Below are 42,475 nucleotides of genomic sequence, written 5' to 3'. Positions count from 1 at the left end.
AGATTACTTTTTTCATAATACATGCCTCCTTAACTTATATTTTTTAACTCTATAAACTGGTATTTTGAATCAATCGACAAGCAGCTCGGATCTTCCACTATAAATTCATACCTTCAGCAAATAGGATATGGCAATAAAAATATATCCGGAGATTTCTCTTCCTACTGGATGCAGTCATCCTTAAAGATTTCACCAGTAGAACAAGTTGAACTTTTGAAAAATTTATATCGAAACAACTTCAACTTTACTCCTGCTAATATTCATGCCGTCAAAAATTCCATCCATCTTACCGCCTCTGAAAATGGAGAATTTATGGAAAAACCGGAACCGGACGAGTGAACGGGCAGGATATAAATGGCTGGTTTATAGGTTTTATAGAAAGCCAAAATAATACATACTTTTTCTCCACAAATATTCAAAGCGAACAACGTGCAACTGGTAGTAAAGCATCAGATGGTGCTTTATCTACTCGTATTGATTCGTCACATAAATATAAGCATCTTCCAACGTTGCAGGAATTGACATACACTCCAATTCTGGCTGTATTTCAGAAATCACTCTTAACTGCAATCCCCCCTCAACATACTGTTTAGATGTAATACGATACTTCTGTTCCACTTCTCTTGCTTTTCTCTCATCAGGTACTTTGCAAATCCAGATTTTCCCCTGTGCTTCTTCTGTCAAATTCTTCATAGAACCCGCATACAGAAATCGACCTTTATGCATAATTGCAAGCTGATTGCAGGTGGCAGCTAAGTCTTCTACCACATGAGTTGAAAACAAAACCGTTCTGTTTTCAGAAAAATCTACTAACAAATTGCGGATGCGAATACGTTCCTCCGGATCTAAACCGGTAGTTGGCTCATCCACAATTAAAAATTCCGGTTCATTTAAAAGCGCCTGCACCAATCCTACCCGTCGCTTCATACCGCCTGATAACTGCTTCATTTTCTTCTTACGATGTTCTATAAGACTGGTCTTTTTCAAATAATAATCTATCCGCTTTCTACATTCTGCTTTCGGAACACCTGCCAGATCTCCCATATACTCCAAACACTCCTGAACCGTCAAATTAGGATACAGTTCAATTTCCTGTGGTAAATACCCTATCTTTCTTTGGATTTTTTCATAGTTTCCTTCGCTATACAAAATTCCGTCTAATGTAACCATTCCGTTTGTAGGTTTAAGCACAGTGGTCAAAACTCTCATCAAAGTTGTCTTTCCCGCTCCATTTTCTCCCAATAGTCCAAATATCCCATTTGGTATATCTAAATCTGCATGGTCGATTGCTGTGACACTATTCTTAAATCTTACCGTTAAATCCTCAATATGAATACTCATAAATTTACCCTCTCTTTCTTACGATCTTCGGCAATGCCAGTAACAAAATCAGTCCGATACAAATACACAAGCCTTTCCCATACAGCCATGTAATATCGGCAGTATTTTCTATATCTCTAAAAGAATAAGAAAACAGATTCCATGCTCCAAAAAGTTTATCTCCACCTGTGGAATTTGTTGCTACCCATATCAAAAGACTGCTTCCAATTCCCATCCACATATTGCGAAAAAGCATAGACAATGTATTAGCCAATATTCCCCAAAAGAAAATAGTTACTACAATCGCCCCAAAACAGGTAATAAACTGAAGTATTTCACTTTCTGTTACTGGATGTGTAATTGGTTTCTGAAACGCAAAAAACAATCCATATCCAAGAACAGCGAGCAGCAGCAAAAAAGTTCCCTGTATCATCAGTCTCTGTATAATAGAATAGATTCTCTTTTTTATCTGATACAGTCTCTGAACTTCGGAACGGTTGCTTGTAATTTCCTGCACATAAGTATCTGCACAAAAAACAGCAGTCAATATCGCAAAAGGCGGCTCTATGGATAGTCCTATTTCATACGTGAAAACAACTGCACGAATCACACTTAAAATTACAACAAAGGATACTGCATAAGCAATTTTATAAAATGGCAGAACAATCTTCATTTCCTTCTTCATTTATATTCGCCTCCGCTTCCAAATCTGTATCGAAATCAGTATAATTACTACCGATACAATAATAAGAAAACTTTGATTTAAGAGCGCCATCGGGGGCGGTGTCGTATCAAAAAGCTGCCCCGGAAATCGTACCATGATTGCCAAAGGTTTGCCCCAATATCCGTAAACTCCCTCTGCATTAGTTCCGCCCAAATTGGAATACACCATATAAAGAATCAAAAGTGGTACACCCGGAAGTGGATTTTTAAATATGAGTGAAATCAATGTATATATACTCACAATCATCAGCATATTAGGCAATATATAAAGTACCGTAGAAGCCACAAAATCCCATAGTCGCACTTCAAATCCACTATCCTTTGTATAGATGCGGCACAATACCCAAAACAGTATATTCAAAATAGTTAGCACAAGCAAACAAATTGTAAATCCTGCACTCACTTTTCCCATTACATACTTCCCGGCAGTCACAGGCTTTGTATGCAACAATTCATAAGTATGCTTTTTTGTATCTTGTAAAAATAAAACCGCCAACATAATAATTGCAAAAAACACCATATACAGACCCGCAAAATCAGCAAATTTTCTTGCGTAATAAAAAGAAAATGTCTTATCTTCCAATTTTTTATCTAGATATGCGTTGATTTCTTCTGCCGTTCCCTTATAATACGTACTGTCCTCGTATAAATACCTTGCCCCGTACCAGTCATATTCCTGCTCCAAATACGCATAGGCCTCTTTTAAATTCATGCTTTCCAGCTTTTCAATGACATTCTGTGCTTCTGAATCCGTCAATCCAAACACATCCGTTAATTTTATTTTTACCTTTTCATGCCATACCTCTCTGTGCTTTTCAGGCGTGGCTGGAATATAGCCCTCATACACTTCTCCTTCAACCGAAGTGTTGGACTGATCATTGATGATTTCCTCCCCCGTTGTAAGATAATGTGTGGTTAAATATGGACTTGTCGCATTAAACACACCATAAATCACAAGCAGAACACCTACCCAAAATAACGGTCGCTTTAGATAATTCCTAATCTCTCTTTTAAAAATAGCAATCATACGTATTCCTCCTTTCCTTCGTTATAGACATCATAAAATATAAATCACAACAAAAAGACAACAGCATAAAAAAATCGGACCGCTCATGCAATCCGATGAAATACTGCTGTTATTACAGCTCCACTCTGTTTTTCATTTTCTATCAGTAACTGACCACCATGCTTTTCACAATACAATCTGCTGATATACATGCCCATTCCTGAATGTTTCAAACTGTCTTTCACATTTTGCTGATAAAAAAGCTCTGTTGCCTTTTGCTTATCTATTGTAAATCCCACTCCATCATCCTTTATTCTGATCTGTAATTCAGAACAGGTAAGAAACACTTCCATTTCCACTTTTGTCTTGGCGTAACGAAAGGCATTTGACAAAAGGTTTTCTATAACCTCTAAAATCACTTCCTTATCTCCTGAAAATTTTTCTTCTGTTTCCGAACATTCTAATTCATATAGCTTTCCAAATTTTTTCCTAAACACGTTCATCTCTGCCCGTACGTCTATTTCTACCTGTTTACTGGTAATTTCTTCTGCTACTAACTCCCTTCTATCTAAACTGCTCATCTTTCGCATAGTTTCCACAAAGATATCCATACGTTCAATCTGTTTTTTGCTTTCATTTACCATTTCTAAGGCTTGCTCCATATTTATCTCTTTCTTCGGAAGATATTCTGAAAGCATTTCCTGATACCCCTCCAGCACAGAGAGCGGAGAACGTATATCATGTGCAATGGCAGCCCGCAAAGCCTTTTCTTCCTCAAGCATTTTCCATAACTGTTGATTATTCTCTGCCAGCTGTCCTCTCATTCGTTCAAACTCTTTGCACAATCCGCCCATCTCATCTTCATTTTCATAAGTGATATGGAAATCTAAATTATTTCGACCAACTTGTCGGGAAGCCAGTTCTAATTCTTCGATAGGGCATTTCAGTTTATGCTTATAAAAAAGAAATACCGCTATAATACTCCCTGCAACAGATACGATAAGCACTGTAAATGTCTGAAGAAAATCACATATTTCCGATACATGATAATCAAATTCTTTCATTTCATAAGAATGTGGTCTCGGAACATCTGGCAAATACCTTCTACCATCCCCTTCAGCCATTTCAAAATATTCTTCTTGGTCTACATAATTCCACCAAATGTTGTTTTGTACTGTGCTTGCTATTCGCATAATTAGTGCTGAAAGATAAAAACTAATTATTAAACTAATTATCATATACAAAACAATGGTTTTCCTTAACGAAAGATTTTTTATTTTGCCCATTTATATCCCCTCCCCCATACCGTTGCAATATATTCGTGTTCCGAATACATTTTCATTTTCTTGCGGATTCTGCGAATCAACTCCGTAACCACCCGGCTGTCCCCTTCTGCATCATATCCGCCAATCTTCTCATAGATTCGTTCTTTATCAAATACCATTTCAGGGTTCATAGACAAAAATTCTATGATCTCATACTCTAATTTCGTAAGCTCTAAAGCATTCCCTTTAATATGTACACATTTACTGGCATAGTCAATCACTAATTCTCCATAAAACCTTTGTTCTTTTTTCCTATGTAAACGTTCTTCACGTTTCAAATGGGCAATAATTCTAGCATCTAATTCTTTCAAACTGAATGGTTTTAAAACATAATCATCACCACCAGACAACAATCCCATTACTCGATCCTGTTCTTCTACTTTTGCAGTCAAAAAAATAATCGGACAGGAAACCATATCTCTGATTCTTCTGCACACTTCAATTCCGTCCATTCCCGGCATATTTACGTCCAATAAAATAATATCGGGATTTGCACTTATCTTTTCCATTGCTTCTATGCCATTTTCTGCAATAATCACTGTATAATTCTTCAATGTAAAGTATTGATTCAACATTTTTAGCAATTCTCTATCATCATCAACCATTAAAATTTTATAGTTCATAAATTCCACCTCTGGCTATAATGCTATCTTTTCTTTATAGTATATCTTATAAAAAACAACAAATAAACAACAATTCCTAAAAGGCAACAGCCTTTCTAAACTGCCGCCTTTTCTCCTTCATTTTATTTCCATTATTGATAAACCATCTCTGTATCCACAATCTCCCTTGCACACGATTACATATTGTTCATTCTCGCTACCCATTCCATCTGATTTTCTGCCTTTAACTGTTCCGTGATCCCCTGTGCCTGTTTCATCTGCTCTACAATTCTTTCAAACCTTAAATACTTATAGTCGTCTGTATCCAAACAAACAAGCCGAAGTCGCACAACAACTTGAAAATCTTATCAACGGAACAACAGTCCCAGATACTATTATAAAAAAGGAAAAAGAGCTCCTTCGAGCTCTTTTGATTCAGTTCTGTAAACTTGAATTTACCGAATGACCTTTTCAAACTGGAATATTCCGTCCGGGAACTGCTCGTCCAGTTCTTCGGAGCACATTTCCGGATCATTCGGATCTTGGTGATATTTATTAAAAAACTCTACAATGTGGAAGCCGCAGCGATTGACATAAAAATGAATGTTGCGCTGCTCAAAATACGGAGTGACCGTTTCCCACACCTTCACTTCCGGGTACAGTTTTTCAACAGCACACCAAGCAGCATATCCGATACCTTTGCTATGGACAGCCGGAGAAACAAAAAGAAGATCAAGGTCACCTTTTTCGCCGTCAACTTTGATCACTATGCCGCCGACTTTTTGACCGTCCAGTACGATACGGTAGGCTTCTCCGCCGTCAATGGACTGCTCAATCGTATCCCGTGATATGATTTGATCCTCTTCCTCAAAGTGGTCATCTCTAAGTCCAAATTCTTCCATCGCACCATAATTAAAGGCTTCCTGATTATCCAAAATAAACTGTTCTCTATCGCTACATTCAAGAGGAAACAGCTGTACAATAGTATTCATATCTTTGCTCCTTAAAATTACGATTTTTTACTGCTACTTTTCGTCTATAAATCTTTCTTGTAAACTGTTCATTGTCCTCAGACATTTCTTCAATTGTTATATCAAAATCATTCTCATCAAATTCTGGGAAAAAAACATCCCCTTGCTCTATATTTATATTAATTTCAGTAATGTACATTACATCCACTAATGGTATAGCTTCTTTATATACTCCATAACCACCGGCTATATATACATCCTTTCCTTTCGCTAACTCGATAGCCTCTTTTACACTAGATGCTGTATGAATATTTCTTCCAACATATTTTTTACTTTTTGAAATAACTATAGTTTCTCTATTTGGGAGTGGATGACCGATTTCATCATATGAATTCCGTCCCATTACCACAACATTTCCTGTTGTAAGTTCCTTGAACTGTTTTTGCTCGCCCTTAATTTTCCATGGGATTTTTCCATTTTTCCCAATACAATTATTTTTTGAACGAGCTACTATTAAACCTATCATATGATACTCCCTCCTACAGATTCCATTCTCTTTGTCAATCATTCTACACTTCGAACCTTATCCAAATCAATCCAGTATCTTTGTTCCACAACACCATCAACCACGACTTCGTTTTCTAGTATTCCTCCATTGTTTTCAATGCTTTTAGCCGAACCAATATTTCCTTTATCACAAACCATCAGAACTTTATTTATTCCTAGCTTTCTACATTCTTTCAAAGCCAACGATATCATTTTTGTTGCAATCCCTTTTCTTCTCTCTGATGGGCGAACACCATCTCCTATGTGTCCACCATTTAATAACAATGCTTCGTTTAAATAATGTCTAATGTTTACAGCACCTACAACAATGTTTCGTTCTTCATCTAAGCAAAAAAATGTAGAATCAGGAACTAATCCCTCACTTGTGTCTCTTACTTCCAGATTGTTACAATAGTAATCAAAATCACTGTAATCTAAACGACCAATTACATATGGAATAATTTCTTCACCAGAATTATTCCACTCATCTAACATATCTACAATTTGATTACGATATTTATTTGTTGCTTTTACTAACTTAAGTTTCACAATAATACCTCCAGCACTAATCCTTTGTTATTAGAATTTAACTTCCTGTGGTTCATGTGTAAATGAACTAAATGTAGCTGTGGCATTTTTGAAATAGAATACTTCTGTATTACCATCATCTGCTGAGTACATATTCTGTAAAGATGGGTATGCATCAAGCATAGACTGTCTTGCTTCTCTTCTGTCATCTTCTACAAGTTCTCCAGCCACACGGAGCCACTCTCCATCCTTAAATGCACAGATTTCTACCTTTGGGTTTGCGTGAATCTGCTTTGAAACATCCTTGGTTTTACCTGTCTGAATATACAATTTACCTTCAAAAATATGGGCTGTTCCAAAAGGTCTAACTCTTGGCTGATCTCCTTCTACTGTTGCCAAATAATATGTTTCTGCTTCCTTTTAAAATTTTACTACCTGTTCCATTATGTAATCCTCCTATCTCAATTTTTATTTTGATAGGTTCATTATATCACTATTTTCCCTATTATTCTTATCTATTATCAACCTTTTCCGGATACATATCATGATTTGCCATTCTATTAAATGCGATTTCTTCCCATTTTGTTCCAGGCTTTCCATAATTACAGTAAGGGTCTATTGATATTCCACCTCTCGGAGTAAATTTTCCCCATACCTCAATGTATTTTGGATCCATAAGTTTTATCAAATCTTTCATAATTATGTTCATACAATCTTCATGAAAATCACCGTGATTTCTGAAACTAAATAAGTATAGTTTTAATGATTTACTTTCCACCATTTTAATGTTGGGTACATATGATATTGTAACAGTGGCAAAATCCGGTTGACCTGTTATGGGACACAAACTTGTAAATTCAGGGCAATTAAATTTTACAAAATAATCATTTCCCTGATGTTTATTCTCAAAAGTCTCTAACATCTCCGGTGCATAATCGCATGGATACTGTGTTTTCTGATTACCTAATAATGTTATGTCTGCTGTCTCTTCTTTGCTTCTTCCTGTCATAATTCTTCTCCTTTTTATTCCATTGCCGGATCTTTAATTCCGTTTAACTCAAACGCTTTAGCTCTGTCTATACATGTTCCACATTTGCCACAAGGTTTTTCTCCACCTTCATAACAACTCCATGTGTATTTATATGGCACATTTATCTCAAGTCCCTTTTTAACAACCTGATCTTTAGTTGCATTGATAAATGGTGCTACAACCTTAATCTGTTTTCCACTTCCAAGATATATCGCTTCATTTATTGCATTATTAAAATCGCTGCTACAATCAGGATATGCACTTCCAGCTGCATCATCTGCATGTGCTCCATAATATATCTCACTGCAGCCTTTTGAAAGTGCTATACTGGCAGCACTTGATAAGAATAATCCATTTCTAAATGGAACATATGTTGAAACAGGTGAACCATTTGTACTCTTAATCTGGTCATTATATGATTCTTTAGGTATTTCCTTATCAGAATGTGATAATAGGGAACAATCGCTATATTGAAAAATTTTTGCAAGGTCAAGATAAATATGTTCTACATTATAGTATTTTACAATTTTATCTGATGCTTCTATCTCTTTTGTATGTTTCTGACCATATGCTATTGATAATGCAATAACATTTTCTGGACCATATTTTTCTACTGCCATACCAAGGCATGTTGTACTATCTATTCCACCACTGAACAAAACCATTGCTTTCATTGTTAAATCTCCCTCTTAATGTTTGTGTATATGTTTTTGTGTTAGTTTTTTTAATTCCTCTTGCAGTCATGCAGCTGTGACATCCTTCAATAAGTACTGCTATATCTTCTGCTCCTGTAACCATCTGCATAATATCTGCAATATCACTTCCTATTCTTTCCTGAAGTTGTAATCTTTTCGATACCATATCTGCTATTCTTGCTATCTTACTAAGACCTATCACTCTTCCCTTTGGAATATAGGCAACCGTTACCTTCATATCATACATAAGTGCAAGATGATGCTCACAATAACTGAAAATATCTATGTCTTTTACCACTACCATATCAGAATTTCCATTTTGACTTTTACATTCCACGTTTTCGAACTCTTCTTCCAGTCTATCAAGTGCAAATGTTTTGTTAAACATATCTGCAATTTCTTCATTTGTATAATTCATTCCCTCAAAAACTTCTTCGTACATTTTTGCAACTCTTTTAGGTGTGTCTATTAATCCCTCTCGTTCAGGGTTATCACCCAGAGCTTTAAGAATACCAGCTATATGATATTCGATTGCTTTAGTATCTATTTTCTTATGCTTTTCCATGTTAGACTCCTTTTTTATCTGGTGACCATATTATTTTATGTAACTGAATCTGCATATTAACATCATTCATTACATTCTCTTTCATAAAATCAACTATTTCCTCTGGTTCTATCATTCCAAATACCGGACTTATATAAAGATTACATTTTCCATACAGATTATATTTTTCCATAATCTGCTTTGTCTTTATAAGATCCTCTCGGCTTCCTACTACAAATTTGACAGTATCATTGCTATTTAAAATATCAAAATTTCCTAGATTCATGGACTGTTCCATTCCACTACAGGAAAGCTTATAATCCATTGTAAAAGTTACATTTTCTTTATGAAGCTTACGGATTTTGTCAAGAAAAATGCTACCGTTAGTCTCTATTTCTACATTCAGATTGTTTTCTGCAAGAGCTGTTATAACTTTTTCAATATCGTCTCTTAATAATGGTTCACCACCGGTAAGAGTGACATTTTTCACTCCCGTTGATAAAACATAATCAAGTATTTCTTCTTCCGTCATGGGTTGATAAAGTGTATCTTGCTCATTGGCCCATTTGGTATCGCAATATTTACACTTAAGATTACAGCCTTTAAAACGTATAAAAACCGCAAGTTGTCCGGCTTTAGTTCCTTCACCATTGATACTTACAAATTTTTCAACCACTTCATATTTACTCATATACAACTCCTTTCAGATTAGAAAATTATTTATAATTATTCCATATAAGTTGCACTATTGACAGGAGTTTCATATACCGTTACAGCTTTCATGTTATATCCAAGTTTTTTTATTTTTTCATAAAAATACTTTGCCATATTCTCCGCTGTTGGACGAAAATCAAGTTCAATAATTCTGAAATTCTCGCTTTTTAAAGCTTCAAGTGTAGTTTCCTTCAATGAATTCTTTTCTATAATTAATGCGTGATCCATTGAGTCTGCAAGGTCTCTTAAATCTTTTTTCAATTCTCCAAAATCCACGTACATCCCCTTATGCTGAATGTCGTCCTTTAGTTCCTCAGCTTGAACTTCAAGAATAATCTTCCATCTATGTCCATGAAGATTGCTGCATTTTCCATCGTATCCTGCAAGAAAATGTGCTGAGTCAAAACTTGCCTCCGTTTTTAAAATATACATAAACCTTTTCTCCATTTGCTAATATTGCATAAAAAAACACGGATCCATCTGTACCCGTGCCTTAATAGATTATTTTTCTAAAAAATTCCAATTATAAATTATAAAAATAATAGCCCTGGTTTTATTTAGAGACAGGATGGTACAAACGAACTGTCTTATTAATATACCGTTCAATGATAGCAAATGATTCATAGCTTGTCAATTAAATACTCTTGGTTATCTTGCATCTACAAATTCCGATTTGCACTTCAAATCGTTTTCTTTATTCTATCATAGCATCCATTATTCCGCCATCAGTCTTTCGAACCAGGTATCCATGACAATGATAAACTGGCCTGCTCCTGGCAATTCTTGTAGCATTTCGTCAAGAGTTTTCTGTTTCACATATTTCTGCACATACACCCAACAGGCAATGCTACTGGCTTCTGATACAATGTCAGCTATGGTTTTGCGCATAAGCTCTTCAAATTCAGTAATTTCTTCTTTTGGGACAACATCATACAGTGTTGGTGCCTGATGACTTAATTTTACGCCATTTTCATTTGCATCTTTAAGCAGATTCTTAACTTTTTCTCTTGAATCCTCCGGTACTTTTATGTACTCCCACATAAATGCTACCACATCGGACGGTGTGTCTTTTTTAAGTGGTGGTAACTGAATATAATCATTGTTTTCGCTCATTTTCATATCCTCCTCACGATATAATAAAATCAATAATGCGTTCTCTTGTCATGTCCAGTACAGTATCTACGAACACTCCTGCAAAAAGGATCAGATACAGAATTACACTCAGCGAAAACAGAAATGCAACCTGTACCCAGTCATGGTAACAGTATGCAGTCGCTATAATCAACAAAGTGAATATAAACCCAAGGATCCCTCTGACAACCGCATAAGTCTGTACTGTCATCTTTACTGCCAGTCCGATCACAAAAAGGATCAGCCATACCGGCAGTAATAATATTTTCCCAGCAAGTTTTAAAATAAACATGTGCACCTCCTATCTTACCAGTCCTGGCATATCATGGTTCACCTCTGCCTGATAATACCCGTTCATCGTAGACGGTGCATTAAACAGGGATGCTAATAAATATTTCTTGATGTTCTTCACTTTGGTGGTGTTACCACGCATACAGTGTAAGACATACTCGATATGTGAATAGGTCAGCATCAGAAATTTTTTCTTCACCAGTGATGCCGGATACCAGTTGCTGGCAATCAATATCTTGTCATTTTTACACATCACAGTTTCTACGATCAGGTTCACGATTTCATCTACCTGTCGCATATCGTCATGATGGGTTACTTCCAGTGATTCATAATCAATGGTCTCTTTGACAAGGTTTTCATAAGCCTGATAATCCTCAGAGCGGTTATCGCTATCAAATCTTTTCTCATCCACAGATATGATAGGATTAGATTTATTATCATTCATTTCAGTATCACTAAGATTAGTATTATTAGGGTTTGAAATGTAAACTTCTTGAAGTTTGTTTTCGGGACTTCTAGAAGTTTGATTTTGGGACTTCATGAAGTTTAAATTGTAAACTTCTGCAGGCTCTTCATTTTCCACAGAAGTTTGTTTTTTAAACTTCTCTAATTCCTCTCCAAATTTTTTCTCATCTGTTTTCTCAGGCATAAAGGTTTTTACGTAGATAACATTCACCTTTCCAAATCCCTGCCTGCGTTTCTCAATCAGACCAATTCCTGTTTCGTCATCCAGCTCTCTCATGGATTTGATGGCTTTATTTCTGCCACAGTTCAGTAATTCCATGATATCTTCGATGGAAAAGTAGATATATGCTCTGTTTTTGTCGTCAAACCACTGATTTTTGATGGAAAGAGACATTCGATCCAACATCAGTCCATATAAAATTTTAGCATCGCTTGATAAATCTTTAAAATAGCTGTCTGTAAATAATGCTTTTGGTATGCGGTAGAAGCTGAACTGATCAGCTTCGGTACCGTAAAAATAATTAAATGTCATTTTTTTCTCCATAATTTCCTCCTTTCGTTTTCTGCTAAGAAGTCCTCTTTTTAAACTTCTTTGACTTTGTTTTCTTAGCTTTTTCTATCCTTAACAGGACTGTTCCTGCATCCATTTTTCTAATAATGATTCAATTACCTGTTCCATATCTTTGGCTGTATAATCATCCGGAAAATACTTTGTCAGTTTCTTTTCTGAGAAAGTAAGAGACCGGGATACTTTCTTTGCCATCACACAGTTATTGAAAATCGATAACATCTGAATCTGATTGATTGGTCCATCATTCAGCTGATTTCTGAGTGCTGCAATCTGTTTTGGTTTGATGAATCCGGTGTCGCTGATATATTCGTAGATCCATCCCTGTACTTCCTTATCGATGTAGGAGATATTGACAGCAACCGTAAACTGAAGCTTCTTGTTATCTACCAGATCAAGAAGTTCCGGAATAAGTTCTGTTAATCGTACAAATCTTTGAACCTGAGCTCTACTTTCCCCAACTTGCTTGCTCAAGACTTCATCAGATCTCAACTTCGTCTCATTTTGAGACAAAGTTAAATCTGTTCTAACTCCCTGTCTTTTCATTGCCTCTAGTTTCATCTTATAAGCAAATGCTTTCTCACTCGGCAACAATTCCTCTCGCTGAATGTTAGCATCCACCATAGCCACAATGGCATCATCATCCGATAATTCTCTTACGATTGCCGGAATAGTTGTAAGTCCTGCAAGCTGTGCTGCATGCATTCTTCTGTGACCGGATACCATTTCATATTCTTCATTATCATCCATTCGAAGCAGTACCGGTGTCAGTACTCCATTGATCCTTACACTTTCAACCAGATCCTGCATCTTTTCATCATCCAGCACCTTGAACGGATGATTTTTAAACGGATGGATCTTACTAATCTCTATCTCCATTGCAGATTCTTCATTTACCACACCAAGCAGTTCATCAATGCTTGCCAGTTTAATCTTTTCGCCACTTCTATTTTTCATTTTTCAAAACCTCCTGTGTTAAGTTCTTATATGCTTCGGCAACTTTTCCTTTCGGGCAGTGCATGTAGATGCTTTTTCCCTCTGCACTGGTCTCAGCTGCTTTTACAGACATCGGAATCACATTTTCAAATACTTCTATCTGGCTTCCGTATGTTGTATGTACTCTCGATGCAATGTCCCTTGCGTAATTGGTTCTGAAATCAACCATAGTCAACAGAATGCCCTCAATCGCCAGTTTCCGGTTCAGCCTTTTCTTTACTGTAAGAATGGTCTTGATCAGCTGCTGAAGTCCTTTCACCGGCAGATATGCGGCCTGTACAGGTATCAGCACGGAATCGGAAGAGACCAGTGCATTGATTGTCATCATACCAAGACTTGGCATACAGTCGATCAGGATATAATCGTATCGGCCTCTTATCGCATCGATATATTCCTTCATGATCATTTCTCTGCTCATAACATTTCCCATCGTTACTTCCAGGGCAGAAAGCTCAATATTTGCCGGAAGTAGATCTACATTTTCCTGGTGATGTAAGATACCATCTTCCAGAGAGATTTCTTCTTCGTTAATGACATCCATCATAATCGTTGCCAGTGTGATGCGAAGATCATCCGGTTCCTCATATCCAAGACTTGCGGTTAAACTTCCCTGTGGATCCGCGTCGATCAGCAACACTTTCTTACCTTCTCTTGCCAGTCCAATGCCTACATTTACGGTTGTGGTGGTCTTTCCGACGCCACCTTTCTGGTTTACTACGGATATAACTTTACACATGATTTCTTCCTCCTTTAACTATCCCATGATTCTTTTTTCCATAATTTCAACAGTGCCAGTATTTCCCGTTTCATCATTGCCGGTGTATAAGAATTTGGAAAATACTTGTGCAACTGCTCGTTTGTGAATGCCACTCTTGTGATCTCACCCTTTTTCACTTCACACATGATCTCTTCCATCTTTTCCAGTGACAACTGTTTTTCTTTACTCAGTTGCCGGATCCTCTGGGCCTGTGAGAGTGATGGGATTGCCTGTGCATACTCCATTGCTACAAGCAGTTCTCTTTGTTCTTTTTCACTTAATGCAGCTATCTCTACAGCCGGACAAAAAGAAATGATCTCATCATCCAGTTTCTGCAACATTTCCGGTATCAGTTTTGTCAGTGAGATATAACGCTGCACTTGTTTTGGGCTATCACCACAATCTTCACTGATGATTTCTATTGCCCGCTTTCTTGGTGTTTTGTGGTCAACTTGGCTCTTTTTTCGACCACTTTTTCTTTTTAATACGTCATTCTTCAGTTTGTAAGCAAAAGCTTTTTCACTGTAGCTGATCCGTTCTCTGTGAAGATTGGAATCTACCATGCTCAAGATGGAATCATCTTCACTTAATACCCGGATGATTACCGGTACTTTACGGTATCCCAGTTTCTCCGCAGCATGTTTTCTTCTGTGGCCGGATATGATCTCATAGTATCCATCCGGTACCGGTCTGACGATCAGCGGATTTAATATTCCATACTTTTCAATGCTTTCCTGCAGAAGAAACATTTCCTTATCATCCTTCACCTGAAACGGATGCTCTTTGAACGGTCGAAGACGCTCAATCTCAATTTCTATGATTCTTTCTTCGTTTTCTTCTGATTGTCTGTTTGGTTCAGTCATCTTGACTCCTTTCCTCCAGGATTCAGGAAATAAAAAATGCCTGCCTGGAACTTTTATAGATAGTAAAGTTCCAAACAGACATTGCTGTTTGACCATTAGCTGTAGCTAATAGAATTGAATACTGTTTCAGCTAATTCATGTTTGCAGGTTTGGGAGAGATTGTTTCTTTTCCCGCCTTTTCTCTGATTTACATCCCCGAATAAGGGGTGACAACAGAGCGGAACCCAAATGTTAGCTGAACTTCCTAAAACCCATGTTTGCAAACCGGTAATTTTGATTAGCTGTCAGCTAACAAAAATCAGATTGCGTTAGCTGGAAATTGATCATTTTGAATGGAAAATCATGTCACGAACGTGATTAGAAAATAACAAAAGCGTTCGTTGTCAGCTAATCCAGCTAACATTTTCGAACGCTTTGAAGCCCGTCGCCAAGAGGATTTGAACCTCCGACCCCTCGCTTAGGAGGCGAGTGCTCTATCCAGCTGAGCTATGACGACACATGCCACAAACCCTTGATTTTACTGGGTTTCTAGGATTTTTCCCTTCGGCCATATATAAGATTATCAACTCTTTTTCGAGTTGTCAATCTACAGATTTTTTTGATTTGGTAACATTAGAACGTTCCCCAATTTGGGGAATGCTTTGTTGTCACCATTAGCATTTTTCAGAATAGATTCGAACTGAAAGTTGTTTTTCATTTTTTCCCTTTGGGGAATGCCTCGGCTTTCTCTTAGGAGGACCCCGTTATATCCATTTAACTAAGGAGACAAATGCCGTATTTTCGGGCTTCTCAGCTCTTTTGGCTCCGGCTGCCATATCTATGAATTCAATCACTCTTGTGATGAATTTCCATTGTATCTTATTTTGACATTCAGGTCAATCCCTGTTGAAATCGAACTCTGACTTATCACTTTCCAACTTCCATAAGTCTCAACCATGATTGAACCTTAGGAGGCACTTGTTATATCCATTTAACTATGAGAACTAATATTACCTAATAATTTACTTTTCCCTGCATCCAGATGACTCCCTTAAATCTTCTGCCAATTGCAGGTTCCCCCAGAAGGTCTTTTTCATTGATGCAGACATCATATATCAAATCGTTACAGTCCAGTGTAAGCAAACAGATTTTATCACCTGTCATCTTATTATTCTCCATCCTGTAATCTACAATTTCACCTAAAATGGAATACTGGTCACTTTCGATTCCGTATGGCATAAAATAAGAATCTACAATACTTAAGATATCCTCGTTAGCTATCCGTCTTGACAACATGGAATAAGTATCAATATCTTCCAGTGTAAGATTTTCAATGGCATCCTCGTCTCCCTCTCTTGCAGCTGCAATGAGGTAATTACGGTCCTGACTGTTTTTCTTTGTATTCTGGATCTGCTTTTCATTTTTGCTGATTGGCATAATGATTTTTCCATTTAATGACAATGCACTTAATGTAGCGGACATTGGACGCATCTTCGGATTTCTGTGATGCTCGGATAAATATTCTGCAACATTCTGTAAATAGAAAATCAATGTAACGCCCAGCTTCATTTCGTCACAGACACCGGCATAAGATTCTTTTTCGGAATGCTTCTCTATCTCTATCTGCTCCTGGGTCGTGATTCCGTCACCCTCTACATACGGGTAATAGTATTCAGTATGAAAGGTTCCATCTTCTGCATATTCTCCGCAAACACGGATTCCAGCTCCCGGTGCAATCTCTTTCGTCATTTCTACAAATTCATTTCCCATGGAATCTTCTGAGACTTCAATTCTATCCGGGGATGAAACGATTTTATCCGTGAGTTTCTCTATATCAGATTTTTTCATATTGTTCTGAAATCCAATTGCTCTTAAATAGCTATGCACGAATCTGTTCTTCCTTCCTTGAAATACCATCTGAAAACCTAAAACAGGCATACCCTATTATATAGTATGCCTGTCATTTTTACAATCTGCTTTCTGCAAATTTATTCATTAAATTTATTCATCTTTTGATTTCATTGCCATTTCTAAAGCTTCTTTTTCTTCTTCGGAAAGTGCAATAATAGAATTTCCATCAATAATTTCCTTAATATACGTATAGCAGCCTTCTCTGCTATGCATTGCATTGATGATATATCCGTCATTGCGCTCATTCAACATTGCAAGGGAAAAGCTCAGCTTTCCACCCATCTCATTAAAGGCATCATATTTTACAAGCCCAAGCTTCTGGAATGTAAAACGTAAAGTAGCAAATATATCTTCGATATTTTTCTTATTTGCCTTGTTAGATGCAACCAGATCATCTATTTCATCTAAACGCTCTTTCAATACATCTTCCAGCGTCCTGGCATCTTTTCCGGACATGAACTTTTTATATTTCTTTTTTAACTTACTCATCTGGACGATATTTACAATGGTAACTATGAAAAGTATCAATACCAGTGCTGCCAGTCCTACTATTACATAATCGGAATCAATTCCTAAATATTCTGAAAAAATCATGTTGTTATCCTCTTCTCTTAATTACAAACAAATGTTCTATTTTCTAATACTTTCGATTAATTCATATATTCTTGTTAATTCATCCGGGGAATAATATTCGATTTCAATTTTTCCCTTCATAGAATCCTTCTGATTAATGATAACCTTTGTTCCAAGTATTGTTTTCATTTTTTCTTCTGCTTCCTGGTAAACAGCATCCAGTTTTTTCTTTTCCGGATTCACCTCTTTTGCAGGTGCATTCTTCTGTTTCTGCATTTTCTTTACCAGTTTTTCAGTATCTCTTACACTGATTTTCTCATCGAAGATTTTCTGTGCAAGTGTATACTGTTTTTCTTCATCAGTGATTCCAAGTAAAGCTCTCGCATGCCCGGTAGAGATCATATCGTCAATTACCATTTGCTGTACTTTATCACAAAGTTTTAAAAGCCGCATGGAATTAGTAACTGCAGTTCTGCTCTTTGATACTCTCTCCGCAACTTCATCCTGTTTCAGATTGAATTCATTTAAAAGGCGTTTATATGCAATTGCCTCTTCAATTGGATTTAAGTTTTCCCGCTGGATATTCTCAATCAGGGAAATCTCTACGATTTCCTGTTCAGTTAAATCTTTGATGATTACAGGAACTTTCTTTAATCCTGCCATCTTTGCTGCTCTCCATCTTCGCTCACCGGCAATGATTTCGTAATAGTCTTTCCGGTCTACTACCAGAAGCGGCTGCAAGACACCAAACTGTTTGATAGACTCTGATAATTCTAATAATGCATCTTCATCAAAATTCTTTCTCGGCTGTTCTTTATTTGGTTCTACTTTATTGATATTTACCATGACTTCATTTTTTGCATCTGTCTTCTCATTGGATGTTCCAACTTTATCTGCAATCAATGAATCCAAACCTTTTCCCAATCCACCTTTTCTTGTTGCCATTTAGATATCCTCCCTGTCAATTACTTCTTTTGCAAGAAGTCTGTAGCTTTCTGCTCCCGCTGACTTGCTGTCGTATAGATTAATTGGAAGACCGTGACTTGGTGCTTCTGCTAATCTTACATTTCTTGGAATGATTGTTTTATAAATTGTTGTATGTAAATTATTTTTTACATTATCTACTACTTCATTAGAAAGATTTGTCCTGGAATCATACATAGTAAATACAACTCCTTCCATCTTCAAATCTGGATTCAGTCTTTCCTGTACCAGGTCAATGGTATGAATCAACTGGCTGATTCCTTCCAATGCATAATACTCACACTGAATTGGAACCAATACGGTATCTGCTGTTGTCATAGCATTTACTGTCAGCATATTCAAAGATGGCGGACAATCAATAATAATAAAATCATAATCGTCCCGGATATAATCTACTGCATTTTTTAAAATATACTCTTTATCATTGATTCCCAAAAGTTCAATCTCTGCTCCGGACAAGTTTACATTAGATGGAATCAAAGTCAGATTTTCAATTTCTGTTTTATGAATACTTTCACGAATTGTACATTCATCCAGCATTAATTCGTAAACAGTATTTTCTAAATCATCTTTATCAACTCCCAATCCACTGGTAGTATTTCCCTGCGGATCCAAATCTATTGCCAATATTTTTTTTCCGGCTTCTGCCAGACATGATGACAAATTAATAGACGTTGTGGTTTTACCAACTCCGCCTTTCTGATTTGCTATTGCTATTATTCTTCCCATATTATTTTCCTTTCTGTCTCTTTCATCATTGAAACATAAATTTCAGTTTTCTATTATTTTATCTGTACCGAACTTGTTTTATTATAACACTATAACACTTTCATTTCCAGTAAATCCACGTAGAAATGAAAGTAATTTTTTCTATTATTTTCTCTGTTTTTACTTTTGTTTTTTACATAAATTTGAACAAAGAATGTACCTTGGCACATTCTCGTGCCTGCGTTGGTCGCTTGCAATATCTGCCTTATACACCGCAGTATTCATTCTCGCAGAGAGTTTTTTTGCTTTATAGGAAAGCAATTTTCTGTAAAGCAAAAAAATGTTTCACGTGAAACATGAAACATTTTCTTTCATAATATAGTAGACTAATTTTTTTATTCATACTAAATATTGTATCTATTTTATGTTTCACGGACGTTCTTTTACTAATGTTTCACGTGAAACATTTTATCAAAATACCTCTATTATGTTGTATATCAATTACTATTTATTCTAACTTATCTTATTTCGAATAGCGAATACTGCAGCCTGTGTTCTATCTTCCACATCTATTTTTCTAAATATATGGGAAATATGATTTTTTACTGTTCGTTCACTGATTGTCAACTCATCAGATATTTTCTTATTGCTACATCCTTCTGAAATCAATCGAAGTACATCTAGTTCTCTCTTAGTCAGACATTCTATTTTTTCTTTATCTAAAGCATAATCTTCCATACTTTCATTTAGTGCAGGAAGAAGACTTGGCTGAATATAAGTATTTCCAGAAATAACCACATCAATTGCTTCTTTTAATTCATCATAACTGGAATCCTTTAATAAATATCCATCAATGCCGATATCAACAGCTTTCAATAAATATTCGACTTCATTATGTACTGTTAATATCAATACCTTTACTGGAATTTTATTCTGTTTTATATATTCTAATACTTCAATGCCATTTTTCTTAGGCATATTTATATCTAATAAAAGTATATCTGGATGAATCTTCTTATTTAATAAATTCAGACATTCTTCACCATCATTTGCCTCTGCAATTACTTTCATCGTACCATCCAGTTCCAGTAATTGTTTCAAGCCTTCCCGAATCATCATATGATCATCTGCTATGATTATTTCTATTTTATCTTTCACTTTACTCATTTTCTTCCTCCTCAACAAAGTTTGGTACACGAATACTTATTGTAGTACCCTTTCCTTCTTCACTTTTTATCTGAATCTCACCTGATAAAAGATGAACTCTTTCTTTCATAATAGATAAACCAAAACCGGAATTTTTTGTTTTTGCAACTTTCTTTTTTGTATTAAATCCAATACCATCATCTTCAATTACAAGTGAAATATCATTTTCAGTATATTCTAATACAACACATATTTCTTTTGCATCAGCGTATTTCAATGCATTCGTGCATGCCTCCTGCATAATTCTTAATAAAGACAATGCAACAACAGGTTTCACGTGAAACGGTTTTCCTATTATAATATATTCTATCTTCCGGTTCCACTCCTGCTCAATTTTTGCAATAGCATGTTTCAGTGTTACATCTATTCCTATATCATCTACTGACATTGGTCTGAGGTTATATATCATTTTCCTTGTATTGCTTATCACATTGCGAATATTATCAAGTACATTTGATAATTCCATTTTACAACGCTGCGAATCCATATCCATTACACGCATAGAAAGTTCTATCTTATGAAGCATACTGGTAAGATCTTGTACTGTAGAATCATGTAAATCTCTTGCAATGCGCTGTCGCTCCATTTCCTGTGCTTCTAATAACTGAATCTTATATTCTGCATTATCTTCTTCCTGATATTGCTGGGCAATTGTCTCCTTTTCCCTCTCACATTGAATAATAGATTGACACTCTTCCAAACGACGTTGTACATCATATAACTTGTTCTGTAATTCAGACTTTTCTCTAATAATATTTTTCTGCTGTACTTTTAGCTCATTAATTTTTTCCTTATTACGGGCATTCACTGTTCTTGGAGTAAACGCTTCATAATTTGGATCATTTATTTCATCCAGAAGTTCAATAAATTTTATATTTTCTTTTTCTGTATTTTCTAAAGAAATAATTTTCTTTTCTGTCTCTCTCTTTTGATCTATCAGTTCCTTCTGAATTTTCTCCAGATATTCTCTAATCATAGCCCCTCCTAGAACATATGTTCTTATGTGGTATACATAATAATTGTAAACTATTTTTTTCTATCTGAAAAGTCTTATTCTATGATTTTAATTGTAAAGCAGCATATTTTTGTTTATAATAAAAGTATCATAAACTTTAGGGAGGAATTACGATGAACAGGAATCTGAAAAAAGTAATCGGCATCACTACTACTGCTGTTGCCGGCATGTATATTATAAATAGAATTGTAGATTATACTGCAGGACAAAAAAATCTTTTAACTACCGAAGAAGGAAATATATATCACTGGAAAAATGGTGACGTCTTCTATACTGTTTCCGGTAAAGGAACTCCGGTTGTTCTGATTCATGAACTGAATCCTGCTTCTTCCGCCAAAGAATGGAGTAAGATTGTACACCGCCTGGAAAAGAAACATACCGTCTACACTATCGACCTGCTTGGCTGCGGCCGTTCTGAGAAACCAGGTATTACCTATACCAACTTCCTATACGTACAGTTAATTAATAATTTTATCCACGACATTGTAAAAGAAGCGGCAAATATAGTCGTAACTGGTATTTCTTCTTCTTTTGTCATTATGGCACAGACAATGGAGCCGGATAACTTTAAAAAAATTATTCTGGTTAATCCATCTGACATCAATATCATCAAGGAAATGCCTACGAAAGAGACAAAGGCTGCCAAAACTATTTTAGAGATTCCGATTCTTGGTACCTTTATCTATAACCTGATTATGCATCACAAAAGAATCCGCAATTACATTGAAAGTAAATATTTCTTCAAGAAAACATTCCTTTCATCCAAATTAGAAGATACTTACTTTGAATCTGCACACAAAGGAAACAGTGCCGGAAAATATCTGCTTGCCAGCACCAAAGGAAATTATGTCAATATTGATATCACCAATGCTGTGAAAAAAGCAGACAATCTCTACATCATTTCCAGTAGAGAAAGAAATAATGCCGTAGCTATTACAGAAAAATATCTTCACTTAAATAAGAATATTGAAGCAACCTACATTTCCAATTCCAGATATCTTCCCCAGCTTGAAACGCCAGATAAATTTAAAGATATTGTTTTAATGTTCTTACAATAATAAAACCAGTCATTGAAAACAACGTATAAATCTTTAAAGGATAACAAACGAAAATTTGTTATCCTTTTTATTTACTCAACTATCGAGAAAAATTATAATAGAAAAGAAGGAACCAAACATGTTTCCCGTAGTTTAATCTAATTTTAATTTTTACTTTAAAGGGCTTTTTGATGGAGTTCCAGCCTTACGTGGATATGCTTTTGGTGTCGCATGAACCTTATGAATTACCACAAAAGAACGTTTAATGTCACTATCCGGCAGTGTAAAGTGAATTACATCCTCTATCTCGCCGCCCAGCACGAAAACTGCCTTCTTTGCATCCTTCAGCTCATCTTCCACCTCTCCAGACTTATAAGAGATAAATTTGCCGCTTATGTGGATAAATGGTAGGCAATATTCACTTAATGTGGATAAATTAGCAACTGCTCTGGAAACACATAAATCAAAGGATTCCCGATAATCTTTTCTTTTAGAAAGCTCCTCTGCTCTTCCATGAACCGTTTCAATATCCTTCAGATTAAGTGCTTCCATAACTTCATTTAAGAATAATAACCTTTTATTCAAGGAATCCGCCAGAGTAATCTTAAGCTCCGGAAACATAATCTTAAGTGGGATTCCAGGAAAACCGGCTCCGGTTCCCAAATCCAATAAAGTAAGCGGCTTCTTTAAGTCCATCACCTGGCAAAGAGAAATACTGTCTAAAAAATGTTTCTCCACAACATCCTCAAATTCTGTGATTGCAGTAAGATTCATTACTTTATTCTTTTCTACCAGCATTTCATAAAAAGTCAGGAACTGCTGCTCTTTCTCTGCAGTAAGTTCTAAATTCCACTCCGATAGAATATTTCTCATTTTTGTAAAATCATATGCCATAAAATATCCTCATTCTTCTCATTATTCTTCCTATTTTTTTATCTGTTCCATATAGACTAACAACATCGTAATATCTGCAGGTGATACACCGGAAATTCTTGAAGCCTGTCCAATGGAAACCGGACGATAAAGCTTTAACTTCTGTCTTGCTTCGATACGAAGGCTGTCTACTGCATCATAATCGAAATCATCCGGAATTTTCTTATTCTCTAATTTTTTAAAATGCTCCACCTGTTTAATCTGACGTTTGATATATCCATCATACTTAATATTAATATTAACCTGTTCCTGTACTTCTTCCGGAAGTTCTGGTCTGTCTTCATCAATTGGAGCAAGTTTTTCATAATCCAGTTCCGGTCTGCGAATCAGTTCGGTAAGACGGGTTCCGGTATTCAAAGGAGTACTTTCATATTCCTCTAAAAGTTTCTGCACATTCTCTTTAGCACCGATTGTTACTGACTCTACCCGATTTATTTCATCCTGAATTAATTTTTCTTTTTTTACTACCCAGTCATATCTTTCCTGAGAAATGAGTCCGACCTGATAACCATATTTACTAAGACGAAGGTCTGCATTATCCTGACGCAGTAACAGACGATACTCGGCACGGGATGTCATCATCCGATATGGTTCATGATTCTCCTTTGTAACCAGATCATCGATTAACACTCCGATATAGGACTCGGAACGATGCAATACAAGCTGCTTCTTCTCTTTTACATATAAAGCTGCATTGATTCCGGCAACAATACCCTGGGCTGCAGCTTCTTCATAGCCGGAACTTCCGTTAAACTGGCCGCCACTGAACAATCCCTTGATATTCTTAAACTCCAGAGTAGGTAACAACTGGTTTGGATTGATACAGTCGTACTCAATAGCATATGCATTTCTTACAATCTTCGCATGCTCCAGTCCCGGAACCGTATGATACATTTCATATTGAACATCCTCTGGCAGGGAACTGCTCATTCCACCGACATACATTTCATTGGTATTTAAGCCTTCCGGCTCCAAAAATACCTGATGTCTTTCCTTATCGGCGAATTTTACCACTTTATCCTCAATGGAGGGGCAATATCTAGGACCCGTTCCTTCAATAACACCAGCATAGATTGGTGAACGGTCGAGATTTGCACGGATAATCTCATGAGTTTTCGGATTTGTATAGGTAAGCCAGCAGGATGCCTGCTCTATCTGAACACTTTCAGGATCTGTGGTAAAGGAAAATGGCACTACTCTCTCATCACCGGTCTGTTCAGTCATTTTACTGAAATCGATACTATTTTTATCCATTCTTGCCGGAGTTCCTGTCTTAAAGCGGAACATTTCTACTCCATGGGCTTTTAAGGAATCTGTAAGATGATTAGCAGGCTGCAAACCATTCGGTCCCGTGTAATTAATCACATCTCCGTAGAGACATCTTGCCCGAAGATAAGTTCCGGTACACAATACAACAGCCTTACTGTGATAAATTGCTCCGGAAAATGTTTTAATGCCGGCAATCTTATTATCTTCTGTGATAATTTCAGATACTTCCGCCTGTCTTATAGTAAGATGTTCGGTAGACTGCAGCGTTTTCCGCATTTCCATGCTATAAGCTGCCTTATCTGCCTGAGCACGAAGAGAATGTACTGCAGGACCTTTTGATTTATTTAACATCTTTGACTGGATAAATGTTTTATCAATATTAATTCCCATTTGTCCACCCAGAGCATCAATTTCACGAACCAGATGTCCCTTGGAGCTTCCACCAATGTTAGGATTACAAGGCATCATCGCAATACTATCTACACTTACTGTAAATATAATGGTTTCAAGTCCCATTCTGGCACAGGCAAGTGCTGCTTCACAACCTGCATGGCCTGCTCCAACCACACATACATCATATGTCTCTTCGATTACCGACATTTCATTATCCTTCTTTCTATCTAAATATAATTATTTACCCATACAGAATTTACTGAAAATCTCATTAACCAGATCATCTTCTACTGCTTCTCCGATAATAGTACCCAGTTCTTCATAAGCATTCATAAGGTCAATGGAATAAAAATCTTCCGGCATTCCATTTTCTACACTCTGTTTTACTAACTTTAAGCTCTCTACTGCCTGAATCAATGCGTTTTTATGTCTAATGTTAGTAATATATACTTCATCGTTAAATGAAATCGTTCCATGGAAAAACATTTCCGTAATGGTCTCTTCTAATACATCAATTCCAAGATTTTCTTTTGCAGAAATAGCTATCATCTTATGATCTGCACCGGATAATTTTTCTTTGATTTCATCTTCTCCGGTTACCTGGGTTAAATCAGATTTGTTCAATAAAATGATGGCTTTCTTCTCCCGGATGGCATCTATAATCTTTTCGTCATTTTCATCCAATGCAGTAGAAGTATCCACTACATAGATAATAAAATCAGCTTTATCCACAAGAAATAGTGCTTTATCCACACCAATCTTCTCTACCACATCCTCAGTACTTCTGATTCCAGCGGTATCCATGATATTAAGCGTAATGCCGTTCAAATTAATCTGCTCTTCCAATACATCACGGGTAGTTCCGGCAATATCCGTTACAATTGCCCGCTCTCTTCCTACCAGCGCATTTAATAAAGAAGATTTTCCGGCATTTGGCTTTCCGACGATTACTGTATTAATACCTTCCTTTAAAAGGCTGCCATTTTCCGAAGATGCAATCATCTGATTCATCTTCTGCATCAGTTTCTCTATTATAATAAGAAGATTCTCTCCATATCCATCAATACTGATATGCTCCGGATCGTCTAAAGCAGACTCAATAAATGCAATCTCATGTATGATTTTACCACGAATTTCTTTGATTTTCCCTGTAAGAGCTCCGTTTAACTGCTGCATGGAGCTTTTCAATGCAAAATCATTCTTTGAAGAAATGACATCCATGACAGATTCTGCCTGGCTTAAATCAATACGACCATTCAAAAATGCACGCTTTGTAAACTCTCCCGGTTCTGCAGGTCTTGCTCCATTTTTCAGTACTACTTCTAAAATACGCCGCATCACAAGCGTTCCACCATGACAGTCAATTTCTACCGTATCTTCTCTGGTATAACTGTTCGGTGCCCTCATCAGAAGAACCATTACTTCATCTATTATTTCATCTTCATCATAAATATGGCCATAATGAATCGTATGACTCTTGCACTGTGATAAAAGCTTGTTTCCTTTTTTTGGCCGGTATATCTTATCAATTACATCAAAAGCATCTTCTCCACTAATACGGATGATTCCAATTCCTGAATTCGTCATGGCGGAAGCAATTGCTGCAATAGTCTCTGTTTTCATAGAAATCTCCTTAATATAAGAATTCTTATATTATCTGTGTAATATATAAGAGTTATAAAACGGTATAATTATATCATTTTATAACTCTTATGAAATCATTTTCTTATAAAATTTTTAAATTATTTTTTTAATGTAACAACTACATGACGGAAAGGTTCTTCTCCCTCGCTGTGGGTTTCTACATATCTGTCTCCCTGCAATGCAGAATGAATCACTCTTCTTTCGAATGGATTCATCGGCTCTAAAGATACCGGACGTTTTGTTCTCTTAACCTTATATGCAATATTCTTTGCAAGATTTTCCAAAGTATCTTTTCTTCTCTGACGGTAATCTTCAGTATCAAGCTTAACTTTGATATATCCATCCGAATGTTTATTAACAGCAAGATTTGTAAGATACTGAAGAGAATCTAAAGTCTGTCCTCTCTTGCCAATCAGCAGTCCCATTTCTTTACCGCTTAATTCTACTTCATAGACCTTATCATCTTCTGCTTTCTTAATATCAATGGTAACTTCCATATTCATAGCAGAAAATACATTTTCCAAAAACTCACGGATATTATCTACCGTATCATTCTTCTTCCGTGCCTTGATGATTGCAGGTTTACTCTTGATACCAAGAAATCCGGTAGAACCCTTCTCAATAACTTCTACCTCAATCTTGTCACTGGTAGTTCCAAGCTTAATCGAAGCCTCTGTAATTGCATCATCCACTGTTTTTGCTGAAACTTCAATAAATTCCATTGTATATTACCCCCTCTATTTATTGTTTCTTTCATTGAATTCACGTACTCTGTTAGCTTTAGAAGCAAGGCTTCCTGCTTTTGCATTACTTCTTACCTCTGCTGCATGCTCTAAAGCTTCTTCCTTTTCTTCTTTTGTCATAGTACCTGATTCAATAACATTTGCTTTTGTACTCATCTTTGCAGCATTAGCAATCTGATTTTCAATCAGACCCATTTTCTTTTCACGCTTTGCTTTTGCTTTTTCCTGATTAGCTTTCATAATAGCATCCCAGTCCATCTTATCAAGACGTTTGTTGATACCCCACTGCTGGATACTACGAACAAGAGCACTTGCAATCCAGTAAATACCAAGACCAACCGGTACAGTGAAACACATTACAAATGAGAATAATGGCATCATAAGATTCATGGTTTTCATCTGCTGTGCCATTGCATCATTTTCACCGGTAGAAGCGGTAGGCATTAATTTAATATTTAATCTCTGTGTCAGGAAAGAAATAACCGGAATCAGTAATGCACCGATAGCAAGTAAATAAGCTCCTGACTTAAAGCCTGTTGTCATAATATTCCATGGGCTGTTTGAAATGTTAAGACCAAGGAAATAGTTTAACTTCTCTAAGGATTTCTCAGTTGCATCCAGATTAGTAAGATTACCAAATACTTTTGTTAACTCACTCCATCCGGAAGTATTCATCTTATATAAAACATCAACAATATAATTATGAAGAACATTTGTATCCGTTGCAGTAAAATCAACAGATAATCCTGCAATTTTAATTTTATCAACAAAGCTTGTCATCTTATCCGCAAAGCCGTCAACAGACATAATCTCTGTTACAAGAGCAGAAAACTTCTCTTTTACAGCCGGTACATATGCCGGTACATTTAAGAATACACGATATAAAGCAAACAGAATCGGCATCTGGATTAACATCTGGATACAGCTTCCGGTCGGTGAAACACCATATTTCTGGTAAACCATCTGTGTCTCTTCCTGCATCTTCTGCATGGATACCTGGTCTCTCTTGTCTTTATATTTTTTCTGGATAGCCTGAAGTTCCGGATTCATCTTCTGTGAAAGCTTTGAAAACTTCTGCTGTTTATAGGTTAATGGAAAAAGACATGCATAAATAATCAAAGTTAAGATAATGATGCAAAGTCCGATATTTTCTATTCCAAACAAACTGTTCAGCACATAATAGATTCCATTCATAATCCATCCTAAGACCTTCGCAATCGGTCCGAGAATCTTACCATTGTACTGAGTTAAAATGATTTCTGACACTTAACGTACCTCCTAATCATGGAACCGGGTCATATCCGCCTTTTGAAAAAGGATTACATCTTAATATCCTCCAGAGAGCCAGTGCTCCCCCCTTTACTGCACCATACTTTTCCACGGCAATCAGACCATAAGTAGAACAGGTCGGGCAATAAGGGCACTTTGTTGTTTTCATTGGTGAAAGATATTTTCTATAAAATTTAATGATTGCAATTAAAATTTTTTTCAAAATCATTCCATCTTCTTTTCGATATTATCTTTAAATAATTCCATGAAGATTCGAAAGATGCAGCAATGAACTCTTTAACCTGTGATAACCTTCATTTTTTGCTGACACCCTTACGATGACTACAATGTCCCAACCACTATGAAACATCTCTTCGTGCAGTCTGTAACTTTCTCTTAATAATCTCGTCAGATGATGTCTTACTACACTATTTCCTACTTTTTTACTGACGGAGATTCCAATTCGATTCGATTCCAAACCATTTTCCAGAACATACATCACCAGATACTTGTCCGCATAAGACTTACCATTGCGATATACATTCTGGAAATCTTTGTTTTTCTTCAATGAGTCCATTTTTTAATCCTTAAAAAAGTCTTGTAATAAGAAGAAAAAGACCACAAAAGTTGTGGCCTATGCTGATAATTTCTTTCTTCCTTTTAATCTTCTTGCAGCCAATACTTTTCTTCCGCCTGCTGTACTCATTCTTTTACGAAAACCATGAACTTTATTTCTCTGTCTGTTTTTTGGCTGAAATGTCATCTTACCTTTATGCATAATAATCCACCTCCTCTATGCTAGAAAACATCAGTACAATTATAACAAAAAAACCTGTCAAGTCAAGTAAAACCTGCATTTTTCGGTAATTAATTTTTACACTACTATATATATAAGGAAGAAACTATTTTTAATCTATATCTAGTATCCATTTTTTTCCTTCCATACCATAAAATTTATATATCAAAATTTTATGAACAGGTTATCCACAATTGTTTATAACCTGTTCATAACCTGTAGATAATTTAAGGATAACTTGTTGTTAAAATGACCCTGCCTTAATTTTGAATAGCTTTTTCCGCTAAAATAAAGGCTTTTTTATCCACTTTATTCACATTAGGCTTATCACCTATACCTTTAAAAGTTCTCATTGATAATTTGCCCCATTTAGTTTATTATTAAAAGAGTAGGATTCTATATAATGCTATAAATATGAGAAGCTTTAAAAAGCTTAAATAATAGAAACATGGAGATTTTTATGGAACAGATCATTGAAAAATGGGAAGAAATTTTAAGAACTGTCAAGGAAGAGCATGAACTTACTGACATTTCTTTTAAAACCTGGTTAGAACCACTTAAGGTATTTGATGTCAAAGACAATACTTTATACATACTGGTACCGGACGAACAGATGGGGCTTAACTACATTACCAAGAAATACACTCTTCCTATTAAAGTAGCAGTCGCTGAAATTATTGGAAAGGATTACGAAATCGAATTTGTACTGCCGGAGCAGGCAAAATCCATGCGTACACCGAAACCAATGGCTTTCGTAAATACAGAAAGTATTGACAAATCCAGTTTGAATCCAAACTATACCTTCGATACTTTTGTTGTTGGAAATAATAACAAACTGGCTCATGCAGCTTCACTGGCTGTTGCAGAATCTCCGGGAGAAGTCTATAACCCACTCTTTTTATATGGAGGCGTAGGACTTGGTAAAACGCATTTGATGCATTCCATCGCACATTTTATCCAGTCCAATAACCCAGATGTGAAGATTTTATACGTTTCTTCGGAAACTTTTACCAATGAACTGATTGAAGCCATCCGAAATGGCAATAATACAGCTATGACAAAATTCCGTGAGAAATATCGTAATATCGATGTACTTTTAATCGACGATATCCAGTTTATTATAGGAAAAGAAAGTACACAGGAAGAATTTTTCCATACCTTTAATGAGCTTTATCTTGCTAAGAAGCAGATTGTTATTTCTTCTGATAAGCCGCCAAAGGATATGGAAACATTAGAAGAACGTATCCGCTCCCGTTTTGAATGCGGTCTGACTGCTGACATCGGTTCTCCGGATTATGAAACCAGAATGGCAATTCTGCGAAGAAAAGAAGAAATGGATAATTTCCATTTAGATGATGAAATTTTAAAATACATTGCTACTAATATTAAGTCTAATATCAGGGAACTGGAAGGTGCTTTAAATAAACTGCTTGCCTACTCCAATCTCGAACAGACTGAGATTACCATGGAAGTAGCCATGAAAGAGCTTCAGAATATTATTTCTCCGGACAAGCCGAGGGAGATTACTCCACAGCTTATTATTGATGTGGTATGCGAACATTTCCATATTACAAAAGAGCAGATGATTTCTAAAAGCCGCAGCAACGATATTGCAAAGCCGAGACAGATTGCCATGTATCTTTGCAAAAATATGACTGGGGTTTCCTTAGAAAATATTGGAGAACTCTTAGGAGGAAGAGATCATTCTACCGTAATTCATGGTATTAATAAGGTAGAAGCTGAATTACAGACTAATGAAGCAACCGTAAATCTCTTAAATACCATTAAGAAAAAAATTAACCCAAATTAATTTATGCACAGGGTTCTGTTTATAATTTGTGAACTAGCTGTGGAATGGCTTTGGATAACTAATTATGTTAACTTTACATAAAAATTTATTCACTTTTTATTAAGACACAATCCGCAGTCATTTAAACAGGTTATACAGTAACAAAATTTTTTTAAATGCTTATGAATTAAGGGTTGCAGAGATTATTCACTTATTAACATCCCCTAAGAATAAGACGTTTAATTTCTTTTTAAATATTATATTTATATATGTCGAAAGGAGTTATGAACAACATGAAAATCATCTGTTCAAAATCAAATTTACTTTATGGTGTAAACATTGTTTCCAAAGCCGTACCAACCAGAACGACCATGGCTATCTTAGAATGTATCTTAATAGATGCTTCTGCCGGTGAGATTAAATTAACTGCCAATGATATGGAACTTGGAATCGAAACAAAAATAGAAGGAGAGATTGAAGAAAGAGGAATTATCGCATTAGATGCAAAAGTTTTTTCTGATATCGTAAGAAAGCTTCCTGACAATGAAGTTGTAATCGAAACAGACTCTTCCTTTAAGACAACCATTACCTGTGAAAAAGCAAAATTCAATATCATTGGAAAATCCGGTGAAGATTTTTCTTATATTCCATATATTGAAAGAAATGAAGAAATCAGCATTTCACAGTTTACTTTAAAAGAAGTAATCCGCCAGACAATCTTTTCTATTGCAGATAATGATAATAATAAGCTGATGACAGGAGAATTATTTGAAATCAATGAGAACAGCTTAAAGGTTGTATCACTGGATGGCCACCGTATTTCAATCCGTAATATAGAACTGAAAAATAATTATGAGCATAAGAAAGTGGTTGTTCCTGGAAAGACTTTACAGGAAATCAGCAAGATTCTCCCGGGAAATGCTGACGAAGATGTCAGCATGTATTTATCAGACAATCATATTGTATTTGAATTTGGCAATACCACCGTTGTTTCCCGTCTGATTGAAGGCGAGTATTTTAAGATTGAACAGATGCTTTCTTCTGATTATGAGACAAAGGTTAAGATTAACAAACGTGAATTATTAGACTGTATCGACCGTGCTACCCTTTTAGTAAAAGAGGGAGATAAGAAGCCGATTATCATGAATATAACAGATGATAAGATGGAATTAAAAATCAATTCTTTCATTGGTTCCATGAATGAAGAAATTGATATTACCAAAGATGGAAAAGATATTTTAATTGGATTCAATCCGAAATTCTTTATCGATGCCCTTCGTGTCATTGATGAAGAAGAAGTAACCCTTTATATGGTAAATCCAAAGGCACCATGTTTTATCCGGGATGAAAATGAGACCTTTATCTATCTGATTCTTCCGGTAAACTTTAATGCAGCTGCAAACTAGGATTTGCAGAGGCAGGAAGAGAGGCAATCATGCAGGAAATTAAGCTGCGGGATGAATATATTAAGCTGGGACAGGCGTTAAAAGCTGCCGGAGTCGTAGACTCCGGAGTCACTGCCAAGCTTGTAATATTAGATGAAAAAGTTAAGGTAAATGGCGAAGTTGAAGTACAGCGTGGCAAGAAATTATATGATGGAGATGTAGTGGAAGCTTTGGGCGAAACCATAAAGATTGTAAAATGATAATAAAGTCCATTGAACTTAAGAATTTCCGTAATTATGAAGAGTTAAATCTGAATCTTGACGGTGGAACCAATATTTTATATGGGGACAATGCCCAGGGAAAGACCAATATATTAGAATCCATTTATGTCAGCGGAACAACGAAATCCCATAAGGGAAGCCGCGATAAAGAAATGATTCGTTTTGGTGAAAATGAGGCACATATCCGTACTATGGTAGAAAAAAATCAGATGAGTTATCAGATTGATATGCATCTGAAGAAGAACCGTTCCAAGGGAATTGCCATTAATGGTGTGCCAATCCGCAAGGCAAGTGAGCTTTTCGGTGTGCTGAATATGGTATTTTTCTCACCGGAGGATTTAAATATTATCAAAAATGGTCCTTCCGAGCGCAGAAGATTTTTAGATTCGGAAATCTGCCAGCTGGATAAAATTTATCTTTCTGATTTAACCAAGTATAATAAAGTTTTAAATCAGCGCAATAAGCTGTTAAAAGATATGGTATTTCATCCGGATTTGGAAAATACGTTATCCGTGTGGGATATGCAGCTCATTTCTTACGGCAGGCGGATTATCAGCCGGCGCCGGAGATTTGTAGAAGAATTAAATGAAATTGTCCGGGGCATCCATGAAAGCATTTCCGGTGGCAGGGAGCAGCTGACGCTGACGTATGAGCCGGATATCGAAGAAGCTTTTTTTGAAGATGAATTAAACCGGGCGAAGGAAAAGGACAGAAAATACTGCAGTACCTCCGTGGGACCCCACAGAGATGATATTTCCTTTTTTATAGGAGATATCGATATCCGTAAATTCGGTTCCCAGGGACAGCAGAGAACTTCTGCTTTATCACTGAAATTATCAGAGATAGAGCTGGTGAAAAGATGTATCCATGATACACCGGTACTTCTTTTAGATGATGTGCTTTCCGAACTGGACAGTAACAGGCAGAATTATCTGCTTAATAGTATACATGATATTCAGACGGTCATTACCTGTACCGGTCTGGATGAATTTGTAAAAAACCGCTTCCAGATTGATAAAATATTTGAAGTCATAAGCGGAACAGTAAGTGAAAAAAATGAAATGTAAAATAATCCGTGAATAGGAGGAATACAGATGAGTACGGAATACGGAGCAGACCAAATTCAGATTTTGGAAGGTTTGGAAGCAGTAAGAAAGAGACCTGGAATGTATATTGGAAGTACCTCTGTGAGAGGACTTCACCATCTGGTATATGAAATTGTGGATAACTCTGTCGACGAAGCGCTGGCAGGTTATTGTACCCATATTATCGTTACGATTAATAAAGACAATTCCATTACCGTAGAAGATGATGGACGTGGAATTCCGGTAGGAATTAACCACAAAGCAGGTATTCCTGCGGTAGAAGTAGTATTTACTGTATTGCATGCCGGCGGAAAATTCGGCGGTGGAGGATATAAGGTATCCGGTGGATTACATGGTGTAGGAGCATCCGTTGTAAATGCACTTTCTAACTGGCTGGAAGTACAGATTTTCCACGATGGAAAGATTTATAAACAACGTTATGAACGTGGACATACCATGTATCCACTGAAGGAAGTCGGAAAATGTGATATAAATAAAACCGGTACTACTGTAACCTTTTCTCCGGACGGAAGCATTTTCGAAGAAACCGTATATGATTTTGATACATTAAAGCAGCGTTTAAGAGAGACTGCATTCCTGACAAAGAATCTTAGGATTACACTTCGTGATGACAGGGAAGAGCCTGTAAAAGAACGGGTATTCCATTATGAAGGCGGTATTAAGGAATTTGTAACTTACTTAAATAAGAGCAAGGAAGCATTGTATCCGGAGGTTATTTATTGTGAAGGTGAGAAAAACGGGGTTCTTGTTGAAGTTGCTATGCAGCATAACGATGCATATAACGAAGCTACGTACAGCTTTGTCAATAACATCATCACGCCGGAGGGTGGAACACATCTGGCAGGTTTCCGTAATGCGCTTACCAAAACTTTTAATGAATATGCGCGGGCAAATAAGATTTTAAAGGATTCTGAGCCGGCACTTTCCGGTGATGATATCCGTGAAGGTTTAACTGCTATTGTAAGTATTAAGATTGAAGAGCCTCAGTTTGAGGGACAGACCAAGCAGAAGCTTGGTAACAGTGAAGCAAGAGGAGCCGTAGACAGCGTAGTAAGTGAGCAGCTTACATACTTTTTAGAGCAGAATCCTCAGGTTGCAAAGACCATTTGTGAAAAATCACTTCTGGCACAGCGTGCAAGAGAGGCAGCGAGAAAAGCAAGAGATTTAACCAGAAGAAAGACTGCATTAGAAGGAACCTCACTTCCTGGAAAATTAGCAGACTGTTCTGATAAAGACCCGAAAAACTGCGAAATTTTCATCGTCGAGGGAGATTCCGCCGGTGGTTCCGCAAAGACTGCAAGAAGCCGTGCAACCCAGGCAATTCTTCCACTTCGTGGAAAGATTTTGAATGTAGAGAAAGCAAGACTTGATAAAATTTACGGAAATGCTGAGATTAAAGCCATGATTACAGCATTTGGTACCGGTATTCATGAAGATTTTGATATCAGTAAATTAAGATATCATAAGATTATTATTATGACCGATGCCGATGTGGATGGTGCCCATATCAGTACTCTGATGCTTACTTTTATTTATCGTTTCATGCCGGAATTAATCAAACAGGGCTATGTATATCTGGCACAGCCGCCACTTTATAAGATTGAGAAAAATAAAAATGTCTGGTATGCCTACAGCGATGAACAGCTCAACAATATCTTAAAAGAGATTGGACGAGACGGTAATAATAAGATTCAGCGATACAAAGGATTAGGAGAAATGGATGCCGAGCAGCTTTGGGAGACAACCATGGATCCTGAGAAGAGAATCTTACGTCGTGTTGTAATGGATGAAGAAGAAGCATCTGAAATTGATGTAACATTCAACACCTTAATGGGTGATAAAGTAGAACCAAGACGTGATTTTATTGAAGCAAATGCGAAGTATGTCCAGAACCTGGATATCTAGGAGGAAGAATAGATGGATGACAAGATATTTGACCAGATACATGACGTAGACTTAAAGAAAACGATGGAAACATCCTATATAGACTATGCCATGAGTGTAATTGCAGCCAGGGCTTTGCCGGATGTAAGGGATGGTCTGAAACCGGTACAGAGACGTGTACTGTTTTCCATGATAGAGTTGAACAACGGTCCGGATAAGCCACATAGAAAATGCGCCCGTATTGTCGGAGATACCATGGGTAAATATCACCCACACGGAGACAGCTCAATCTATGGAGCATTGGTAAATATGGCACAGGACTGGTCTACCAGATATCCATTGGTAGATGGTCACGGTAACTTCGGTTCCGTAGACGGTGACGGAGCTGCAGCAATGCGATATACGGAAGCAAGACTTTCTAAGATTTCCATGGAAATGCTTGCTGATATTAATAAAGATACCGTTGATTTCATGCCAAACTTTGATGAGACAGAGAAAGAGCCTGTTGTACTGCCATCAAGATTTCCAAATCTTTTAGTAAATGGTACAACTGGTATTGCGGTAGGTATGGCAACCAATATTCCGCCACATAACTTAAGAGAAGTTATCAATGCAGTAGTAAAAATCATTGATAATGAAGTAGAGCAGGATCGTGGAACCGATATTGAAGAGTTATTAGATATTGTAAAAGGACCTGATTTTCCAACCGGTGGAATGATTCTTGGTACAACCGGAATCAACGAAGCATACCGTACCGGCCGTGGAAAGATTCGTGTCCGTGCAGTTACCAATATTGAGCCGATGAACAATGGAAAGAACCGTATTATTGTGACGGAGCTTCCATATATGGTAAATAAAGCCAGACTCATCGAAAAAATTGCAGAGCTGGTAAGAGATAAGAAAATTGACGGAATCACAGATTTACGTGATGAATCAGACCGTCAGGGTATGAGAATCTGTATTGAGCTGCGTCGTGATGTAAATCCAAACGTAGTATTAAATCTGTTATATAAACATACCCAGTTACAGGACACCTTTGGTGTTATTATGCTGGCACTGGTAAATAATCAGCCGAAAGTCTTAAATCTTCTTGATATGTTAAACTACTATCTGATGCATCAGAAGGAAGTTGTAACAAGAAGAACGAAATATGATTTAAACAAGGCAGAAGAAAGAGCTCATCTGTTAGAGGGTTTACTGATTGCCTTAGACCATATTGATGAAGTAATTTCCATTATCCGTGGAAGTAAGACAACACCGGAAGCAAAAGAAAAATTAATGAACCGCTTCGGACTCAGCGATGCACAGGCACAGGCTATTGTAGATATGCGTCTGCGTGCACTGACTGGTCTGGAACGTGAGAAGATTGAAAATGAATATAAGGAATTAGTAGCAAGAATCGCAGAATTAAAAGCAATCCTTGCAGATGAGAAGAAACTTCTTGGTGTCATCAGAGAAGAAATTCTTCTGATTGCAGATAAATATGGAGACGAAAGAAGAACATCTATCGGATTTGACGAATATGACATTTCCATGGAAGATCTGATTCCGGTAACCAATACGGTAATCACCATGACAAAATTAGGATATATCAAGCGCATGAGCGTAGATAATTTCCGCAGCCAGCATCGTGGAGGTAAAGGAATTAAGGGAATGGAGACCATCGAGAACGATTATATCGAAGAGCTTCTCATGACAACCTCTCATCATTATCTGATGTTCTTTACCAACAGCGGAAAAGTATATCGTATGAAAGCATACGAGATTCCGGAGGCAGGAAGAACAGCCAGAGGAACTGCTATTATTAATCTGCTTCAGCTTCAGCCGGGTGAGAAAATCACCGCAGTTATTCCGATTAAGGAATACAAAGAAGGTGAATACCTCTTTATGGCAACCAAGAATGGTATTGTGAAGAAAACACCAATCTGCGAATATGCAAATGTCCGTAAGACAGGACTTGCAGCAATCAACCTTCGTGATGATGATGAACTGATTGAAGTAAAGAAAACAGATAACAATAAAGATATCATCTTAGTAACTAAATATGGCCAGTGTATCCGTTTCCATGAAACAGATGTAAGAAGCACCGGTCGTGTATCCATGGGTGTTATCGGTATGAATTTAGCAGACAGCGATGAAGTCGTAGGAATGCAGTTAAATACCCAGGGTGATGCACTGATGATTGTATCTGAAAAAGGTCTTGGAAAATGCACCCTGATGTCTGAATTCTCACCACAAAACCGTGGCGGTAAGGGCGTGAAGTGCTACAAGATTACCGAGAAGACCGGTAATATCATCGGTGTCAAAGCCGTAAATCAGGATAACGAAATAATGCTGATTACCACAGAAGGAATCATCATTCGGATTCCGGTAAATGGAACAGCACTTTTGGGCAGAGTAACATCCGGAGTAAAACTGATTAATGTAAATGACGGAGTAACTGTAGCCAGCATGGCTAAGGTAAAAGAAGATAAATCCATTATGGAAAATGATATTCCGGAGCCGAAACAGCCAGAAGGTGTTATTGTAGAAGAAGATGAAGATGCATCAGCATCGGAGGAAGAGCTGATATCCAAGGAGCTTGGTGAATTAATTAACCGCGCAGAGCAGGATAGCGAAGAAGAATAAAAAACTTTATAAAAAAGAGGGCGGAATCACTGTATCATGATTTCGCCCTTTCAAAAAATAATGGGGGATTAAAGATGCCACAGACATTTTATGAAGTACTATGGATTTTTATTATTTATGCATTTATTGGATGGTGCAGCGAAGTATCATATGCAGCATTGGATAGGGGAATCTTTGTAAACAGAGGATTTTTGAACGGACCATACTGTCCAATTTACGGATGTGGAGTATTAATCGTGGTTGTGTTACTGACACCATTAAAGAAAAATTTACTGATATTATATTTAGGTTCCTTCCTATTGACATCAGTTCTGGAATTTATAACAGGATTCGTAATGGAAAAAGTATTTCATAATAAATGGTGGGATTACTCGGATAAACCCTTTAATATAATGGGATATGTATGTCTGAAATTTTCAATTTTCTGGGGATTGGCTTGTACTTTTATCATGTTAATCATTCATCCGGTAATCTATGGATTTATCCGGCTGATTCCACATATTGTAGGAGTAGTTTTACTTACAATAATCATGATTGGATTTGCCATTGATGTAGCAGTAACAGTATCTACCATTGTGAAATTTAACCGAAGACTGAAACTGATGGATGATATCGCAGCAAAAATAAAAGTATTATCCAACCAGATTGGTGAGAATATTTATGAAAATGTAGAAGAAGCATTAGAAAAATCAGCTGAATTTAAAGAAGAACATGCAGAGCAGATAAAAGAACTGGAAGAAAAGAAAGAAAAACTGGCTACTGCAAATGATAAGAGAATAGAAAAATTAAATGAAGCAGCAGGAAATACAAAGAAGAAAATTACCGGAGTAGCAGATGAGACAAAAGAAAAATTAGAAGAGCTGCGTAAAAAATATAACGAATTATATCATAAGAAGAATGCAGTATCCAGCCGTCTTATGAAAGCATTCCCGGATATGAAATCAAAACATCATAACGAGATTTTGCAGAAATTAAAGAAAATCAATATAAGAAAGTAGGAAAATATGAAACCGAAAATAAAAACAGGGATAAGCGCAATCATGATAATAGGATGGATATTTGCAGGGCTGGGTTCTGTCTTTTTAATAATGGGAATCCTTTTTCTGACACAGTCCGGTAAAGAGGAAGCCTTTAAAATGTTAGGACTCATCTTTGGCGGAACCGGACTTTTCTTTTTTCTGATTGGTGTCATTTTTTTGATATTGCATTACAATAATAAAAGCAGCTTAAAGAAAATTGTAGATAACGGCTATTACATTATGGCAGAAATTTCAAATATAGATATGAATTATAATGTAAACGTAAATGGCAGATGCCCTTATGTGATATATGCCAGATATCAGGATATAAATGGTTGCATCCATACATTTCACAGCCGCAACATTTTCTTTTATCCGGCGGGAATGATGAAAAATAATATGGTAAAAATTTATACAAGACCGGATAATTTTAAAAAATACTATATGGATATCGATGAGATTTTACCGGAAGTACAGATGCATTAAAGGAGACAGAAATGATAAGAACAGTAAAAACAAGTGAAATAACAGAAAATATCAAAGAAATGTGCATTGAAGCAAATTATTATTTATCCAGGGATATGGATGCAGCAATGAAAAATGCGGCTGCAACGGAAGAATCTGAACTAGGACAGAAAATATTAAATCAGTTACAGGATAATCTTAAGATTGCAGATGAGGAACAGATTCCAATCTGTCAGGATACCGGAATGGCAGTAGTATTTATAGAAGTAGGACAGGATGTTCATTTCGAAGGTGATGCTATAGAAGATGCCATTAATGAAGGAGTGCGTCAGGGATATGTGGAAGGATATCTTCGGAAATCCGTCGTAAAAGACCCACTGATTCGTGAAAATACCAAAGATAATACTCCGGCAGTTATACATTATTCCATTGTGCCAGGCGATAAAGTGAAAATGACTGTTGCACCAAAGGGATTCGGCAGTGAAAATATGAGCCGCGTCTTCATGTTGAAGCCTGCAGAAGGAATCGAAGGTGTTAAAAATGCCATCATGACTGCAGTAGCTGATGCAGGTCCAAATGCCTGCCCGCCAATGGTAGTAGGCGTTGGAATCGGAGGCACCTTTGAAAAATGTGCGATTCTTGCAAAAAAAGCATTAACCAGAAGCGTAGATTCCTATTCTGAAATACCTTATGTAAAAAATCTGGAAATAGAAATGTTAGATAAAATTAATAAGTTAGGCATCGGACCGGGCGGATTAGGCGGAACAACTACAGCCTTAAAGGTAAACATCAATACATACCCGACACATATAGCAGGACTTCCGGTGGCAGTGAACATCTGTTGTCATGTAAACAGACATGTGGTAAGGGAGATTTAAAATGAACGCAATTGTAATAGAAGGAAAAGAATATCATTTTAAAATGGCACATCCGGAAAATACAGAAGAAATACTGTCTTTATACCAGAGTGCCATGGGAACAGAAGGCTGCACCTGGGATGAAACATATCCAAGCCGGGAGACCATTGCAAAAGATTTTGCAAATCAGGCATTATTTATAATAGAAGATAATGCCCATAAAATAGCCGGAGCAATTTCAATTGATGAAGATACGGAAGTAAATGCATTAACCTGCTGGTCGAAGCAGTTAGAGCCATCCGCGGAGCTGGCTCGTCTTGTCATAAGAGAGACAGAACAGAATCATGGAATGGCACGCGTTATGATTCAAAAGACCATGGAAGAATTAAAAAAAAGTGGCATGAAAGGTGTGCATTTTCTGGTAAGTAAGACAAATGAAAGGGCAATGCGTTCCTATCAGAAATTGAATTTTACAAAATGTGGTGAATCGGATCTTTATGGAGAAGACTGGTGGTGCTACGAAAAGGCATTATAATAGATTTATTATAAAAGCTGGTAAATATCATTATTTATTATAGAAAGAACAGGTGATAGAATGGATAAATATATTACAACACCGATAACAGAAGAAAAGACAGCAGAGCTTCATGCAGGAGATTATGTATACATAACAGGAACGATTTATGTGGCAAGAGATGCAGCCCACAAGAGAATGATGGAAGTCTTAGAAAGAGGAGAAGAACTTCCGATAGACATTTTAGATTCCACAATCTATTATATGGGACCATCACCGGCAAGAGAGGGAAGACCAATCGGTTCCGCAGGTCCGACCACTGCAACCCGTATGGATAAGTATGCACCAACCCTATTGGATTTGGGTGAAAAGGCAATGATTGGAAAAGGAAAACGTTCCAAAGAAGTCATAGATGCCATCATCCGTAATAAAGCAGTATACTTTGCAGCAATCGGCGGGGCAGGCGCACTTCTTTCTAAATGTATTACCAAATCAGAAATTGTCTGTTATGAAGATTTGGGAGCGGAAGCCATCCGCAAGCTGGAAGTAAAAGACTTCCCGGTAATAGTTGTGATAGACAGAGATGGCAACAACCTCTATGAAACAGCAATAGAAAAATATAAGAAAATCCAGCTTTAAAATGCTCTAAAAAAATAAGTGAAAAATAATTTGAATTTGTGATTGACAAAGTGAAATAGTTTTAGTATTATTATCTATGCGTCATGTACGCAGACAACATCATATTTATTTGGAAAGTTCAGATATGGAGAAATACTCAAGAGGCTGAAGAGGCGCCCCTGCTAAGGGTGTAGGTCGGGCAACCGGCGCGAGGGTTCAAATCCCTCTTTCTCCGCTTTTTCCAAAGATAAAGAAATTTATTTTTTTTGGAAAAAGTTGTTGACAGATAAGAAATAAGATGTTATACTAAATGAGTTGTGTCTGAGAGATACAATAAAGAACCTTGATAACTGAACAGTGAAATAACCTTGAAAGATTTTGAGAAAAACGTAAT

Annotated in this window: 46 protein-coding genes, 2 tRNA genes and 3 pseudogenes; 15 read left to right on the top strand and 36 right to left on the bottom strand. The window is 36.7% G+C overall.

All coding sequences use genetic code 11. The features are described 5' to 3' along the window. Positions 1 to 36 precede the first annotated feature (36 nt). Together DXB43_RS15835 and DXB43_RS15950 are read left to right on the top strand one after the other, a co-directional pair. The gene (locus DXB43_RS15835; protein WP_442969680.1) at positions 37 to 339 is read left to right on the top strand and encodes a penicillin-binding transpeptidase domain-containing protein; all 303 of its coding nucleotides are present in this window, start codon (positions 37 to 39) and stop codon (positions 337 to 339) included. Beyond that, a pseudogene (locus DXB43_RS15950) lies at positions 336 to 392 on the top strand (hypothetical protein); the annotation flags it as partial. The gene DXB43_RS15835 and the pseudogene DXB43_RS15950, both read left to right, overlap by 4 nt. Positions 393 to 465: 73 nt before the next feature. Here DXB43_RS15950 and DXB43_RS14170 read toward each other — a convergent pair. The 28 genes and pseudogenes from DXB43_RS14170 to DXB43_RS14030 all read right to left on the bottom strand — a co-directional run bounded on the left by DXB43_RS14170 (position 466) and on the right by DXB43_RS14030 (position 21,412). After that, positions 466 to 1,341 (bottom strand): ABC transporter ATP-binding protein, encoded by an 876-nt coding sequence (locus DXB43_RS14170; RefSeq protein WP_015521697.1) that lies wholly within the window; start codon positions 1,339 to 1,341, stop codon positions 466 to 468. Between the two features lie 4 nt (positions 1,342 to 1,345). Next, positions 1,346 to 2,005 (bottom strand): hypothetical protein, encoded by a 660-nt coding sequence (locus DXB43_RS14165; protein ID WP_015521696.1) that lies wholly within the window; start codon positions 2,003 to 2,005, stop codon positions 1,346 to 1,348. Beyond that, entirely contained in the window at positions 2,006 to 3,070 is a 1,065-nt protein-coding gene (locus DXB43_RS14160) for an ABC transporter permease (RefSeq protein WP_022037030.1), read from the bottom strand. Positions 3,071 to 3,153: 83 nt separating this feature from the next. Continuing rightward, positions 3,154 to 4,173, bottom strand: coding sequence for a HAMP domain-containing sensor histidine kinase (locus DXB43_RS14155; protein ID WP_243006688.1), 1,020 nt, complete (start codon positions 4,171 to 4,173; stop codon positions 3,154 to 3,156). Between the two features lie 149 nt (positions 4,174 to 4,322). After that, entirely contained in the window at positions 4,323 to 4,997 is a 675-nt protein-coding gene (locus DXB43_RS14150; protein WP_117947870.1) for a response regulator transcription factor, read from the bottom strand. A 176-nt stretch (positions 4,998 to 5,173) separates the two neighbouring features. Beyond that, positions 5,174 to 5,281, bottom strand: a pseudogene (locus tag DXB43_RS14145) (TnpV protein); the annotation flags it as partial. Between the two features lie 150 nt (positions 5,282 to 5,431). Further along, positions 5,432 to 5,968, bottom strand: coding sequence for a GNAT family N-acetyltransferase (locus DXB43_RS14140; protein ID WP_117528505.1), 537 nt, complete (start codon positions 5,966 to 5,968; stop codon positions 5,432 to 5,434). After that, positions 5,937 to 6,473 carry a dihydrofolate reductase gene (locus DXB43_RS14135; RefSeq protein WP_117528506.1) on the bottom strand — a complete coding sequence of 179 codons (537 nt, stop codon included), beginning with the start codon at positions 6,471 to 6,473 and terminating at the stop codon, positions 5,937 to 5,939. The genes DXB43_RS14140 and DXB43_RS14135 overlap by 32 nt, the downstream gene beginning before the upstream one ends. Before the next feature lie 38 nt (positions 6,474 to 6,511). Continuing rightward, positions 6,512 to 7,042 carry a GNAT family N-acetyltransferase gene (locus tag DXB43_RS14130; protein WP_117528507.1) on the bottom strand — a complete coding sequence of 177 codons (531 nt, stop codon included), beginning with the start codon at positions 7,040 to 7,042 and terminating at the stop codon, positions 6,512 to 6,514. A gap of 30 nt (positions 7,043 to 7,072) precedes the next feature. Next, positions 7,073 to 7,465: pseudogene (locus DXB43_RS14125) on the bottom strand (pyridoxamine 5'-phosphate oxidase family protein). A gap of 67 nt (positions 7,466 to 7,532) precedes the next feature. Continuing rightward, a complete protein-coding gene (queF, locus tag DXB43_RS14120) occupies positions 7,533 to 8,030 on the bottom strand; it encodes a preQ(1) synthase (RefSeq protein WP_055214233.1) in 498 nt (165 codons plus the stop codon). Between the two features lie 14 nt (positions 8,031 to 8,044). Next, complete coding sequence (queC, locus tag DXB43_RS14115; protein WP_117528508.1) at positions 8,045 to 8,725, bottom strand: 7-cyano-7-deazaguanine synthase QueC; 681 nt, start codon at positions 8,723 to 8,725, stop codon at positions 8,045 to 8,047. Continuing rightward, on the bottom strand, positions 8,688 to 9,311 hold the full coding sequence (gene folE, locus DXB43_RS14110; protein ID WP_117836027.1) for a GTP cyclohydrolase I: 624 nt from the start codon (positions 9,309 to 9,311) through the stop codon (positions 8,688 to 8,690). Before folE ends, queC begins: the two co-directional genes overlap by 38 nt. A gap of 1 nt (position 9,312) precedes the next feature. Continuing rightward, entirely contained in the window at positions 9,313 to 9,981 is a 669-nt protein-coding gene (gene queE, locus DXB43_RS14105) for a putative 7-carboxy-7-deazaguanine synthase QueE (protein ID WP_117836026.1), read from the bottom strand. A gap of 35 nt (positions 9,982 to 10,016) precedes the next feature. Next, on the bottom strand, positions 10,017 to 10,436 hold the full coding sequence (queD, locus tag DXB43_RS14100; RefSeq protein WP_117529282.1) for a 6-carboxytetrahydropterin synthase QueD: 420 nt from the start codon (positions 10,434 to 10,436) through the stop codon (positions 10,017 to 10,019). A gap of 282 nt (positions 10,437 to 10,718) precedes the next feature. Next, entirely contained in the window at positions 10,719 to 11,123 is a 405-nt protein-coding gene (locus tag DXB43_RS14095; protein WP_005334861.1) for a hypothetical protein, read from the bottom strand. 7 nt (positions 11,124 to 11,130) lie between these two features. Beyond that, positions 11,131 to 11,427 carry a hypothetical protein gene (locus tag DXB43_RS14090; RefSeq protein ID WP_005334864.1) on the bottom strand — a complete coding sequence of 99 codons (297 nt, stop codon included), beginning with the start codon at positions 11,425 to 11,427 and terminating at the stop codon, positions 11,131 to 11,133. 9 nt (positions 11,428 to 11,436) lie between these two features. After that, on the bottom strand, positions 11,437 to 12,435 hold the full coding sequence (locus tag DXB43_RS14085; RefSeq protein ID WP_117947869.1) for a DUF6017 domain-containing protein: 999 nt from the start codon (positions 12,433 to 12,435) through the stop codon (positions 11,437 to 11,439). 78 nt (positions 12,436 to 12,513) lie between these two features. Continuing rightward, the gene (locus tag DXB43_RS14080) at positions 12,514 to 13,416 is read right to left on the bottom strand and encodes a ParB/RepB/Spo0J family partition protein (protein ID WP_005334867.1); all 903 of its coding nucleotides are present in this window, start codon (positions 13,414 to 13,416) and stop codon (positions 12,514 to 12,516) included. Next, positions 13,406 to 14,191 (bottom strand): ParA family protein, encoded by a 786-nt coding sequence (locus tag DXB43_RS14075; RefSeq protein ID WP_005334870.1) that lies wholly within the window; start codon positions 14,189 to 14,191, stop codon positions 13,406 to 13,408. Before DXB43_RS14075 ends, DXB43_RS14080 begins: the two co-directional genes overlap by 11 nt. A gap of 14 nt (positions 14,192 to 14,205) precedes the next feature. Then, positions 14,206 to 15,171, bottom strand: coding sequence for a ParB/RepB/Spo0J family partition protein (locus tag DXB43_RS14070; protein ID WP_005334872.1), 966 nt, complete (start codon positions 15,169 to 15,171; stop codon positions 14,206 to 14,208). A gap of 326 nt (positions 15,172 to 15,497) precedes the next feature. Beyond that, a tRNA-Arg gene (locus tag DXB43_RS14060) sits at positions 15,498 to 15,571 on the bottom strand. Positions 15,572 to 16,068: 497 nt separating this feature from the next. Next, a complete protein-coding gene (locus DXB43_RS14055; RefSeq protein WP_022242309.1) occupies positions 16,069 to 16,941 on the bottom strand; it encodes a DUF3881 family protein in 873 nt (290 codons plus the stop codon). 114 nt (positions 16,942 to 17,055) lie between these two features. Further along, positions 17,056 to 17,556 (bottom strand): DUF4446 family protein, encoded by a 501-nt coding sequence (locus DXB43_RS14050; RefSeq protein ID WP_117699147.1) that lies wholly within the window; start codon positions 17,554 to 17,556, stop codon positions 17,056 to 17,058. A 39-nt stretch (positions 17,557 to 17,595) separates the two neighbouring features. Then, positions 17,596 to 18,483 carry a ParB/RepB/Spo0J family partition protein gene (locus DXB43_RS14045; protein ID WP_117947868.1) on the bottom strand — a complete coding sequence of 296 codons (888 nt, stop codon included), beginning with the start codon at positions 18,481 to 18,483 and terminating at the stop codon, positions 17,596 to 17,598. Then, positions 18,484 to 19,251: a ParA family protein gene (locus tag DXB43_RS14040; protein ID WP_117842299.1), complete on the bottom strand. Its 768-nt coding sequence runs from the start codon at positions 19,249 to 19,251 to the stop codon at positions 18,484 to 18,486. 492 nt (positions 19,252 to 19,743) lie between these two features. Then, positions 19,744 to 20,397 carry a response regulator gene (locus tag DXB43_RS14035; RefSeq protein ID WP_117842298.1) on the bottom strand — a complete coding sequence of 218 codons (654 nt, stop codon included), beginning with the start codon at positions 20,395 to 20,397 and terminating at the stop codon, positions 19,744 to 19,746. Next, complete coding sequence (locus tag DXB43_RS14030; protein WP_117947867.1) at positions 20,390 to 21,412, bottom strand: sensor histidine kinase; 1,023 nt, start codon at positions 21,410 to 21,412, stop codon at positions 20,390 to 20,392. The genes DXB43_RS14035 and DXB43_RS14030 overlap by 8 nt, the downstream gene beginning before the upstream one ends. 152 nt (positions 21,413 to 21,564) lie before the next feature. Between DXB43_RS14030 and DXB43_RS14025 the strand changes: the two genes are divergently transcribed. Beyond that, positions 21,565 to 22,509 (top strand): alpha/beta fold hydrolase, encoded by a 945-nt coding sequence (locus DXB43_RS14025; protein WP_117947866.1) that lies wholly within the window; start codon positions 21,565 to 21,567, stop codon positions 22,507 to 22,509. 150 nt (positions 22,510 to 22,659) lie between these two features. Here the strand turns inward: DXB43_RS14025 and rsmG are convergent, their stop codons facing one another. The 8 genes from rsmG to rpmH all read right to left on the bottom strand — a co-directional run bounded on the left by rsmG (position 22,660) and on the right by rpmH (position 29,517). Continuing rightward, positions 22,660 to 23,382 (bottom strand): 16S rRNA (guanine(527)-N(7))-methyltransferase RsmG, encoded by a 723-nt coding sequence (rsmG, locus tag DXB43_RS14020; RefSeq protein WP_117947865.1) that lies wholly within the window; start codon positions 23,380 to 23,382, stop codon positions 22,660 to 22,662. Between the two features lie 30 nt (positions 23,383 to 23,412). Then, on the bottom strand, positions 23,413 to 25,290 hold the full coding sequence (gene mnmG / locus DXB43_RS14015; RefSeq protein ID WP_117947864.1) for a tRNA uridine-5-carboxymethylaminomethyl(34) synthesis enzyme MnmG: 1,878 nt from the start codon (positions 25,288 to 25,290) through the stop codon (positions 23,413 to 23,415). 30 nt (positions 25,291 to 25,320) lie between these two features. Next, entirely contained in the window at positions 25,321 to 26,706 is a 1,386-nt protein-coding gene (mnmE, locus tag DXB43_RS14010; RefSeq protein ID WP_117947863.1) for a tRNA uridine-5-carboxymethylaminomethyl(34) synthesis GTPase MnmE, read from the bottom strand. 119 nt (positions 26,707 to 26,825) lie between these two features. Next, positions 26,826 to 27,449 (bottom strand): RNA-binding cell elongation regulator Jag/EloR, encoded by a 624-nt coding sequence (gene jag, locus DXB43_RS14005; protein WP_022242299.1) that lies wholly within the window; start codon positions 27,447 to 27,449, stop codon positions 26,826 to 26,828. 15 nt (positions 27,450 to 27,464) lie between these two features. After that, a complete protein-coding gene (locus tag DXB43_RS14000) occupies positions 27,465 to 28,736 on the bottom strand; it encodes a YidC/Oxa1 family membrane protein insertase (RefSeq protein ID WP_199535099.1) in 1,272 nt (423 codons plus the stop codon). A gap of 16 nt (positions 28,737 to 28,752) precedes the next feature. Further along, positions 28,753 to 28,968: a membrane protein insertion efficiency factor YidD gene (gene yidD, locus DXB43_RS13995; RefSeq protein WP_022242297.1), complete on the bottom strand. Its 216-nt coding sequence runs from the start codon at positions 28,966 to 28,968 to the stop codon at positions 28,753 to 28,755. A 24-nt stretch (positions 28,969 to 28,992) separates the two neighbouring features. After that, on the bottom strand, positions 28,993 to 29,316 hold the full coding sequence (gene rnpA / locus DXB43_RS13990) for a ribonuclease P protein component (RefSeq protein ID WP_117947862.1): 324 nt from the start codon (positions 29,314 to 29,316) through the stop codon (positions 28,993 to 28,995). A gap of 57 nt (positions 29,317 to 29,373) precedes the next feature. Next, on the bottom strand, positions 29,374 to 29,517 hold the full coding sequence (gene rpmH / locus DXB43_RS13985) for a 50S ribosomal protein L34 (protein ID WP_022242295.1): 144 nt from the start codon (positions 29,515 to 29,517) through the stop codon (positions 29,374 to 29,376). Positions 29,518 to 29,995: 478 nt separating this feature from the next. On the opposite strand from rpmH, the gene dnaA reads away from it, so the two are divergent. The 12 genes from dnaA to DXB43_RS13925 all read left to right on the top strand — a co-directional run bounded on the left by dnaA (position 29,996) and on the right by DXB43_RS13925 (position 42,316). Then, the gene (gene dnaA, locus DXB43_RS13980) at positions 29,996 to 31,345 is read left to right on the top strand and encodes a chromosomal replication initiator protein DnaA (RefSeq protein WP_117699376.1); all 1,350 of its coding nucleotides are present in this window, start codon (positions 29,996 to 29,998) and stop codon (positions 31,343 to 31,345) included. A gap of 272 nt (positions 31,346 to 31,617) precedes the next feature. Next, complete coding sequence (gene dnaN / locus DXB43_RS13975; protein ID WP_117699187.1) at positions 31,618 to 32,730, top strand: DNA polymerase III subunit beta; 1,113 nt, start codon at positions 31,618 to 31,620, stop codon at positions 32,728 to 32,730. Between the two features lie 29 nt (positions 32,731 to 32,759). Continuing rightward, on the top strand, positions 32,760 to 32,969 hold the full coding sequence (locus DXB43_RS13970) for an RNA-binding S4 domain-containing protein (RefSeq protein WP_022242292.1): 210 nt from the start codon (positions 32,760 to 32,762) through the stop codon (positions 32,967 to 32,969). Further along, positions 32,966 to 34,057 carry a DNA replication/repair protein RecF gene (gene recF / locus DXB43_RS13965; RefSeq protein WP_117947861.1) on the top strand — a complete coding sequence of 364 codons (1,092 nt, stop codon included), beginning with the start codon at positions 32,966 to 32,968 and terminating at the stop codon, positions 34,055 to 34,057. Before DXB43_RS13970 ends, recF begins: the two co-directional genes overlap by 4 nt. Before the next feature lie 27 nt (positions 34,058 to 34,084). Then, complete coding sequence (gene gyrB, locus DXB43_RS13960) at positions 34,085 to 36,001, top strand: DNA topoisomerase (ATP-hydrolyzing) subunit B (RefSeq protein WP_117947860.1); 1,917 nt, start codon at positions 34,085 to 34,087, stop codon at positions 35,999 to 36,001. A 12-nt stretch (positions 36,002 to 36,013) separates the two neighbouring features. Next, entirely contained in the window at positions 36,014 to 38,608 is a 2,595-nt protein-coding gene (gene gyrA / locus DXB43_RS13955; RefSeq protein ID WP_117947859.1) for a DNA gyrase subunit A, read from the top strand. A 74-nt stretch (positions 38,609 to 38,682) separates the two neighbouring features. Further along, positions 38,683 to 39,606 (top strand): putative ABC transporter permease, encoded by a 924-nt coding sequence (locus tag DXB43_RS13950; protein WP_117947858.1) that lies wholly within the window; start codon positions 38,683 to 38,685, stop codon positions 39,604 to 39,606. 6 nt (positions 39,607 to 39,612) lie between these two features. Continuing rightward, positions 39,613 to 40,113, top strand: a complete 501-nt coding sequence (locus DXB43_RS13945) for a hypothetical protein (protein ID WP_117842287.1) — start codon at positions 39,613 to 39,615, stop codon at positions 40,111 to 40,113. 11 nt (positions 40,114 to 40,124) lie between these two features. Continuing rightward, positions 40,125 to 40,970 (top strand): fumarate hydratase, encoded by an 846-nt coding sequence (locus DXB43_RS13940; RefSeq protein ID WP_117842286.1) that lies wholly within the window; start codon positions 40,125 to 40,127, stop codon positions 40,968 to 40,970. A 1-nt stretch (position 40,971) separates the two neighbouring features. Further along, the gene (locus DXB43_RS13935; protein WP_117947857.1) at positions 40,972 to 41,484 is read left to right on the top strand and encodes a GNAT family N-acetyltransferase; all 513 of its coding nucleotides are present in this window, start codon (positions 40,972 to 40,974) and stop codon (positions 41,482 to 41,484) included. A gap of 60 nt (positions 41,485 to 41,544) precedes the next feature. Beyond that, positions 41,545 to 42,102, top strand: a complete 558-nt coding sequence (locus tag DXB43_RS13930; RefSeq protein WP_117842284.1) for a Fe-S-containing hydro-lyase — start codon at positions 41,545 to 41,547, stop codon at positions 42,100 to 42,102. Positions 42,103 to 42,228: 126 nt separating this feature from the next. Continuing rightward, positions 42,229 to 42,316 (top strand) — tRNA-Ser (locus DXB43_RS13925). The last annotated feature ends 159 nt before the right edge of the window (positions 42,317 to 42,475 follow it).

Source organism: Roseburia sp. OM04-10BH, from assembly GCF_003462605.1.
In the GTDB taxonomy this organism is placed as follows: Bacteria; Bacillota; Clostridia; order Lachnospirales; family Lachnospiraceae; genus Roseburia_C; species Roseburia_C amylophila.
The sequence above is the reverse complement of the archived record's forward strand: the minus strand, read 5'-3'. Positions and strand labels throughout refer to the sequence as shown.

Coding starts and splice junctions, on each gene's coding strand:
- dnaN (WP_117699187.1), top strand. CDS start 31,618: ATGAAAATCATCTGTTCAAAATCAAATTTACTTTATGGTGTAAACATT.
- DXB43_RS13940 (WP_117842286.1), top strand. CDS start 40,125: ATGATAAGAACAGTAAAAACAAGTGAAATAACAGAAAATATCAAAGAA.
- DXB43_RS14155 (WP_243006688.1), bottom strand. CDS start 4,173: ATGGCTGAAGGGGATGGTAGAAGGTATTTGCCAGATGTTCCGAGACCA.
- queF (WP_055214233.1), bottom strand. CDS start 8,030: ATGACAGGAAGAAGCAAAGAAGAGACAGCAGACATAACATTATTAGGT.
- gyrA (WP_117947859.1), top strand. CDS start 36,014: ATGGATGACAAGATATTTGACCAGATACATGACGTAGACTTAAAGAAA.
- DXB43_RS14045 (WP_117947868.1), bottom strand. CDS start 18,483: ATGGCAACAAGAAAAGGTGGATTGGGAAAAGGTTTGGATTCATTGATT.
- DXB43_RS13945 (WP_117842287.1), top strand. CDS start 39,613: ATGAAACCGAAAATAAAAACAGGGATAAGCGCAATCATGATAATAGGA.
- queD (WP_117529282.1), bottom strand. CDS start 10,436: ATGTATATTTTAAAAACGGAGGCAAGTTTTGACTCAGCACATTTTCTT.
- DXB43_RS14040 (WP_117842299.1), bottom strand. CDS start 19,251: ATGGGAAGAATAATAGCAATAGCAAATCAGAAAGGCGGAGTTGGTAAA.
- folE (WP_117836027.1), bottom strand. CDS start 9,311: ATGGAAAAGCATAAGAAAATAGATACTAAAGCAATCGAATATCATATA.
- DXB43_RS14080 (WP_005334867.1), bottom strand. CDS start 13,416: ATGAAAAATAGAAGTGGCGAAAAGATTAAACTGGCAAGCATTGATGAA.
- gyrB (WP_117947860.1), top strand. CDS start 34,085: ATGAGTACGGAATACGGAGCAGACCAAATTCAGATTTTGGAAGGTTTG.
- mnmG (WP_117947864.1), bottom strand. CDS start 25,290: ATGTCGGTAATCGAAGAGACATATGATGTATGTGTGGTTGGAGCAGGC.
- DXB43_RS13950 (WP_117947858.1), top strand. CDS start 38,683: ATGCCACAGACATTTTATGAAGTACTATGGATTTTTATTATTTATGCA.
- queC (WP_117528508.1), bottom strand. CDS start 8,725: ATGAAAGCAATGGTTTTGTTCAGTGGTGGAATAGATAGTACAACATGC.
- queE (WP_117836026.1), bottom strand. CDS start 9,981: ATGAGTAAATATGAAGTGGTTGAAAAATTTGTAAGTATCAATGGTGAA.
- DXB43_RS13930 (WP_117842284.1), top strand. CDS start 41,545: ATGGATAAATATATTACAACACCGATAACAGAAGAAAAGACAGCAGAG.
- DXB43_RS14025 (WP_117947866.1), top strand. CDS start 21,565: ATGAACAGGAATCTGAAAAAAGTAATCGGCATCACTACTACTGCTGTT.
- DXB43_RS14070 (WP_005334872.1), bottom strand. CDS start 15,171: ATGGTCAAACAGCAATGTCTGTTTGGAACTTTACTATCTATAAAAGTT.
- DXB43_RS14170 (WP_015521697.1), bottom strand. CDS start 1,341: ATGAGTATTCATATTGAGGATTTAACGGTAAGATTTAAGAATAGTGTC.
- DXB43_RS14165 (WP_015521696.1), bottom strand. CDS start 2,005: ATGAAGAAGGAAATGAAGATTGTTCTGCCATTTTATAAAATTGCTTAT.
- DXB43_RS14085 (WP_117947869.1), bottom strand. CDS start 12,435: ATGGAGAAAAAAATGACATTTAATTATTTTTACGGTACCGAAGCTGAT.
- DXB43_RS14095 (WP_005334861.1), bottom strand. CDS start 11,123: ATGAAAATGAGCGAAAACAATGATTATATTCAGTTACCACCACTTAAA.
- rpmH (WP_022242295.1), bottom strand. CDS start 29,517: ATGCATAAAGGTAAGATGACATTTCAGCCAAAAAACAGACAGAGAAAT.
- DXB43_RS14030 (WP_117947867.1), bottom strand. CDS start 21,412: ATGATTAGAGAATATCTGGAGAAAATTCAGAAGGAACTGATAGATCAA.
- mnmE (WP_117947863.1), bottom strand. CDS start 26,706: ATGAAAACAGAGACTATTGCAGCAATTGCTTCCGCCATGACGAATTCA.
- jag (WP_022242299.1), bottom strand. CDS start 27,449: ATGGAATTTATTGAAGTTTCAGCAAAAACAGTGGATGATGCAATTACA.
- DXB43_RS14160 (WP_022037030.1), bottom strand. CDS start 3,070: ATGATTGCTATTTTTAAAAGAGAGATTAGGAATTATCTAAAGCGACCG.
- DXB43_RS13935 (WP_117947857.1), top strand. CDS start 40,972: ATGAACGCAATTGTAATAGAAGGAAAAGAATATCATTTTAAAATGGCA.
- DXB43_RS14075 (WP_005334870.1), bottom strand. CDS start 14,191: ATGTGTAAAGTTATATCCGTAGTAAACCAGAAAGGTGGCGTCGGAAAG.
- recF (WP_117947861.1), top strand. CDS start 32,966: ATGATAATAAAGTCCATTGAACTTAAGAATTTCCGTAATTATGAAGAG.
- DXB43_RS14150 (WP_117947870.1), bottom strand. CDS start 4,997: ATGAACTATAAAATTTTAATGGTTGATGATGATAGAGAATTGCTAAAA.
- DXB43_RS14140 (WP_117528505.1), bottom strand. CDS start 5,968: ATGAATACTATTGTACAGCTGTTTCCTCTTGAATGTAGCGATAGAGAA.
- DXB43_RS14090 (WP_005334864.1), bottom strand. CDS start 11,427: ATGTTTATTTTAAAACTTGCTGGGAAAATATTATTACTGCCGGTATGG.
- DXB43_RS14035 (WP_117842298.1), bottom strand. CDS start 20,397: ATGAGTAAAGTGAAAGATAAAATAGAAATAATCATAGCAGATGATCAT.
- dnaA (WP_117699376.1), top strand. CDS start 29,996: ATGGAACAGATCATTGAAAAATGGGAAGAAATTTTAAGAACTGTCAAG.
- rnpA (WP_117947862.1), bottom strand. CDS start 29,316: ATGGACTCATTGAAGAAAAACAAAGATTTCCAGAATGTATATCGCAAT.
- rsmG (WP_117947865.1), bottom strand. CDS start 23,382: ATGGCATATGATTTTACAAAAATGAGAAATATTCTATCGGAGTGGAAT.
- yidD (WP_022242297.1), bottom strand. CDS start 28,968: ATGATTTTGAAAAAAATTTTAATTGCAATCATTAAATTTTATAGAAAA.
- DXB43_RS14135 (WP_117528506.1), bottom strand. CDS start 6,473: ATGATAGGTTTAATAGTAGCTCGTTCAAAAAATAATTGTATTGGGAAA.
- DXB43_RS13970 (WP_022242292.1), top strand. CDS start 32,760: ATGCAGGAAATTAAGCTGCGGGATGAATATATTAAGCTGGGACAGGCG.